Source organism: Pseudonocardia sp. NPDC046786, from assembly GCF_040645415.1.
GTDB classification, from domain to species: domain Bacteria; phylum Actinomycetota; class Actinomycetes; order Mycobacteriales; family Pseudonocardiaceae; genus Pseudonocardia; species Pseudonocardia kongjuensis.
Genome location: NZ_JBEYYF010000015.1, coordinates 1 through 56,834, shown reverse-complemented (window position 1 = coordinate 56,834; position 56,834 = coordinate 1). Strand labels below are relative to the sequence as shown.

The 56,834-nt window shown below is 71.4% G+C and carries 52 protein-coding genes, 1 tRNA gene and 1 riboswitch (1 of these 54 running past the window's edge); of the genes, 25 read left to right on the top strand and 28 right to left on the bottom strand.

Going from position 1 to position 56,834, the window contains the following annotated elements:
* On the bottom strand, nt 1-560 hold the 5' portion of the coding sequence (wrbA, locus tag ABZ881_RS19185) for an NAD(P)H:quinone oxidoreductase (RefSeq protein ID WP_358486311.1). The gene continues 64 nt to the left of window position 1, outside the view; 560 of the gene's 624 nt are visible here — the first part of the coding sequence; the start codon lies at nt 558-560; the stop codon falls past the left edge of the window.
* Nucleotides 561-659: 99 nt separating this feature from the next.
* Between wrbA and ABZ881_RS19180 the strand changes: the two genes are divergently transcribed.
* Nucleotides 660-1,016 carry a helix-turn-helix domain-containing protein gene (locus ABZ881_RS19180; RefSeq protein WP_358486309.1) on the top strand — a complete coding sequence of 119 codons (357 nt, stop codon included), beginning with the start codon at nt 660-662 and terminating at the stop codon, nt 1,014-1,016.
* Between the two features lie 12 nt (nt 1,017-1,028).
* Here the strand turns inward: ABZ881_RS19180 and ABZ881_RS19175 are convergent, their stop codons facing one another.
* The 3 genes from ABZ881_RS19175 to ABZ881_RS19165 are packed head-to-tail and all read right to left on the bottom strand — an operon-like array spanning nt 1,029 to nt 3,750.
* Entirely contained in the window at nt 1,029-1,874 is an 846-nt protein-coding gene (locus ABZ881_RS19175) for a metal ABC transporter permease (protein ID WP_358486443.1), read from the bottom strand.
* Nucleotides 1,874-2,689 (bottom strand): metal ABC transporter ATP-binding protein, encoded by an 816-nt coding sequence (locus tag ABZ881_RS19170; protein WP_358486307.1) that lies wholly within the window; start codon nt 2,687-2,689, stop codon nt 1,874-1,876. Before ABZ881_RS19170 ends, ABZ881_RS19175 begins: the two co-directional genes overlap by 1 nt.
* A complete protein-coding gene (locus tag ABZ881_RS19165; protein ID WP_358486305.1) occupies nt 2,686-3,750 on the bottom strand; it encodes a zinc ABC transporter substrate-binding protein in 1,065 nt (354 codons plus the stop codon). The genes ABZ881_RS19170 and ABZ881_RS19165 overlap by 4 nt, the downstream gene beginning before the upstream one ends.
* Before the next feature lie 150 nt (nt 3,751-3,900).
* Between ABZ881_RS19165 and ABZ881_RS19160 the strand changes: the two genes are divergently transcribed.
* Entirely contained in the window at nt 3,901-5,004 is a 1,104-nt protein-coding gene (locus tag ABZ881_RS19160) for a LacI family DNA-binding transcriptional regulator (protein WP_358486303.1), read from the top strand.
* On the top strand, nt 4,998-5,852 hold the full coding sequence (locus ABZ881_RS19155) for an MOSC N-terminal beta barrel domain-containing protein (RefSeq protein ID WP_358486301.1): 855 nt from the start codon (nt 4,998-5,000) through the stop codon (nt 5,850-5,852). Before ABZ881_RS19160 ends, ABZ881_RS19155 begins: the two co-directional genes overlap by 7 nt.
* Here the strand turns inward: ABZ881_RS19155 and otsB are convergent.
* Genes otsB through ABZ881_RS19140 form a run of 3 tightly spaced genes read right to left on the bottom strand, consistent with a single transcriptional unit; the run spans nt 5,830 to nt 9,606 of the window.
* On the bottom strand, nt 5,830-6,624 hold the full coding sequence (gene otsB, locus ABZ881_RS19150; protein WP_358486298.1) for a trehalose-phosphatase: 795 nt from the start codon (nt 6,622-6,624) through the stop codon (nt 5,830-5,832). The genes ABZ881_RS19155 and otsB overlap by 23 nt on opposite strands.
* Nucleotides 6,621-8,072 (bottom strand): trehalose-6-phosphate synthase, encoded by a 1,452-nt coding sequence (locus tag ABZ881_RS19145; RefSeq protein WP_358486297.1) that lies wholly within the window; start codon nt 8,070-8,072, stop codon nt 6,621-6,623. Before ABZ881_RS19145 ends, otsB begins: the two co-directional genes overlap by 4 nt.
* Before the next feature lie 52 nt (nt 8,073-8,124).
* Complete coding sequence (locus ABZ881_RS19140) at nt 8,125-9,606, bottom strand: threonine/serine exporter family protein (protein ID WP_358486295.1); 1,482 nt, start codon at nt 9,604-9,606, stop codon at nt 8,125-8,127.
* A 153-nt stretch (nt 9,607-9,759) separates the two neighbouring features.
* On the opposite strand from ABZ881_RS19140, the gene ABZ881_RS19135 reads away from it, so the two are divergent.
* A tRNA-Thr gene (locus ABZ881_RS19135) sits at nt 9,760-9,834 on the top strand.
* An 824-nt stretch (nt 9,835-10,658) separates the two neighbouring features.
* On the opposite strand, the gene ABZ881_RS19130 is transcribed toward ABZ881_RS19135, so the two are convergent.
* The 4 genes from ABZ881_RS19130 to ABZ881_RS19115 form a co-directional block, all read right to left on the bottom strand.
* A complete protein-coding gene (locus ABZ881_RS19130) occupies nt 10,659-11,639 on the bottom strand; it encodes a protein rep (RefSeq protein ID WP_358486441.1) in 981 nt (326 codons plus the stop codon).
* Nucleotides 11,640-12,240: 601 nt separating this feature from the next.
* Entirely contained in the window at nt 12,241-13,398 is a 1,158-nt protein-coding gene (locus ABZ881_RS19125; RefSeq protein ID WP_358486293.1) for an FtsK/SpoIIIE domain-containing protein, read from the bottom strand.
* A 78-nt stretch (nt 13,399-13,476) separates the two neighbouring features.
* Entirely contained in the window at nt 13,477-13,860 is a 384-nt protein-coding gene (locus ABZ881_RS19120; protein WP_358486291.1) for a hypothetical protein, read from the bottom strand.
* Between the two features lie 221 nt (nt 13,861-14,081).
* The gene (locus tag ABZ881_RS19115) at nt 14,082-15,023 is read right to left on the bottom strand and encodes a hypothetical protein (RefSeq protein ID WP_358486455.1); all 942 of its coding nucleotides are present in this window, start codon (nt 15,021-15,023) and stop codon (nt 14,082-14,084) included.
* On the opposite strand from ABZ881_RS19115, the gene ABZ881_RS19110 reads away from it, so the two are divergent.
* Nucleotides 14,968-15,351 (top strand): helix-turn-helix domain-containing protein, encoded by a 384-nt coding sequence (locus ABZ881_RS19110; protein ID WP_358486439.1) that lies wholly within the window; start codon nt 14,968-14,970, stop codon nt 15,349-15,351. The genes ABZ881_RS19115 and ABZ881_RS19110 overlap by 56 nt on opposite strands.
* A gap of 1,434 nt (nt 15,352-16,785) precedes the next feature.
* On the opposite strand, the gene ABZ881_RS19105 is transcribed toward ABZ881_RS19110, so the two are convergent.
* The 7 genes from ABZ881_RS19105 to ABZ881_RS19075 all read right to left on the bottom strand — a co-directional run bounded on the left by ABZ881_RS19105 (nt 16,786) and on the right by ABZ881_RS19075 (nt 25,390).
* Entirely contained in the window at nt 16,786-17,037 is a 252-nt protein-coding gene (locus ABZ881_RS19105; RefSeq protein WP_358486289.1) for a hypothetical protein, read from the bottom strand.
* A 4-nt stretch (nt 17,038-17,041) separates the two neighbouring features.
* On the bottom strand, nt 17,042-17,425 hold the full coding sequence (locus tag ABZ881_RS19100; RefSeq protein WP_358486287.1) for a hypothetical protein: 384 nt from the start codon (nt 17,423-17,425) through the stop codon (nt 17,042-17,044).
* A 379-nt stretch (nt 17,426-17,804) separates the two neighbouring features.
* A complete protein-coding gene (locus ABZ881_RS19095; RefSeq protein ID WP_358486284.1) occupies nt 17,805-18,578 on the bottom strand; it encodes a hypothetical protein in 774 nt (257 codons plus the stop codon).
* A 1,214-nt stretch (nt 18,579-19,792) separates the two neighbouring features.
* Nucleotides 19,793-20,020 carry a hypothetical protein gene (locus tag ABZ881_RS19090; RefSeq protein ID WP_358486282.1) on the bottom strand — a complete coding sequence of 76 codons (228 nt, stop codon included), beginning with the start codon at nt 20,018-20,020 and terminating at the stop codon, nt 19,793-19,795.
* 1,647 nt (nt 20,021-21,667) lie between these two features.
* A complete protein-coding gene (locus tag ABZ881_RS19085) occupies nt 21,668-22,651 on the bottom strand; it encodes an AAA family ATPase (protein ID WP_358486280.1) in 984 nt (327 codons plus the stop codon).
* A gap of 1,410 nt (nt 22,652-24,061) precedes the next feature.
* The gene (locus ABZ881_RS19080; protein ID WP_358486279.1) at nt 24,062-24,358 is read right to left on the bottom strand and encodes a BRO family protein; all 297 of its coding nucleotides are present in this window, start codon (nt 24,356-24,358) and stop codon (nt 24,062-24,064) included.
* 105 nt (nt 24,359-24,463) lie between these two features.
* Entirely contained in the window at nt 24,464-25,390 is a 927-nt protein-coding gene (locus tag ABZ881_RS19075) for a tyrosine-type recombinase/integrase (RefSeq protein ID WP_358486277.1), read from the bottom strand.
* A 322-nt stretch (nt 25,391-25,712) separates the two neighbouring features.
* On the opposite strand from ABZ881_RS19075, the gene ABZ881_RS19070 reads away from it, so the two are divergent.
* The 4 genes from ABZ881_RS19070 (at nt 25,713) to ABZ881_RS19055 (ending at nt 28,410) form a co-directional block, all read left to right on the top strand.
* Entirely contained in the window at nt 25,713-26,303 is a 591-nt protein-coding gene (locus ABZ881_RS19070; protein WP_358486275.1) for a TetR/AcrR family transcriptional regulator, read from the top strand.
* Nucleotides 26,304-26,428: 125 nt separating this feature from the next.
* Nucleotides 26,429-27,109 (top strand): type 1 glutamine amidotransferase domain-containing protein, encoded by a 681-nt coding sequence (locus tag ABZ881_RS19065; protein ID WP_358486273.1) that lies wholly within the window; start codon nt 26,429-26,431, stop codon nt 27,107-27,109.
* Nucleotides 27,106-27,762 (top strand): NAD(P)H-binding protein, encoded by a 657-nt coding sequence (locus ABZ881_RS19060; RefSeq protein WP_358486271.1) that lies wholly within the window; start codon nt 27,106-27,108, stop codon nt 27,760-27,762. The genes ABZ881_RS19065 and ABZ881_RS19060 overlap by 4 nt, the downstream gene beginning before the upstream one ends.
* 27 nt (nt 27,763-27,789) lie before the next feature.
* The gene (locus tag ABZ881_RS19055; protein WP_358486436.1) at nt 27,790-28,410 is read left to right on the top strand and encodes an AMP-binding protein; all 621 of its coding nucleotides are present in this window, start codon (nt 27,790-27,792) and stop codon (nt 28,408-28,410) included.
* Here ABZ881_RS19055 and ABZ881_RS19050 read toward each other — a convergent pair.
* From ABZ881_RS19050 to ABZ881_RS19030, 5 genes are all read right to left on the bottom strand, one after another.
* Complete coding sequence (locus ABZ881_RS19050) at nt 28,389-29,147, bottom strand: hypothetical protein (RefSeq protein WP_358486268.1); 759 nt, start codon at nt 29,145-29,147, stop codon at nt 28,389-28,391. The two genes, ABZ881_RS19055 and ABZ881_RS19050, sit on opposite strands and share 22 nt — an antisense overlap.
* An 89-nt stretch (nt 29,148-29,236) precedes the next feature.
* Nucleotides 29,237-29,659 (bottom strand): nitrile hydratase accessory protein, encoded by a 423-nt coding sequence (locus ABZ881_RS19045; protein WP_358486266.1) that lies wholly within the window; start codon nt 29,657-29,659, stop codon nt 29,237-29,239.
* Nucleotides 29,656-30,279 carry a nitrile hydratase subunit alpha gene (gene nthA, locus ABZ881_RS19040; RefSeq protein WP_358486264.1) on the bottom strand — a complete coding sequence of 208 codons (624 nt, stop codon included), beginning with the start codon at nt 30,277-30,279 and terminating at the stop codon, nt 29,656-29,658. The genes ABZ881_RS19045 and nthA overlap by 4 nt, the downstream gene beginning before the upstream one ends.
* Nucleotides 30,280-30,281: 2 nt before the next feature.
* Entirely contained in the window at nt 30,282-30,992 is a 711-nt protein-coding gene (gene nthB, locus ABZ881_RS19035) for a nitrile hydratase subunit beta (RefSeq protein ID WP_344021298.1), read from the bottom strand.
* Entirely contained in the window at nt 30,989-32,533 is a 1,545-nt protein-coding gene (locus ABZ881_RS19030; protein ID WP_358486263.1) for an amidase, read from the bottom strand. Before ABZ881_RS19030 ends, nthB begins: the two co-directional genes overlap by 4 nt.
* Before the next feature lie 320 nt (nt 32,534-32,853).
* Here ABZ881_RS19030 and ABZ881_RS19025 point away from each other — a divergent pair, with 320 nt between their 5' ends.
* On the top strand, nt 32,854-33,603 hold the full coding sequence (locus ABZ881_RS19025) for an LLM class flavin-dependent oxidoreductase (RefSeq protein WP_358486261.1): 750 nt from the start codon (nt 32,854-32,856) through the stop codon (nt 33,601-33,603).
* Nucleotides 33,604-33,633: 30 nt separating this feature from the next.
* Here ABZ881_RS19025 and ABZ881_RS19020 read toward each other — a convergent pair whose 3' ends face one another.
* Both ABZ881_RS19020 and ABZ881_RS19015 read right to left on the bottom strand, forming a co-directional pair.
* On the bottom strand, nt 33,634-35,103 hold the full coding sequence (locus tag ABZ881_RS19020; RefSeq protein WP_358486259.1) for a substrate-binding protein: 1,470 nt from the start codon (nt 35,101-35,103) through the stop codon (nt 33,634-33,636).
* 45 nt (nt 35,104-35,148) lie between these two features.
* Nucleotides 35,149-35,541, bottom strand: a complete 393-nt coding sequence (locus tag ABZ881_RS19015) for a metalloregulator ArsR/SmtB family transcription factor (RefSeq protein ID WP_358486258.1) — start codon at nt 35,539-35,541, stop codon at nt 35,149-35,151.
* A 183-nt stretch (nt 35,542-35,724) separates the two neighbouring features.
* Nucleotides 35,725-35,823: riboswitch (glycine riboswitch) on the top strand.
* 45 nt (nt 35,824-35,868) lie between these two features.
* Between ABZ881_RS19015 and gcvT the strand changes: the two genes are divergently transcribed.
* The 4 genes from gcvT to ABZ881_RS18995 are packed head-to-tail and all read left to right on the top strand — an operon-like array spanning nt 35,869 to nt 40,106.
* Entirely contained in the window at nt 35,869-37,035 is a 1,167-nt protein-coding gene (gene gcvT / locus ABZ881_RS19010) for a glycine cleavage system aminomethyltransferase GcvT (RefSeq protein WP_358486256.1), read from the top strand.
* An 11-nt stretch (nt 37,036-37,046) separates the two neighbouring features.
* Nucleotides 37,047-37,433, top strand: a complete 387-nt coding sequence (gene gcvH, locus ABZ881_RS19005; protein ID WP_358486254.1) for a glycine cleavage system protein GcvH — start codon at nt 37,047-37,049, stop codon at nt 37,431-37,433.
* A complete protein-coding gene (gene glyA, locus ABZ881_RS19000) occupies nt 37,430-38,701 on the top strand; it encodes a serine hydroxymethyltransferase (protein WP_358486251.1) in 1,272 nt (423 codons plus the stop codon). The genes gcvH and glyA overlap by 4 nt, the downstream gene beginning before the upstream one ends.
* Nucleotides 38,702-38,711: 10 nt before the next feature.
* On the top strand, nt 38,712-40,106 hold the full coding sequence (locus tag ABZ881_RS18995) for an L-serine ammonia-lyase (protein ID WP_358486434.1): 1,395 nt from the start codon (nt 38,712-38,714) through the stop codon (nt 40,104-40,106).
* A gap of 49 nt (nt 40,107-40,155) precedes the next feature.
* Here ABZ881_RS18995 and ABZ881_RS18990 read toward each other — a convergent pair whose 3' ends face one another.
* The gene (locus tag ABZ881_RS18990; protein WP_358486249.1) at nt 40,156-40,470 is read right to left on the bottom strand and encodes a hypothetical protein; all 315 of its coding nucleotides are present in this window, start codon (nt 40,468-40,470) and stop codon (nt 40,156-40,158) included.
* 34 nt (nt 40,471-40,504) lie between these two features.
* Nucleotides 40,505-41,494: an LLM class flavin-dependent oxidoreductase gene (locus tag ABZ881_RS18985; protein WP_358486247.1), complete on the bottom strand. Its 990-nt coding sequence runs from the start codon at nt 41,492-41,494 to the stop codon at nt 40,505-40,507.
* Between the two features lie 301 nt (nt 41,495-41,795).
* Between ABZ881_RS18985 and ABZ881_RS18980 the strand changes: the two genes are divergently transcribed.
* Together ABZ881_RS18980 and ABZ881_RS18975 are read left to right on the top strand one after the other, a co-directional pair.
* Nucleotides 41,796-43,340, top strand: coding sequence for a hydantoinase/oxoprolinase family protein (locus tag ABZ881_RS18980; RefSeq protein ID WP_358486244.1), 1,545 nt, complete (start codon nt 41,796-41,798; stop codon nt 43,338-43,340).
* 57 nt (nt 43,341-43,397) lie between these two features.
* The gene (locus tag ABZ881_RS18975) at nt 43,398-44,501 is read left to right on the top strand and encodes a DUF917 domain-containing protein (RefSeq protein WP_344021275.1); all 1,104 of its coding nucleotides are present in this window, start codon (nt 43,398-43,400) and stop codon (nt 44,499-44,501) included.
* Here ABZ881_RS18975 and ABZ881_RS18970 read toward each other — a convergent pair.
* Nucleotides 44,494-45,963: a helix-turn-helix domain-containing protein gene (locus tag ABZ881_RS18970; protein WP_358486242.1), complete on the bottom strand. Its 1,470-nt coding sequence runs from the start codon at nt 45,961-45,963 to the stop codon at nt 44,494-44,496. The two genes, ABZ881_RS18975 and ABZ881_RS18970, sit on opposite strands and share 8 nt — an antisense overlap.
* A 79-nt stretch (nt 45,964-46,042) precedes the next feature.
* Between ABZ881_RS18970 and ABZ881_RS18965 the strand changes: the two genes are divergently transcribed.
* The 9 genes from ABZ881_RS18965 to ABZ881_RS18925 form a co-directional block, all read left to right on the top strand.
* Nucleotides 46,043-47,152, top strand: coding sequence for a DUF917 domain-containing protein (locus ABZ881_RS18965; protein ID WP_358486240.1), 1,110 nt, complete (start codon nt 46,043-46,045; stop codon nt 47,150-47,152).
* The gene (locus ABZ881_RS18960; protein WP_358486238.1) at nt 47,142-48,725 is read left to right on the top strand and encodes a hydantoinase/oxoprolinase N-terminal domain-containing protein; all 1,584 of its coding nucleotides are present in this window, start codon (nt 47,142-47,144) and stop codon (nt 48,723-48,725) included. The genes ABZ881_RS18965 and ABZ881_RS18960 overlap by 11 nt, the downstream gene beginning before the upstream one ends.
* On the top strand, nt 48,722-51,013 hold the full coding sequence (locus tag ABZ881_RS18955) for a xanthine dehydrogenase family protein molybdopterin-binding subunit (RefSeq protein WP_358486237.1): 2,292 nt from the start codon (nt 48,722-48,724) through the stop codon (nt 51,011-51,013). The genes ABZ881_RS18960 and ABZ881_RS18955 overlap by 4 nt, the downstream gene beginning before the upstream one ends.
* Nucleotides 51,010-51,906, top strand: coding sequence for an FAD binding domain-containing protein (locus tag ABZ881_RS18950; RefSeq protein ID WP_358486235.1), 897 nt, complete (start codon nt 51,010-51,012; stop codon nt 51,904-51,906). The genes ABZ881_RS18955 and ABZ881_RS18950 overlap by 4 nt, the downstream gene beginning before the upstream one ends.
* The gene (locus tag ABZ881_RS18945) at nt 51,903-52,382 is read left to right on the top strand and encodes a (2Fe-2S)-binding protein (RefSeq protein WP_358486233.1); all 480 of its coding nucleotides are present in this window, start codon (nt 51,903-51,905) and stop codon (nt 52,380-52,382) included. The genes ABZ881_RS18950 and ABZ881_RS18945 overlap by 4 nt, the downstream gene beginning before the upstream one ends.
* A gap of 279 nt (nt 52,383-52,661) precedes the next feature.
* Nucleotides 52,662-53,534: a xanthine dehydrogenase family protein subunit M gene (locus tag ABZ881_RS18940; RefSeq protein WP_358486231.1), complete on the top strand. Its 873-nt coding sequence runs from the start codon at nt 52,662-52,664 to the stop codon at nt 53,532-53,534.
* 28 nt (nt 53,535-53,562) lie between these two features.
* The gene (locus ABZ881_RS18935; RefSeq protein WP_358486432.1) at nt 53,563-54,069 is read left to right on the top strand and encodes a (2Fe-2S)-binding protein; all 507 of its coding nucleotides are present in this window, start codon (nt 53,563-53,565) and stop codon (nt 54,067-54,069) included.
* 51 nt (nt 54,070-54,120) lie between these two features.
* On the top strand, nt 54,121-56,544 hold the full coding sequence (locus ABZ881_RS18930; RefSeq protein ID WP_358486229.1) for a xanthine dehydrogenase family protein molybdopterin-binding subunit: 2,424 nt from the start codon (nt 54,121-54,123) through the stop codon (nt 56,542-56,544).
* Nucleotides 56,545-56,662: 118 nt separating this feature from the next.
* Nucleotides 56,663-56,834: AAA family ATPase (locus tag ABZ881_RS18925; RefSeq protein ID WP_358486431.1), on the top strand; the 172-nt coding region annotated here is incomplete at its 3' end.

Below are 56,834 nucleotides of genomic sequence, written 5' to 3'. Positions count from 1 at the left end.
CCTTGGTACCGGGCGGCTGCGAGCACCTCGTCGGTCGGTGTGCCGGAGCCGTCGTCCAGGGCACTGACGCCGTACGGGTTGCCGCCTGCCGCGTCGACCGCCGGATCGGTGTAGCCGAGCGGGACGATGAACGCGCCCCAGTGCATGAGCGACTGGTAGAGCGTCAGCAACGTCCCCTCCTGGCCGCCGTGCGGGCTGCCTGCGCAGGTGAAGGCGCTGGCCGGCTTGTCGGCCAGCAGGCCTGCCGACCACAGCCCGCTGGTGGAGTCGATGAACTGCCTGAGCTGGGATGCCGCGCCGCCGAAGCGGGTCGGGGTGCCGAAGAGGAACCCGTCGGCCCAGGCGAGGTCGTCGAGGGAGGCCTCCGGGATGTGCGCGGTCTCGTCGAGATGGCTGCGCCAGGCAGGAACGCGGTCGATCACGGAGTCCGGCGCCAGCTCGGTGACGCGGCGCAGCCGGACGGTGCCGCCGGCCTCGGCTGCGCCGTCGGCTGCGGCCTCGGCCAGCCGGAACACGTTCCCGGTCGAGCTGTAGTAGAAGACGGCGATCTGCGCGCCCATGGCGAGCCCCCTCGGACGGTGGTGTCGGACCAGCCGAAAGCTATCAGATTGGTAGTGACTTACCAAAAGGTATTTGCCTGCCGCTGATATAGTGCCTGCATGGCGCACCGGTACGATCTCGGCGAGGGGTTCTGCCCGCAGTACCACCACGCCGTCGAGCTCATCGGGCGGAGGTGGAACGGAGCGATCCTGCGCGAGCTGCTGCTCGGTTCCACCCGGTTCGGCCAGATCCGCGAGGCGATCCCGCAGCTCACCGACAAGATGCTCGCCGGGCGGTTGCGTGAGCTGGAGGCCGAGGGCGTGGTCAGCCGAACCGTGCACCCGGAGACACCGGTGCGGATCGAGTACGGGCTGACCGACAAGGGGCGCGACCTGGAGGGCGCGGTCGCCGCGCTGAGCCGGTGGGCGGACCGGTGGGTGCCCGACCCGGCCGAGGCTCCCGCCGGGAGGTCCTGACCGGCGGCGGGTTCAGGCGCGCGCGACGCTGCGCCCGCGCAGCCGGGCGACCAGCCGGCACAGCAGGTAGGCGAGGAAGCCGATGGTCGCCACGTACGCCGACACCGGCAGCCCCGGCGCCAGCGACAGGATCGTGCCGCCGACCAGCGACACCTCGGCGATCACCACGGCCAGGATGGTCGCGCGGACCGGATTGGCGGTCACCCGGTTCGCCGCGGCGCCCGGGACGATCATCACCGCGAGCACCAGGATCGCCCCGACGATCGGCACCGCGAGCGCGGTCACCAGCCCGATCAGCACCGCGAACACCAGCGACAGGGCGCGCACCGGCACGCCGCGGGCGAGCGCCACGTCCGGATCGGTGCTCGCGAACAGCAGCGGCCGGTAGACCACCAGCAGGGCGACGAGCACCAGCACCGCGACGACGGCGAGCACCCGCAGGTTGGTCCCGTCGACGGCCACGATCGAGCCGGTGAGCAGCCCGAACCGGTTCGCCGAGCGGCCCTCGTAGAGGGACAGGAACAGCACGCCGAGGCCGAGCCCGAACGCGAGCACGACGCCGATCACCGAGTCCCGCTCGCGCTGGCGCAGGCCGAGCACGCCGAAGGTGGTCGCCGCGACGACGGCGCCGACCACCGACCCGAGCCCGACCTCCAGGCCGATCAGCAGCGCGGCCGCGCCGCCGGTGAAGGCGAGTTCGGCGGTGCCGTGCACGGCGAACGCCATGCCCCGGCTGACCACCAGCGGGGTGAGCAGCCCGGCGACCAGCCCGAGCACCGCGCAGGCGATCAGCGCGTTCTGCACGAACGGCTCGGCCAGCAGCTCCAGGGTGCCGTCGAAGGAGAACAGCCGGTCGATCACGCCGGGACCCCGCCGTGCTCGGCGTGCAGGCCGGCGTCCTCGGCGCCGACGACGACCAGCCGGTCCCGCACGCGCAGCACGTCCACCTCGGTGCGGTAGAGCTCGGAGAGCACCTCGGAGGTCATGACCTGCTCGGTCGGGCCGATCCGGAACCGGCCGTCGACCAGGTAGAGCACCCGGTCGACGAGCGGGAGCACCGGGTTGATCTCGTGCGTGACGAACAGCACGGCGGTGCCGTCGGTGCGCCGGCGCTCGTCGATCAGCCGGGTCACCGTGCGCTGGTGGGACAGGTCGAGGGAGAGCAGCGGCTCGTCGCACAGCAGCAGCGCCGGATCGCCGACGAGCGCCTGCGCGACCCGCAGCCGCTGCTGCTCGCCGCCGGAGAGCCTGCCGACCGGCGATCCGGCGTACCCGGTGCCGCCGACGGCGGCGAGCGCCCGGTCGACCCGCTCGCGCCGCTCCCGGCGGGCGCCGGGCCGGGCCCAGCGGGGGCCGAACCGGTGGCCGTCCAGGCCGAGCCCGACCAGGTCCCGCCCGCGCAGCGGCAGATCGGGATCGAGCTGCTGCTGCTGGGGGACGTAGCCGATCTCCGGGCTGCCGCGGCGCGGCGCGGCGCCGGCGATCCGGACCTCGCCCTCGGAGAGCGCGAGCAGCCCCAGCAGGACGCGCATCAGCGTCGTCTTGCCGGAGCCGTTCGGGCCGAGCACCGCGACGAACTCCCCGGGTGCGACGTCGAGGTCCAGGCCGGACCACAGGGTCCGGTCGCCGAACCGCAGGCCCGCCCCGCGCAGTGAGAGCGCCGGGGCGGTCACTGCGAGAGCGCCGCGTTCAGCTCGTCGAGGTTGCCGTTCATCCACTGGACGTAGTCGTCGACGCCCTCGGGCAGCGTCTCGCTCATCTCGACGACCGGGACGCCGGCCTGCTCGGCAGCGGCCCGCACCTGGTCGGTGCTCGCGGACTCGGTCTGGCTGTTGACGATCAACACGTCGGCCGGCGGCTGGTTGCGGAACAGGTCCAGGGTCTGCGCGACGACGGCGGCCGGCGGGTCGGTGCCCTCCTCGACGGCCGAGGAGAACTCCTGCGGCGTGACGTTCTCCAGGCCGGCCGACTCCAGCAGGTGGTCCGGGACCGGCTCGGTGACGACGACCCGGGCGTCCGGGTGGCTGCGACCGATGTCGGTGGCCTTCGAGGTCAGCTGGGCGATGCCGCCGGAGACGGCCTGGGCGTTGCTCCGGAAGTACTCGCCGGCCGACGGGTCGATCTCGGCGAGCCGGTCGGCGAGCTGCTGGGCGACCTGCTGCACGGTCGGCAGGCTGTACCAGACGTGCTCGTTGAACGCGCCGTGGTCGTGTCCCTCGTGGCCGCCCGCCTCGTCCTCGTGCGCGTGGTCGTGGCCCGCTTCGTCCTCGTGCGCGTGGCCCGCCTCCTCCTCGTGCGCGTGACCGGCCTCGCCCTCGCCCTCGTGTGCGTGCCCGGCCTCGTCGGCGCCCTCCAGCCCGGAGACCTCGACCGCGTCGACCACCGGCGCCTGGTTGCCGGAGGAGGAGATGAGGCCGGTCATGAACGCGTCGTAGCCGCCGCCGTTCATCAGGATCAGCTGGGCGTCGCCGACGGACAGGGCGTCCTGCGGGGTCGCCTCGTAGCCGTGCGGGTCCACGTTCGGCGAGTCGATGATCGACTCGACCTCCACGTAGTTGCCGCCGACGGCGCGGGCGACGGCGCCCCAGGCGTCGGTGGAGGCGACGATCGCGGTCTGCGGGATGTCCGGGCTGGTCGGGGCGTCCACCTGGCCGGAGCCACAGGCGGACAGGCCCAGCGAGAGGGCGGCGAGCCCGGCCACCAGCGCGGCCGGGCGGAGCGGGGAACGGGACACGACCGAACTCCTATCAACGTATCGTCATGTATTTATCGAAAATCGTTCTCAAATTCACTCTACAGTCGGGCCGGACTGCGACGGTGTGATCCATACGCCCGGGCCGGGGCGGACTTTCACCCGGGTGACGCCGCCGCTACCGTTCGAGGCGTGACCGGTCCCCAGCACCAGCGGCGTCCGGCGACGCTCGCGTCGCTGGCGGCCGAGCTCGGCGTCTCCCGGACCACTGTGTCCAACGCCTACAACCGCCCCGACCAGCTGTCCGCGCCGCTGCGCGAGCGCGTCCTGGAGGCGGCCCGCCGGCTCGGGTACCCCGGCCCGGACCCGGTGGCCCGCTCGCTGCGCACCCGCCGGGCCGGCGCGGTCGGGCTGCTGCTCACCGAGGCGCTGAGCTACGCCTTCCGCGACCCGGGCGCCACCGGTTTCCTGGAGGGGCTCGCGCTGGCCTGCGAGAAGGCGGGCACCGGGCTGCTGCTGGTGCCGGTCAGCCCGGAGCACTCCGACGTCGACGCCGTCTACCAGGCGGGGGTGGACGGCTTCGTCGTCTACTCGGTCAGCGAGGACGACCCGCACTTCCGCGCCGTCCTGCAGCGTCCGGTACCGACCGTGGTGTGCGACCAGCCGGCCGGCGTCGAGGGCGTCGACCGGGTCGGCGTCGACGACCGGGCGGGTACCCTGGCGCTCGGCCGCTACCTGGTGGAGCTGGGGCACCGGCGGATCGGCGTGCTGTGCATGCGGCTCAGCTCGCAACGGCACGACGGGCCGGTCGGTCCCGAGCGGCAGGAGCGCAGCACCTACAGCGTGCAGCGGGAGCGGCTGGCCGGCCTGCGCGAGGCGTTCACCGAGGCCGGGGTCAGCTGGTCCGCGGTGCCGGTGATCGAGCGCTTCGAGCACTCCGCCGAGGCAGGCGCCGATGGCGCGGCCGCCCTGCTGGACGCGCACCCGGGGATCACCGCGGTCGTCTGCACCTCCGACATCCTCGCGCTCGGCGCGCTCGGCGAGGCCCGGGAACGCGGCCTGCGGGTCCCCGAGGACCTGTCGGTCGCCGGGTTCGACGGCGTGCCCGAGGCCGACCGGGTCGGGCTGACCACGGTCCGGCAGCCGTTCCGGGAGAAGGGCCGGGAGGCCGGGCGGCTGCTGCTGGAACGCGGCGACCGGCACGTCTCCGAGCACGTCACGCTGCCGACCGAGCTCGTCGTCGGCTCCACCACCCGGGCGCTGCGGCAGTCGGGGGAGTTCTTCTCCGGATGGTGAGGCTGACCGGTCTCCTCCGGTACCCGGTGAAGTCCTGCCGCGGGACGCCGGAGGACCGGCTCCCCGTCGAGCGCGCCGGCCTCGCCGGCGACCGGCGCTGGATGGTCGTCGACCCGGACGGCGTGATGGTCACCGGCCGGAAGCACCCGCGGCTGGTACTCGCCGCGCCGCGGCTGCCCGACGGCGGCGGGCTGGAGGTGACCGGACCCGGGCTCCCGGTGCTGCGGGTCGCCGAGCCGGACCCGGCCGTCGGGACCGTCCCGGTGCGCGTGCACCGCTCGGAGACCGCCGGGGTGCCGGCGGGCCCCGTGGCCGGCCGGTGGTTCTCCCGGCTGCTCGGCACCGACGTGCGCCTGGTGCACCTCGACGACCCGGACCGCCGGCGGCCCGATCCGGAGTTCTCCCGTCCGCAGGACCGGGTGTCCTACGCCGATGGGTACCCGCTGCTGCTGACCTCGCAGGACTCCCTCGACGCGCTGAACGAGCTGGTCGCGGACGGCCCGCACGCCGCGGAGGGGCCGCTGCCGATGAGCCGGTTCCGGCCGAACCTCGTCGTGTCCGGGGCGGCGCCGTGGGCCGAGGACGGCTGGCGGCGGATCACCGTCGGCGACGTCGCGTTCCGGGTCGCGAAACCCTGCGCCCGGTGCGTGTTCACCACGGTCGACCCGGTGACGGCCGATCGCGGCCGGGAGCCGATGGTCACCCTCGCCCGGCACCGCCGGGTGGGCGGCGGCGTGCTGTTCGGCGTGAATCTCATCCCCGACCCCGACCCCGACCCCGACCCCGACCCCGACCCCGAGCTGCGGGTCGGCGACGAGCTGACCGTCACCGGCCGGGCCCGCTCCTGACCGCACCGGTCCGCGCGTCGGCCAGCCGGTGCAGCAGCGGTTCCAGCTCGTGCGGATCGGCGATCCGGTACCCGGCGGCGGTGGCGCCGTCGCCGACCTTGATCCCGACGTCGCCCGGGTCGAGCGTGCCGAACACGGTCTCGTCGGTGATGTCGTCGCCGGCGAACAGCACCGGACCGGCGCCGAGCACGTCGCGCAGCGCGGCCACCGCGGCGCCCTTGGTGGTGCGCAGCACCGCGAGGTCCAGCACGTCCTTGCCCGCAGTGGCCTCGACGCCGTCGCGCACCCACTCGGCCTCGACCTGCTCCAGCAGCGCGGCACCGGTCGCCGGGTCCATCCCGCGCACGTGCACGGCGCCGCCGGCCGGTTTGGTCTCCAGCCGGGCGCCCGGGGTGGCCTCGACCAGCTCCCGCAGGCCGTCGAGCAGCGCGGCCCGCCGCCGGGCCTGCGCGTCGCTGAGCAGCCCGCCGCGGCCGAGCAGCTCGGAGAGCCGCGCGTCGAACTCGGCGCCGTGGCTGCCGACCAGCCCGACCGGCGGGCCGAAGCCGGAGACGGTCGCGAGATCGTCGAGCCCGCGGCCGGAGACCAGTACCACCGTGGTGGCGTCGGTGCCGGCGAGCCGGCGCACCGCGTCGGCGGACCCCGGCAGCGGCCGGGACGCCGACGGATCGTCCACCAGCGGCGCCAGCACGCCGTCGAAGTCGAGCGCCACCAGCAGCCGGTCGGCCCGGGCCAGCCGATCCAGCGCGCCGGCCGGGCCCGCCGGCGTCACCGGTCCACCTTCACGCCCAGCGTCTCCAGGAACGAGCGCGCCCACCGGTCCACGTCGTGGTCGAGCACCTGGCGGCGCAGCGTGCGCATCCGCTTGCGGCCCTCGTCGGCGTTCATCGTCAGCGCCGCGTACAGCGCCTCCTTGACCCCGTCGGTGTCGTGCGGGTTCACCAGCAGCGCCGAGGTCAGCTCGATCGCGGCACCGGCGAACTCGGACAGCACCAGCACGCCGCCGTCGTCGTGCCGGGCCGCCACGTACTCCTTGGCGACCAGGTTCATGCCGTCCCGCAGCGGGGTGACCAGCATGACGTCGGCGGCCAGGAAGAACGCGACCAGCTCCTCGCGGGGCAGCGAGCGGTGCAGGTAGTGCACGGCGGGATGGCCGACCCTGGCGAACTCGCCGTTGATCCGGCCGACCGCCTGCTCGATGTCGTTGCGCATCTGCTGGTAGTGCTCGACCCGCTCGCGCGACGGCGTGGCCAGCTGGATCATCACGGTGTCGATGGCCGACTCCGCTCCGCTGCGCGTCGTGTCGCCGCCCGTGATCCGGTTCTCCTCCAGGAGCTCCTGGAACGCGCGCAGCCGCACGTCGATGCCCTTGGTGTAGTCCAGCCGGTCGACGCCCAGCACGATCCGCGCGGGGTTCCCGAGCTCCTCGCGGATCTGCGCGGCGCGCTTCAGGACGGTCTCGGTGCGGGACAGCTCGTCGAGCTGCTTGGTGTCGATCGAGATCGGGAACGCGCCCAGCCGGACCTGCCGGCCGCCGTAGCGCACCACCTCCGGATCCCGGTCAGGGGTCGCGCCGGCCAGCTCCTGGGCGAGCCAGTGGAAGTTGCGGACGCCGCCGTCGGTGTGGAACCCGACCAGGTCCGCGCCGAGCAGGCCCTCCATGATCCGGGTCCGCCACGGGAGCTGGCGGAACAGCTCCACCGGGGGGAACGGGATGTGCAGGAAGAACCCGATCCGCAGGTCCGGCCGCAGCTCGCGCAGCCGCCCCGGGACCAGCTGGAGCTGGTAGTCCTGCACCCACACGGTCGCGCCGTGCGCCGCGACCCTGGCGACCTCCTCGGCGAAGCGCTGGTTGACCGCGGTGTAGGCCCGCCACCAGTGCCGGTGGAACTGCGGCTGGGCGACCACGTCGTGGTAGAGCGGCCAGAGCGTGCCGTTGGAGAAGCCCTCGTAGTAGTCCTCGACCTCCTGGGCGGAGAGCCGGACCGGGTAGAGCGACAGGCCGTCCTCCACCAGCGGATCGACCTCGACGTCCGGGACGCCGGGCCAGCCGACCCAGGCGCCCTCCCGGGCCCGCAGCGTCGGTTCCAGCGCCGTGACCAGGCCCCCCGGGCTGCGCTTCCAGCCGGTGCTGCCGTCCGGCCGGCGTTCGTAGTCCACCGGCAGCCGGTTGGCCACCACCACCAGATCCGCCGCGGTCACCGGTTCGCCGCTGGTCACATGCCCTCCTCGACACACGGGCCGCGGGCGCGTCCCGGGCCCGTCGCCGAGCCTACTTCGAGTCGGCCGGGGTGGCCTGCGATTCGGCGGCGTCGGAGTCCGGCGCGAGCATGTATCCGCTGCCGGTGGACGGGCTGTCCCCGGAGGTCGGCGTCTCCTCCGGCCGGCGCCGCGGCCGGGTCGCGAACTGGCCCAGCGCCACACCGGAGGCCAGCGCGAGACCGATCGCCAGCGCGATCGTGACCGTCACCAGTCCCTCCGAGACGCCCTCCACGGCCAGCTGGTAGAAGCCGCGGTAGGCGGCCAGGCCGGGGAGCAGCGGGGTGACGCCGGCCAGCGTCACCACCATCGGCGGGGTGTCGGTCCCGCGCCGGAGCAGCCCGGCGGCCAGGCCGACCACCAGGGCCGCGGCGCCGGTCGCCGGGACCGCCCCGATCCCGAACACCTGGGTCAGCACGCCGTAGACCGCCCAGCTCGCCGCGCCGACCGCACCGGCGATCGGCAGCGAGCGCAGCGAGGCGTACCCGGCGAGCGCGTAGAACGCGGCCGCCAGCGCGCCGGACAGCACGGACAGGCCGAACTGCCCGACGCTGGACGGCAGGTCCCCGGACACCTCGATCGGCACGTCGAACTGGAAGCCCAGCTGCAGCCCGAGCACGACGCCGGTGAGCAGCCCCGCCGACAGCAGCGAGATCTCCACGATCCGGGCCGCCGCCGTCAGGTAGTAGCCGGTCAGCGCGTCCTGCACGGTGGAGACGACGCTCAGCCCGGACAGCAGCACGGTGATCCCGGCCGCCACGATGAACGAGGGTCTGGTCCCGGCCGGGAACAGCCCGATCGAGATCAGCAGGATCGTCGACGCGGTCACCAGGAAGCCGCCGAGCACCTGCTGGAAGAACGACGCGACCCCCCACCTGGCCAGCAGCCTGCCGATCCGGTCGATCACCGCCGTCGTGACGAAGGCCGCCGTGGCGGTGATCGGGCCACCACCGAGCAGCAGGGCGATCGACGCGGCGAGCCCGGCCCAGCCGAACGTCGCGACCCAGCGCGGGTAGGGGTGCGGGCTGCGCACCACGTCCGACACCCGCGACGACGCCGCACGCACGTCCAGCCGACCCGCCTCCAGGTCGCGGACGATCTGCTCGGTCTCGGCCAGCCGGGACAGGTCCAGGGTCCGGTAGCGGACCAGCCGCATCGTGGTGACCGGCTGTGCCGCGTTGCCCCGGTGGCAGCACATCGTGATCGAGGTGAACGTGATGTCGACGTCCACCGCCGGGAGGCCGGCTGCGTTGGCCAGTCGCAGCATCGTCGCGGTGACCTCGTCCACCGACTCGCCACTGGACAGCTCGATCTCGCCGATCCGCATGCAGAGGTCGAGAACCTGCTGGACCTGGGCGTCGTCGGGGACCTGGGGGCCGAGCATCAGCATCGGCACCGTCGACGGGCCGGGGGTCAGCAGCCGTTTCGCGTCCCGCCGCAGCGCCCCGCGCAGTCGCCGCGCGAACCTGTCGGCGGGCGGCGTGTCCTCGGCCACGTTCGGTTCACCTCTCCTGTAGTCCGTGCGGCCTCCCAGGCTAGGGATCTGTGTCGGGCGGGTGACGGCGGCACGGCCGGACGCCCGTCCGGTGCGTCCGGTGGGCGGGCGGGGAGGGTGTGGGAGGTGCAGGAAGCTACTCTGGGGCGACCCGCCGGTGTAGCTCAGTGGTAGAGCAACTGTCTTGTAAACAGTAGGTCGTCGGTTCGATCCCGACCTCCGGCTCCACACACCCTCTGACCAGGGACGCTAGCACGATAGAAGATCGTGACCACCTGGTCAGAGTGCCCGTAGACCTACTGTTTCCTGCCCCTCCGCCCGGTCCGGTAGGGCCGGTGCTCGGGGTTGCTCTACCACTGTGCAGTTGTATAACCGCAGGTCCACGATGATTCAGTTGTCAAAGGACAGGGCTGCCGATCAGGGCTGATCCGGCGGTGCCTCGGTGGAGGGCTGGCTCGTCACCGGAGGCGGAGGCACATCGGTCGTCGGCGGGTCCCATGGGGCGGGTGCCGGAGGCTCCGGCTGCCACGTCCTGGACGGGTCCGGGGTGCCCTCCGGCGGGTTCGTCGACACGGGAGGCGGCGGGACTGTGTGAGGCGGGTCCGTGGGCACCGGGGCTGGGGGCGCGGTGCCGCCTTCCGGGGTGCAGTAGTAGCCGGGGGTCCGTTGGATCGGGGTGCAGTACATCCAGAACCCGTTACCCGCCGACGGCGGAGCGGGGACGTTGCTCGGGCGGCCGAACGTCCCGGACCGGGTCGGTTCCCCGGGTTCTGGGCTCGCGGCTGCCTGGTCGCATCCGGCGAGCACAGCAGCGGCAGCGACGGCGTAGAGCGCGGTGCGAGCCACCCTCACCGGTCGACGGGATTTCATGGTGGGCACGTCGTCTCCTTGCTTACGGGGCCACATAAGAGACGGTTGGTGCCTGTGCACGGTTGGCGACCGAACGGAGCAACTTGGCGACCTAGAGTCGCCGTTAGCGGCCGAACAAGCGACGTAGCCGTGCCTCTGCGCTCTCCTGGTCGCTCACCAGGTGGTAGGCCAGTCCTCGGGCGTCAAGCCATGCACGCTGTTCCTCCCGGTCGGTAAGCGCGAGGAACCCTTGACCATCGGGATCGTGCATCACGGCGTAGATAGTCTGCTCGGGCAGACTCAGCGTCTCGGTCATGCGGTTTCCCCTTCACCCTCGTGAACGTGATTCCACGCTCGGTCAGCCATGCCATTGCACCGGTGATCCCGTCCCGCTCCGCAGCGGTCAACAGCAGCTCAGAACGGTCCCGGACCTGACGCCACGATTCGTTCGGCAGTGCCAGGACGTCATCGCCACCGGCGTCGTCCTCGGTGATCTCCTTAGCGGAGCGTTCCCGGGACAAGCCGTAGCGCTCCCGGGTGCCCTTAGCCCATGTCAGCGTCCGGCGACGTTGCGCCGTCTGCTCGTACTCGACCCACAGGTCATAGTCATCGGCGCTACCAGTGGCCAGGAAATCGTTGAGAATCTGCCAGTGCGTCCGGGAGGTTCCGCGTCCCCGTTTCGTCGGGGCCCCGGAGACCTCATGAGCGATCTTGGACAGGTACACGCCCAGGGAACCGCTCCCATCGGCGACACGGCGGACGTCCAGGCCGCCCTTGTCGGCTACGGCATCGAAACCACGGCGGTTGAGCGCTCGTTCCCAGCGGAGCCACCACCGATCCGCCAGGGCCTCAGTCATCTCCTGTGACACCGGCCCGTCGAACAGGACCAGGATGTGCCGGTGCGGATGCCACCCGGCATCACCGTGGGTCGCCTCGACCACGGCGACCCACCCGCTCACACCGAACCGCTGTAGCTCATCGGCGTACTTGGCACCGGAGGTCACCCGCGACCACGCGTAGGTGATCGCGTCCCACAGCGGAGCCAACCGCTGCCCCGCCCGATGCCGGACGGTCAGCGTCACCAGAGCGGCAGAGCCACCCTCGGCGTGGACCTTCTCCACCAGGTCCCCAATCTCCTGCGCCCGGTGCGCTCCCACCTTCGACGCACAGCAGGGACAAGTCATGATCCCGCACGTGACCAGACCCGCGTACCCGGCCGAACGCTGATCACCGTCACCCGACACCCTCAGCGTCGGCCCACCCTCCGGTGACCTCGACACCCGACCGCACTTACGGACCCCCGGCAGCGTCGACAGCTCCCACAGCCGACGACGGAGCCGGTACCGATCGTCACGACGTTCCCGGGCCTGTTTCGGGCCTCCCGAAGGGTTAGCGGCGTTCTTTACCAAGCGGCCGCCTGCGGCGGCCGGGCCGCCCTCTGCGCCTCCGGCGCACGGGCGACCGGCGACCACGGCGGTCACCGGGCACCACCGAAAGGCAGCCCTCTGGTCCGGCCCCAGCACCGGAGGTGTGCGACGCATGAGAGATCGTCTCCGACGGCTCTCCGAGGGACCTCAGCTCCGGACAGGGGGCCGCCCCCGCCCATCACGACGGCGCCAGAGGCAAGCGCACCGCCCGCCCGGCCGCAAACGATGACCCGTGTTTGCACCCGAACGACCGGCACACTCGGACTACGTCCGCCGACGTGACGGACAGGGGCTTTAGGGGAACGCCAGGAGGTCAGGGGAGTACCGGCGACGCTTTCCCCGTCGGTGCGTCCCCGGATCATGCGGCTACCCGCCTGACGTACTCGCTGTAGCCACCTATCCACGGCGACCGGACCCGGGTGAGGGGACGACCCGGTGAGGACACCAGGGCCACGCCAGGCACGGCGGATGCGTGAGCAGCAGCCGTGTCGGGATCGGCGTCGGGGTGGAGCAGCCGGACGGCATCGATGTTGTCCACCCGGAACGAGACGCGAGTAGAGCACTGGCCGCGCTCCGTACTGCCGATCACGGACGCCTCGGCTCGCTGGGCAACGAGGATGACCCGGATACCGGCTTTCCGGCCCTCGGCGAGTAGCCGAGCGACGTAGGCACGGACGCGCTTGCCGATCTTGATGTCGGCAGCGTCCAGGTAGCGGAGCAGACCCGGGTACTCCTCGAACACGAGGAACCGCAGACCCTCGGACTCCGGGAGGGAGTCACGGTCACGAGGGATGCGCCGGACCCTCTGGTCCATGTCCTCGACCAGCCGGTGCGTGTAGTCCGCGATGATCTCGGGGTCGGACAGCCCCAGGAGAGGGCCGCTCCGGTGGAACGGCCGGGGAGCACTGACGGAGTGATGCTCCGAAGACCGTGGCTCCGCCAGCGGTCGAAGCAGGATGCCGGACGGGTCTACTCCGGTGATCTCCACGTGCTCGCGGTCGGTGAGTTGGGACAGCAGCGCGTAGAGGAACGCGCTCTTGCCGGAGCCGGTGGCTCCCTGGACGGCGATGTGCCCCAGGTCCGCAGGGTCAGCGGTGACGTCCTGGCCCTGCTCATCGGTGCCGATCAGCACCGGACCGCTGAGAGGACCCTCGGGAAGGCTCAGAACCCCGTCTAACGGGTCGTCGTAGAGCAGGGTGACGATGCACCACTCACCCCGGCCCCGCGGTTCGATCCGCAGGCCGTAGGCGCCCAGGTGTGGTGCCAACCGGGGTGCCAGGGACCGGAGGTCATCGGCGACCATCCCGGGTTCCAACCTTACGGTCAGACGATCAGGCGGTCCCAGGTTCACGAACGTGACCCGTGGCGGGATCAGCGTCGGTCCGGACACGGTCTCGATACGCCGGATCAGTCCGGCACCGAGGCACGCTCGTTCCCATGCATTGGTCAGCCGCTCTACTTCCTCGGCGGCTGCCTGGTCCTCCGGGGACAGGACAGAGCGGCTGAATGGCCACACGGCAGGAACCTCTCTACGAATGAAAGCCCCGATCCCCAGGACGGACACCAGGGATCGGGGCGGGAACATGGGGAGGGACTACGCGGCCTGGTCCTGTGGCTTACCGCCGCGCTGGTGACCGGTGTCGATTCCGGAAGCGCGGAAGGACATCGCCACCCGGTTGGACCGGTTGTCGACGTACGGGACCGCCACCAGGTCACGGAAGCTGACCGGCTGGCCCATCTGAGTCTCCGGAGGGGTAGCGCTGGGGATCTTCACCGCAGCGATCTCGGCACGCTGCGCCTCCGGGTCGTTGACCAGGACGTCCACGACGTACAGCGGGAGACCGGTGTCCGGATCGGTCGCCTGGTTGCCCGACCGGCGACGCTCACCGTTGGACAGCTCTACGTACTCCGCCCGCTCGGCAACCTTGCCGGTGCCGATGAACTGAACCTTGCTGGTGTCGACAGGGATCGATCGCATGACAGTCTTCTCCTCAGTGATGATTTCTTAGATTGGTCGCCTCGGCGACAGGACTCGCTTTCGCTATTAGATAAGCGACGCGAGAATGAATGCGGCGAAAATCAGTAGGCCGCTCAACAGTGCGGCCGTGAGTAGCCGCTGGGTAAGAATCTTGCGGTCCAACCGGTCAGGTACTCGTGGTGTCCAGGAATCATGGCCGCTATGTGGCCAATGCTTGGCCACTACGCAACATCGATGAGCGTGAACGGGAACCTGGGAGCAGGTTCCTCGCGTCCGGCATCGGGGATCTCGGAGGAGATCCCTCGCGTCGCACACCTCTGGTGTTGCGGCCGTCCGATGACCGGGCCGTGGGCACGCTCGACCATCAGCGGGGTACCGGGCGGCATCGTCAGGGTGCCGTGGACGGTGGACAGGACAATGTCTCGACCCTCGGTCCAGGTACCCAGGACGGTCCGTCGCTTACCGGCGTACAGCAGGACATCACCGGAGCGGCATTCGTCGGCCCTCATGAGTTCCGACTGCCGCGAGGGCTCGTGATCAGCACTCCCGTGCTGGCACTCACCCGACCGGACCTCATCGGCACGGGTCAGAGAAGGGCCCACACCGTCAGCCGCAAGGGGCTCCGGGGCCCCGTTCGGCCACAGCGGAGGCCAACCACAGTCAGAGGACTCATGGTCGCTTTCGACGTGGGCGCCTGCGTCGTGGCACTCAGGCCAGAGGACCGGCGAAAGGTCCTCTGCGGTGACCTCAGGGTCAGCAGCACGGCAGTTCGGGCAACCACCCTGACCGACGATCGGGCAGTCAGCCTCTCCGTGCTCCTGATCCAGGACCCGACGGCGCTCCCGTGCATCCGCGTCGACCTCCGCGGCCAGGGTGATCCCACCGGAGGATGGGACACCGCGGCGGGCTCGGCCGACACGCTGTGTCGACGCGCGGGACTGCTCTCCGATCAGGTCCCCGACCGCACCGGCCAGGGCCTCGCCGACCTCCTGACCGGTCGCGGTGAAGTCGTACTCACCATCCGACAGCCGATCAGCCAGACCCCGACGGATCAGGCCAGCCCAGGTGGACGGTCGGACCGTGCCGACGCCCAGCAGGGCAAGGCACATGGCCAGCGTCAACCGGTGCTCACGGGCAACGGTGGTGGTCTCGTACTTGAACATTGGCGCTCCCAAACTCCCGAAACTCCCGGACCGGGTCGACGCTAGCACAACTCCCGAAACTCACGGAACCCCCGACAGCAAGATCCCCCGTGGACGCATGTACACCCATGTTGAGACACTGATTCACATGTCCGAGGACCCGCCGCGCCTGCTCTCCACAGGGAGAGCTGCCCGTGCGCTAGGTGTCGGGCACCAGACCCTCGCGGACTGGGTTCGGACTGGGAAGGTGAAGCCGACCTTCACCACCGCCGGTGGCCACTACCGGTTCGACTTGGACGACCTCCGTCGACAGATCGCTGAGATCACGGAGAGTCCTGCCGATAGCTAGAGAGATAGGGCTGTAGGTTCCGAACCCCAGCCTCGGCTCAGGGTAGTCGCTAACAGGCGAGGCACGAGGATCGACAGCATTAGCGTGCTAGCGATCTCATGGTGGGGGGCATGGTCCATGTGGCTCTCCGGGCATGAAGTGCCCGGAGACCACTACATGGGGCCCTTCACGATCCGTGCCTGGGGCCGGGCCGGAAAAGTCATTGCATTTCTCGGCGGAACGACCGTTATCCTCGATGTCGTTGGAAAACAGCGACTTCAACGCATAGGGAAGAGAATGGAGGTCTTCCACCATAAAGCGCGTCAACGTAGGGCATCGATCGAGTTTCAATGTACATTTTTTGCTGCAGGCATCGCACCTTCTGTCGGCGCAGGATTCGCTGCCGTAAGCGGAACAGACCTTGAAGAGTATTTTAGTCTCATTTTGACAATGGCAACGCTAGTCTTCTTTCTGGCTCTATCCTTGGAGCGCCTATGGCAAATGAGCTACGAACAGCTAGCTAACGATAGTCCTGCCCAGTCACTTCGTTACGTCGGGATCGTACTTCTAATTCTAGGGTTTCATCTCGACCTACTCGCGTCCTAGCGGCGCCGGAACCGCTCTATCGCCTGTAGTCCCATCGGCGTCAGTAGCCCGCTGTCGGTCAGGAACCCTCGTTGGACCAGGCGTCGGCGCGCTCCGTCGGCGTAGCGCTTGCCCGGCTGGGGCCACCGGTCAGGGTCAGCACCGGTCTGCTCCGCGTAGAGGCGGAGCAGAACACGGAGCTGAGACGGAGTAAGGACTGCGTGATCCACAGTGTCAGTCTTCCACCTCTTGCGCTCACAGTCGACACTCGGAATCAATCCACAGAATCAGGTATAGAGCACTGGACACCCGCTGAACCTCATGAGTGTAACTACGCTGAGACGGTGACGCCTATTCCGGAGGCGTCAATCAACTCCGTAGCGTCTAGTTCTCGTGGCGAAGATGCTGACCAAGAAGCGTAGAAAGATCATCGGGAGGTACTGGGGATATGCGCTGATTCCCATCACGCTGTGGGCGTGGTTGGTGCTCCAAGTTGGCGCCGCACCGATCGCTATCATGTCCAGTTTGATCGTCGGATTCACACTCTTTCGTGCCGACGTTCCGTGCGGTGCCGAGACTCGGGACAGAGATCCAGACACCGGCGAGTACCGTCTGTGCCGTCACAACGCGCACGGGATTCTTGGGGGATGCCGTCAGTTCCAGTCCCACAAGTGGCAGAACGCTAAGCTCATGCTTAGGCGTAGCACTTGGGGTCGGTTGGTCCGTTCCCTGATGCGGCGTGTTGGTGGCCAAGCGGCAGCCGTGAGTGCGTTGGCAGGATCGCTCTCAGTCATCATCGCTGCCGTTGCGCTCATTGTGAAGTAGCGAGGGCCCTGCCTGATCTGCTCCACGGCAGGGCCTCCTATAACGCTACGTGGGTAGCTCTCTCGCTACCCGGAACATGTCGTCCATCGTGACCCCGAGGGCACGCAGGACGTCGTGTGCCCTGTACTCCGGTGCGTTGACCCGTAGCCATGCGAACAGGTCGCGGTGGTACGCCACGAACGAGACGTAGGCGTCCCACTGGCGTCCTGTGGCGTCCTGGTCGGGGTCCAGGTCGATGACAGGCCGCCGTAGGTGGTCCGGGAGATCAGGAGGGACACCGGGGACGCCGGTGTCCACTGGGTTACCCCGCCGCACCGCTACGGGCCCTCCACGATGCCCGGCCCAGTGCTGACATGTTGCCGCTGACCTGGTCGGCCCGCTGCTGGGCTCGGACGTCGTCCAGGTCGGGAATCATGAGCTGCTTAACAAGAGACTGGTAACGGGCCATGAGCTTATCGCGGTGGGCAATAAGCGGGTTGACCACCGGCTGACCGGTGGAGCCCTTGACGATGTAGTCGGGTTCCTTAGCGAACTCCTCGGCTAGGACGTCCAGGAGGTCAAGCGTTTCGCATGCCTGGACTAGTAGTCGGTACTCATCCGCTCGGAGGATGAGGTTAAGGTCAGGATCATTAATATCGTCCCAGAATGCGGAGCCTGCCGCTCCGAAATGCTCTGGCTTGTCCATTCTTCTCTATTCCTTGTTGCAAATGGGGTTCAGTTCGTTTACCGGACTGTGCTGGCGCAGTACCGCCCGGGCAGGGGACGGGGGCGGAGGGGCTACTCCCCTGGGGGTGGCTGGTCGTCAGCGCGACCAGCTCCCGTCTTAGCGTGCGATTCCCTCGTTAACCGTCGGTACTCGCTTAGCCATTTGCCCGCTTCCCATAGGGCGCCGAGTCGGGCGTCTAGGTCTAGGCACTTATCGACCTGGTCAGTCGGTGTCCGCACAATCTGCTTTCCGACCCCGATTATTAAAGCGTCTAAAGTTGCACACGCTCTACAGCAGTAGCCTGCACAGCTAGCGTTAGCCGAGCCCGGACAGTCGTCACGCCTGCACTGCACTGTTCTCACCTCACATACATAGGAGGACCAGCCTCTACTACCTCATGCCGACGTGCCTCTACCTCAGCAGTGGAGCGTGCCAGGCTGACCTGTCCACCGAACAGGACAGCGGCAGCGACAGGACCGTAAACGTGCACAGGATTACTCGCCTTCTGGATAAGCCACTCCACAGCGTCGCGGAATCGCTCAGGGTCCTCGAATGCGGAGACGGCCGCGAGTCGGCGGGAGGCTCCCGCCACGGTCTTAGGGTTGCCGAGCTGGGAGCCGGTCATAGTGAGGTACAGGGCCCCGAACGCGTCATAGGCGGGTGCCACCCTTCCGTACGCCGCGGTGGCGTCCTGGATGGCCTGTGCCTGTGCGGGGGTCAGGCTGGTGACGGGCAGGGTGTCCAGGTCAGCCGGGATGCGGGTGATGGCGTCGACCAGCGGGGCCGCTTCCTGGTCGAAGCGGTCCGCGACGGCCGACAGGAGGTCCCTAGCGAGTGGCTGGAACACCTCCGCTAGGTGGTTCTCCAGTGCGACCCGGGTACGGGAACGGACGTCATCGGGGGTCGCGCTGTTGAGGCTCAGCGCGTCCCGGAGCCCCGCCACGGCGGTGGTGAGCTCATCCTCCGTGGAGGCGGCCACCACGGCTGCCTCCGCCTCGGTGATCCGGGTGCCGTTGTCCACGGTGACCGGCATCTTGGTCTTGGCGTAGGCATGGTCCAGCTCTGCCGGGAGGGTGATCCCGGCAGCGGTGACGGCGGTAATGGCCTTATTGATATCGCGGTGGATAGCCATAGCTTTGGTTTCCTTTAGATTCAGTTGCGGGGAAGCGGAGCGGAACCCTTGATTACCGCTGCCTGTGTGGCAGCGTCATCCTGGTCCTTCCATCGGGTGCTGGCGTACAGGAGTCGGGCGAATTCGGTTCCGGGCCGGTCATCAGTGAGGCCACCGGAACCGCGCCCCTGCGAGGGGTCGGTTGCCCGCTGTCGGGGCGGATCAGACTGGCCGCCCTGTCCAGGGATGGCCTCATCGTGGACAGCATTAGGACTGTCCTGAGCCTGCCCACTAAGGGCACGCTCTAGGTTCGCAGCGGTAGTGCCGCGCTTCTGTCGCTGGATCATGTCGTAGAAGTTCATAAGGTATCCGTTCACAGGAGGACGTTAGGTGGTAGCGGAGGACCCGCAATGACGTTCAACTTCGGCTGATCCGCTACTGCGGCCAGCCGCTTATCGGCACTATCGGAGCGCAGGCACTTATGGCTGGCGCCAGGCATGAAATAGGTTAGGCAGTAGTAGTTAGGGCACTGGACACTGCCGGGATGCACTGCTAAGCGGCATTGAGTGCACTGCCGTTGGTTCCAGCGCGAGAGCGGTTCGCCGCACTCGCACGGTGGAGGTCCAGCCTCACGGCAGTAGTCACACCGACCCTGCCGGGACCGGTTCGTGGTGAATGGTGCACCGCACTGGGCACACGTCCTTTCGTTCGTCATTCATTCTTCCGTGTTCTCTCCTCTGCGTCACTGAGAGGGCATACAGGGTGCATGCCCTATTCCGAGGGGTAGAAGTACCCCAGGTTCCTGAACCGGGCTCTATGGGCGTATGCGACCCCGGCGCAGTGCCTTCTGAGCGCGAGTTCGGTCATGCAGTGAAGAACCGAGGGTGTTTCCCCTTCGGTTCATGCATGGAGCACCATTGGAGGGCTGGACAGTCCGTCGCTCTCGATACTCGCGACCGTGCGGCTGAACCCATCGCCGTGGTCCCTGACCATGACGTCCACCGGGACCAGCAGCTCCCAGAGATGACGCTGGTCCTGGGGACTCAGCCGTTGTGCGAGGATGTAGACGTAGTCCAGGGAGACCGGAGCGTCAGCGGCCTTCCTCGCCGCTCTACGGCGGCGGGCCCTGGCGTTGACGCACTCCCGGCAGGATGCGGCACGGCCAGTCGGCCGGGAGGCGTCGCGGTGGTAGTCCTCGGCAGGCTTGGATAGGCCACAGGCCCTACAGCGGAAGCTCACTGGACCGCGCCCGTCCGGATCGCCTCCTGCGTCGTGCCCGAGGCGTTCGCGAGACGGGCGAGGTTCGCCTCGCTCGGGAAGGTAGCACCGGACTGCCAGTTATCGATGGTGGCAAGGGAGACGTCCAGCCGAACGGCCTTCCTGCGCCGGGTGCTCTCTCGCATCCTGGCGAGGGCCTGATTAATCCCGCGCCGATAGGCGGCACGGTCAATGTCATCATTCATGGATTGATTACTCCTAATCACCTAAGTTGGACATAAAAGAATCCCCGTCCACTCATGGCAGAGTGGACAGGGACCGTACGGGGCCGGACCGGTTACGGAGAGAGGACGGCGCAACCGGCCCGGCGGGGGACGCGCTGTGGTGTTCCCGGTGTCAGCGCGCCCGGATCGGGGATCGATTGATCCCCTTGTCCTACCTGTCTCGACAGGGAAGCTCTGGAGCCAGGTAGTACAGAGCCGCATGACCTGAGGTCTGCGGCGGGATACCGACCATCGTGGTCCTAGGACCACTCCGGAAGTAAGAGTCCCGGGCGGTGCCTAAGCCGCCCGGGACGATGGTGGTCGATTGAGCAGAACGGCTGAGCCGCGACCAACGGCTCTATCGGGGCTCGACCAGGACCCCCAGCCTACTAATTCTATTTATCAGTGTTATTCCTGGTCAGCGGTAGTAGTCACGTGGAGTCGCGGTTAGCATGCCGTCAGACCAGTGTTCTAAAACCCTTAGCGTCTTATCGCACTGGTCTAGGTATTCGGCTGCCTGTAGGTGTGCGGTTGCGGATGCTGTTGCCTCGCCACGGACGATGGTCTCAGCAGTCCAGTACCTATCACCCTCCGGAATATCGTCAGGCACGAACCGAGACCAATCCGGACGCCTCGCGCCTGTCGTCCTGCCCTCTCGCTGACGCCGAGCACTCCGACGGGCCGTCACACCCTGGGAGCGTTCGTCGCATGACGCAGAGCAGTAGTAGGGCCATTTGCCAATTACGTTGCCCGGGGTGCGCTCGACCATGTACCAGTTACTACAGCCGGTGGCCTGACAGGCACCGGTGTATACGCGCAGCTCATCACCGAAGCGGTCAACGACACCGTTCGTCACCTTCCACCGTGTGTGTATCACGGTGGCTTCCTGGCGCCGTCTACGGAGCCACTCGCGCCGTTCCACAGGACTCTTGTCCTCGGGAACGGTGTACTTCCCTTTGTTGTACTGCCGTAGGTCCGGTCTCGGGACAACTACAGGTGCGGTCGTGGTCGACCGCTGTCCAGGTTTGTTCCACTTCCTAGTCTTTAACATGCGTCCTCTCCGTGGTAGTTACAAAGATCATCCGAGGGAAACTGTTGGCTCTCGCCATCATGGCTCGTGCCCCGTATCGCTGGTTCGCTCTACGGGGCATCGCTTGCAATCAAGCGGAAGATGAGTCCTAAAAGACGAATCGTCCGCCTTGAACCTTGAAGGTTCGCACCGGACGGAGAGAGTGGCTAAGGCCCCAAAAGGCCGTGCCACCCTCGCGCCAGGGAGCAGTGACCCTCCAAGGGGAAACTGCGACACTGTGCCGTATCCGCTTTGGGGCGTCTACGGCTATAGGAGTAGCGGCCACCAGGACGCTACGTAGCGGGTCGTAACCGTTTGGCCGGTTACTCCCCCTTAGGGGGTATCGACGGGGCAGGGAGGAGATACCCCGTATCCGTCTACGCTCTTTGGCTTCACCGGTAGCGGTTCCCGGGGCAGAGGAGGGAACCGCAGTCGTTGGACTACGGCTCCCCTCCTATAGCTTCCCCTTGCAAGCAAGAGGAAGTCCTTAGTGGGGGTAAGAGGTGAGGTACGAACCTCTATAGGGGGTACCCAGTTTACCCACTTACCCAGTACCCACCTCAGTGCATGAGAGTCCAGGACTTCCCGGTCTCGTCGAAGTTCAGGAGGGCCCGGACCGGCCCACCTGACTTGAGTTTCTGCCGAGCGGACTCGTACGCGAGACTCGGGAACTCGGGTGCTGTTTCCAGGGTTCTCGCAGCTGCGTTGACTCCCTGCTCCTGGCAGTGCTCCACGACGTACTCAGCTATCCGACGATTCTCGTCGTATGTCTTAGCGCCCCGTTGCTGTGCTCGGTTCTCTGCGTCTGCCTTAACGGCGTCAGAGTCCATCGCCTTTACAACCTCGAACCGCGCACCGGGACCATGCTTGACGACCAGTGTGTGCGGCTCCGCATGGTTCCCGCTGAACGCCAGAGTCAAGTTCCCTGACTTGGCCCTCTTGACGAAGCAGAGCCAACGGACACCGGCGCGGATCGCCGATGAGCCCATCGGCTTGTCCGAGGCGTGCCCGTTAGCTCCAACCTTTTCCGATGAGTGCCCGATAATGACGACGGGGATTCCCGAGCGCGTGAACCTCCGGACACCCTGAAAGAATCTACCGACGTCCGCATCACTGTTGATGCTCCCGTCGATGACCTGAGTCAGGTTATCGATGATGAGCAGCGAGTGCCCGCGCTCCATGACTTCGGCGTACAGCTCCTCCCACTTATCAGGATTCATGGCAGGCATCGTGTAGAAACCAATGTCCGGGCGGACGCCGTCAGGTAGTACCTCCGCGACCTGACGGGCGTACGTCGCACGGTCACCATCGTCAGCCCAGCAGAGCGCTACCGAGAATTCCCGGTCCTCGGGTACGTCCGCACCCAGGTACGGCGTCCCATCGGTCAGGGCGGCGATAAGAGCAGACACTAGGAACGACTTGCCGACCTTTGCCTGACCATAGATCAGCGTCGTTCCCGCGCTGATTAGTCCTTGGACCAGCCACGTCTCTACTTCCTCGGCCTCTCTGATTGCGTCATCAAAGCTCATGTAATCAAAGGTCACTTTCCATGCTCCATGACGTACCTGTCCATACTTTGTTCCTCTCTAGTTGTTAGTGACATAGCAACGGGGCCGGGAGTGGCGCACCTTTCTCACGGTCGCCACGACCATCGTCACCCCCAGGTGACTCCGGAGGTGACGGCCGGTGCAACTATGCACCGACGCGCGGATAGCGGCTACGCCACTTTCCCGATCCCGCATCCCCCGGCCCCGCTTTGAACTGATCTATACCTGTAAGGCTCCCACTGCTTCACCCACCTTGGTAATCGCAGACTCCGCAGCCTGGTCGTAGAACGCCGTCAGGGAGGCGTCATCGCTTGGGACACCTTCCGTTGCTAGGGCGCGCCCGACGGCGTGCCCAACAGCGTCGTGCAGGACGTCCCACGGAAGGGACGTCATGGGCCCGTTTGCCCAGATTCCCGTTTCCACGTGCAGGGAAGCGAGTACATCCATGACGTCGTTGAATCGGTCGCTCTCCTGACCAGCCCTGGTCAGGTCGCACTCGGGGAGCGTTAACACTGAGGGTTCCTCTCTATCTATACCGACTGGTGACGACCTAGGTGGACGCCGAGCGGTACGGTTACCGACCGATGGCGGCGAACGCCGCCCGGACCTGAGCAGCCCTGTGAGCCTCCCGACGCTCGTGCTCGGCACGAACCTCCGGAAGCCACACCAGACGGCCGTACGTCGGCATTCCTTGCCGAATCCGCCCGCTCATGCGGTGGTGATCCCCTACCGATACCCGCTCGCTCCGGCCATCCCACCGACGGACGTACATCCGGTCCCGCCCGTGGATGAACCGCCACCGCACAGTGCCTGGCTCCGGGTCCAGACCCGCTGCGTAGTCCGGAATCTTGTAGTCGTCTAGCGGGCCGTACTTGCCACGACCGCGCCAGTCCGTCTGCTCCCTGGTAACCACGACCAATCCCCGACCCTCCAAGGCGTCGGTACCGGCGCGGACCTGACGGTCAGAACGACCGATCAACCCTGCCAGCTCACTCGTAGTGAGCGCTGCCTGATCCGACGCTCTCAGCGCATCCAGGATGGCGCGCTGCGCCGGTCCTAATCCCCGTCCCATGATCGTTCCTCCCTCATTGTGGTGCGTCAACGTCGACGCGTTGTCGGTAGTAAGTGCGGCGGTAGCTATCCGGACTGCCAGGCGTTTCCGCCGGTCCCTTGTCCCGCCGGGTCACTGTTCCAATAGTGACCCTGCCCGGCGCCATTGCCAGGCGCCCGGGGCAGGATTCACCGCCGTCGTGGCTGTAGTAGCCACGCCGTTCCCGGGTCGATGAGGTGGGCCAGAATCGGCCCGCACTGATAACGGTACACAGAAAATAAGCGGCGTCAAGAGTCTAGCTGATCGGAGTATTGACAACCGCTTAGCTACGCGTTAGCGCGCCGCAACTTTGAAGGTCAGTCGCGTGAGAGGGGGTTTATTATTCTGGGAGTGACCCGGCGTTTGAACCGCTTAGGGCTTCCTGCTCCGCGGAGTGTCCCCCCGGGGACACGAGGCACCGCGGTAGCACCGGGTGTGCGTACCGCTCGCAGGATCAGGCTGTAGAGACCCGGCTCGTTGACGATCTTCGTTGCGTAGGACCGATTGTTCCGGGTCGACCACACATCGGTTGAACCGATGTCTGCCCTGTTGAGCCTGGTCAGGGCGTCGCCGACGTTCGTGATCCCCAGCACCTTGCACACGTCAGCGGCCACGAACCATCGGGGACCGACGGGACGATCGGTCCCGCGCGTCGCAACTCCGTTGCGGCCGGGGCTCTGCGTCCTCGCCGCCTCCGGAAGTTGCCCTTAGCGCGAGGCTTAGAACCTGTCCCCGAGTGCCGCACGCCTGTGCGCCGCTATCGCCCGTTCCTCGGCGGCACTGGCGCCGTATCGCGCTGCCATCGCCGTTGATGTCCAGCCGTTCAACCTCGCAAGGTCTGTCTCCTGGCCTCCGTTGGCCATGAACAGGTGCGACGCGGTGTGCCGGAACCTGTGCAGGTGAACGTTGGGCACTCCGGCGTCGTCGGCACGACGGCGGATGATGTCCCTAATGCCGTGCTTCTGTAGCGGGCCGACCCTTCCCAGCCACAGGGCTTCCGTCTCGGCAGCGAACGGATGACGTCGCCTGGCCCTGAGGTACCGGCGTAGTGCCTCGGCTGTCCTGTTGCCGAAGGGGACCATGCGCTGCCTGTTCCCCTTCCCGGTCACTGTGGCCACCATGAGCTTGAAGTCGAGATCACGGACAGTGAGTCCGTGGATCTCCGAACGCCGTACCCCGGTGTCCATTAGGAAGCGGATGATTGCCAGGTCCCGTCGGGCAGCAAACGTGTTGCCTCGGCACGCGGCGATCAACGCTTGGAGTTCGTCGTCCTGCAAGATCGGCACCGGCTTGTACTCCGGTCTCGGCGCTCTCATCCGCTCGAACGGGGAGCGGTCAAGCTCCTCCTCTATGGTGACCATCCAGGCCCAGAACGTCCGTAGCGCTCGGTAGTAGCCGATCACGGTCTGTCGGCTGATCCCCCGACCGGGGTCCCTGCGGCTCTCCCGGTTGGACAGCCACACGATGAACCGCTCTAGCTCCCGCCGGTTCACCTGGTCCGAGCCCGTAGGCAGGCTGTGCAGCTCTAGGAAGCGGAACAGCTCTGCCAGGGCACGCCTGTAGTACGCCAGGGTCTGGGGAGACTTTCCGGTAGCTTCGACGTGCCGTAGGTAGTCGTCTGCAAGCTCTCGTAGGTCGTCGTTCATCAGGTCCTCACGCGTCACTGTCATTGATTAGCGTGAGGGTGTCTGTAAAGCTATTTATGCAGGTCAGGGACTTACGCAGACAAGATGATCTTGTAAACAGTAGGTCGTCGGTTCGATCCCGACCTCCGGCTCTGCGTCTGACCAGGTGTTCCCCGCCTGCACGGAGTCCCGTCGCGCGGCTCGTCCGGACCGACGACGTCCATGATCCGCGTTTCGGGAGTGCTCGTGACGCTCCCGCGCACCGGTACTCCCGAAACAGGAATCTTGAACGCAGCTCCCGCCGCGACTAGACGACTGGTCTAATGGGTCGTAGAGTGGCCCCGTGCCCGCCACCGACACCCGGCAGAACATCCTCGACGTCGGCCAACGCCTGATGGCCGACCGGGGATGGGGGTCGGTGGGCATCAACGAGGTGCTCGGCGCGGCCGGGGTCCCCAAGGGCTCGTTCTACCACTGGTTCAGCTCGAAGGACGCCTTCGGCGAGGCGATGATCCGGAACTACTTCGTCGGCTACCTGGCGGAGATGGACGGGATCCTCGCGGGTACGTCCCCGGCGGCCGGGCGGTTGATGGACTACTGGCGGAACTGGCGGGCGACCCAGAGTCTCCGGGACTGTCAGGGCAGGTGCCTGGCGGTCAAGCTCGGGGCCGAGGTGGCCGACCTGTCCGAGTCGATGCGGACGGCGCTGAAGGCGGGCACCGACTCGATCGTCGACCGGGTGCGGCGGACCGTCGAGGCCGGCGTGGTGGACGGCTCGATCCCGGTCGGGCTCGACGCCGCCGCCACCGCCCGCACGCTCTACGACCTGTGGCTGGGGGCCAGCGTGATGGCGAAGATCCAGCGGGACACCGCCCCGCTGGACAACGCGCTCGCCGTCACCGGGCGGATGCTGGGCGTCACGAGGGCCGGATAGCGACCGGCCGGTCCGGCACAGGATGGTGCACGGTGCCGGCCACTAGCCGACCGGTCTACTTCGGTCGACCACATCACATGGACAGCACGCGACACACAGCACGCGACATACGGCGGAGGAGCTTCATGAAGGTCACCATCGTTCTCACCTCGCACGACGAGCTCGGCGACACCGGCCGCAAGACCGGATTCTGGCTGGAGGAGCTGGCCGCGCCGTACTACCGGTTCGTCGACGCCGGCCACGAGGTCGTCCTGGCCTCGCCCGCGGGCGGCCGGCCGCCGCTCGACCCGGCGAGCAACGAGCCGGACTTCCGGACCGACGACACCCGCCGGTTCGAGGCCGATCCGGTCGCGACCGCGGCGTTGGCGAACACCGTGCGGCTGGACTCGGTCACCGCGGCCGACGCGGACGCGGTGTTCTACCCGGGCGGCCACGGGCCGCTGTGGGACCTCGCCGAGGACCGGGACTCGGTGCGCCTGATCGAGGACACGCTGCGTGCCGGCAAGCCGGTGTCCCTGGTGTGCCACGCGCCGGGCGTGCTGCGCCACGTCGTCGACGAGGACGGCGCACCGCTGGTGTCCGGGCGCCGGGTCACCGGTTTCGCCAACTCCGAGGAGGCGGCCGTGGGGCTGGTCGACATCGTCCCGTTCCTGGTCGAGGACGAGCTGACCCGGCTCGGTGGCGACTACTCGCAGGGCGACGACTGGGCGTCCTACGTGGTCCAGGACGGTCTGCTGATCACCGGCCAGAACCCGGCGTCGTCCGCGGCGGCGGCCGACGCGTTGATCGCGCGGGTCGCGGCGTGAAGGTATTCGTCATCGGCCTGACCGGCGGGGTCGGCTCGCTCGCCGCCCGGTCGCTGCAGGAGCGCGGCGACTCGGTGTCCGGCCTGGTGCGCCGGGCCGGGCAGCGCGACGAGCTGCGGGCGGCGGGCGTCGACGCGACGCTCGGCGACCTGACCACCATCGCGCCGGCCGAGCTCGCCGGGCTCGTCCGCGGCGCCGACGCGATCCTGTTCACCGCCGGTGCGGGCGGTGCCGGGGCCGAGGCCACCTCGGCGATCGACGGCGCCGGGGTCGACACGGCGATCGAGGCCGCGCGGATCGCCGGTGTCCGGCGCTTCCTGCTGGTCTCGGTGTTCCCCGAGGCGTGGCGCGAACGGAACCTCGGGCCCGGCTTCGACCACTACATCGCGGTGAAGAAGGGCGCGGACGTCGCGCTGACCGGCAGCGGCCTCGACTGGGTCGTCCTCCGGCCGGCGGTGCTGCTCGACGAGCCAGGGCGTGGCACCGTCGCGCTCGGCCCGGCGCAGATCCACACCGAGGTCACCCGGCGGGACGTCGCCGACACGCTGGCCGCGCTGCTGCACGAGCCACGGGTCTCCCGGCAGATCCGCGAGCTCGCCCGGGGCGCGACCCCGATTGCCGACGCCGTCGCGGCCGCCGTACCCGCCGGCTGAGGGAGCCGTACGAATCCGGGCCGCGCGCTGAGCAAGAGCGGCGCTGTCGAGGGCGTCACGCTGAGGCGGGCGTCGTCGGCCGGTGAACCGCTCACCCCCGACGTCGTGGCCTGGGGGGAGAAGACCTTCGGGACCCCGGTCCGGGACCACTACGGCCAGACCGAGCTCGGCATGCTGATCGGCAACCACTGGCACGACGACGTGGTGCACCCGGTCCGGGACGGTTCGACGGGCCGGCCGCTGCCCGGCGTCACCGCGGACGTCGTCGAGGGCCGGCTCGCCGTCGACGCGACCGCGAGCCCGCTGTTCTGGTTCGCCGGCCGCGATGACGACGTGATCCTCGCCGCGGGCTACCGGATCGGCCCGTTCGACGTCGAGAGCGTGCTGATCACCCATCCCGAGGTCGCCGACGTCGCGGTGGCCGGACGCCCCGATCCCGAGGGTGTCCGGGGCGAGGTCGTCGAGGCGTTCGTGGTCCCGGCGGGCGAGGTCACCGCCGACCGGCACGCCGGACTGGCCGGTGAGCTGCAGGCGCTCGTCCGGGACACGTACTCCCGGCACGCCTACCCGCGGACGGTCCACTTCGTACCGGAGCTCCCGAGGACGCCCTGCGGCAAGATCCAGCGCTACCTGCTGCGCGCCCGCTGACCGTCCCGCTCCCGGAACGACCGGACGGCGGCCACGACGTCGGTCGCGACGTCGGCCGGGTCCCGGCACGGACAGGTCCCACAGAACGGTGGCGGCCCGCCCGGCGGGGCGGTCCGGAAAGCCAGGCAGCAGGCGCGCCGGGACACCGTCATCCAGGAGTCGCCGTCCACGTCGACCGTCCCGACCGTGACGAGCCCGGCCAGGCCGGCCCGCCCGAGCAGGTCACGGGTCGGGGCGACCAGCCGGTCGGGTGCGCGGCGGTGCCACGACAGGTGCAGCGCGCTGAGTGCCACCGCGTGCGCGACCGACCCGCGCAGGACGCGACGCCCCACGCGGGTCCTGGTGGCCAGCTCGTCGGCGAGCGGGAGCAGGCTCCCGGTCAGCAGGCCGGCGCAGAGCGCAGCGGGATCGGACCGGGCCGGGATCCCGGGCTCGGCGAACGCCAGCCAGCCGGGGGCCTGTTCGTCCGGGCCGAGCGCGACGTTGCAGGGCCGCGCGTCGAGCAGCGTGTCGAGCTCGTGGAACGCCGCCAGCACCGGTGCGGCCAGTCGCAGCGCGTAGCGGTCCAGGAGCAGGGCCGCGGCGACCGCCCGGCCGGGTGCCCGCCGGTCGGCGACGGTCCGGTCCAGGGTGTCGTCGAGCCGGGAGCCGAGTGCGACGGCGGCGGGCGTCCAGCCGGGCGGGCGCCCGGAGCGGGCCACGAACCGGTCGCCCAGCGGGACGCGGGCGACCGGCACGGTGCCCGGATCGGCCGGGAAGGTCGTCGGGACGGACCCGGTCCGCGGGGAGCGCGGACCGGGCCGTCGCGGTACTCGTCCTGCGTCGCTCAGCGCCGGGCCGGGTCGACCGTGACCGGCTCGCGCCGGGCCTCGTGGTGGTTGGCATTGCGCGGGGTGGCGAGCACCTGGCGGGTGCGGTCGTCCAGCGCGGCCGAGTCGGACAGCGCGCCGCTCGCGGCCAGGGTGTGCTCCAGCGCGTCGAGCCAGTGCAGGTAGTAGCTCCACGGCTCGCCGCCCTGGCCGGCCTCCCACTGCCGGATCGAGTCGATCAGCGACAGCTGGAACTCGCTCCACTCGTAGTGGCCCTCGTGGTAGGCGGCCACCGCCATCGCGAACGCCCGCAGCTCCCACGGCTCGGAGAACGGCCGGTCCGCGCCCGGCATGTCGCACACCAGCTTCTCCACCCGGCGCCGGGCGTCGCCCAGCTCGGTGGTGTCGGTGCGGACCCCGGTGCCGCCGGTGCCGATCATGCGGCGGACCCCACCGGCAGCGGCGCGCCGACGCCGATCATCGAGTCCCGGGTGACCAGCGCGGCGAGCTCCTCCTCGGACAGGTTCTCGCTGCCGGCCGGGCGCTGCGGCAGCACCCAGTAGCGCAGCTCGGAGCTGGAGTCCCAGACCCGGATCTCGACCGCGTCGGGCACCGGGAATCCGAAGTCCTCGGCGAGCACCGTGCGCGGCTCGCGCACGATCCGGGCCCGGAACGGCGGCGCCTTGTACCAGTTCGGCGGCAGCCCGAGGACCGGCCACGGGTAGCACGAACACAGCGTGCAGACGATCACGTGGTGCACGGTGTCGGTGTTCTCGACGACCACCATCTCCTCGCCCTGCAGGCCGCCGATGCCCAGCTCGCGGCAGGCGGCGGAGGCGTCGGCGAGCAGCCGCTCCTTGAAGGCCGGGTCGGTCCACGCCTTCGCGACGACCTTCGCCCCGAGCTGCGGGCCGACCTCGTTCTCGTAGACCTCGGCGAGCCGGTCCACGGCCGCGGTGGTCATCACGCCCTTCTCGATGAGCAGCGCCTCCAGGGCCTTGACCCGGGCGGTGATCTCTTCCTGCGAGCTGAGGCGGGTGTCGGTGCGGATCTCGGTCATGGTCAGGCTCCCTGGGGGACGGTCGCGGGGGCGGGGCTCAGGTAGGGCTCCCACACGTCGAAGTAGTTGGAGCCGTTCGGGTCGGCGGTCTCCGGGCCCCACAGCTCGGCCGCGGTGAACCGCACGGTGTAGAGGTGCTCCGGGCAGTCGCCGAGCCCGTTGCCCGCTGTGTCCGGGTACAGGTAGGTGCCGTGCGCGGCGGTGACGACGCCGCGCTTGCCGCGGATGTAGCGGGCCCGGCGGGTGTGCCCGAACGGGCTGTCGTCGGAGACGACGATCTCGTCGCCGACCGAGAACTGCGCCTTCCGGTCGGACTCGCGGTGCGCCGGGAACCCATTGGTGACCGCCCAGTCGACGAACTCGACGATCTCGGTGTCGGTCTCCCGCTCGGGCAGCGGGGCGTCCGGGTTCTCCAGGTAGTAGCGGGTGCGCTCGGCGAGCTCGGCCGGGTCGAGCAGGCCGGCGGCCTCGGCGTAGTGCTCGACGGCGTGTGCCCAGTGCTCGTAGTAGTTGGAGAGCAGGTACTCGGCCGGGTCCATCTTCTCGATGCCGTGCCGGAACTGGTCGACGTTGAACAGTCCGGCCCGCGCGCTCTGCGCGAACATCGAGAAGGCGATCTTCTCCCACTCGGCGCGGAACACCGGCTCGGCCATGTGGTCGTTCTCGACCTTGCCCAGACCGTCGGTTCCGCCGAGATCGAAGACTCCGTTCACTGCTGTCCTCCCACGGTGGTGAGCGCCGGCGGGGCGGGGAAGCCGCCGACGGCCTGCTCGAAGGTGTGTGCGACGCGCAGTACGGTCGCGTCGTCGAAGCGCTTGCCGACGATCATCAGCCCGGCCGGCAGCCCGTCCACCAAGCCGGCCGGCACGCTCGCTGCCGGGTGCCCGGTGACGTCGAACGGGGCGCAGTTGCCGACCATCCCGAGCGCGGTGGGCAGGTAGCTGTCCAGGTCGGCGTCGAGCCCGATCAGCTCCGGGGCGGTGTAGGGCAGGGTCGGCATGACCAGCACGTCGTAGCTGCCCAGTGCGGCGTCGTAGGCGGCGCGCAGGTCGAGGGCCAGGTTGCGGGCCATCGCGTAGTACGACCCGCCGCCGTGGCCGAAGGTGTAGCCGCCGGACAGGCCGACCAGCTTCACCGTCTTGGACAGCTCCGCACCGCGTTCGATCCGCTGCCGCGCGTAGTGCGCGATCAGCTCGGGATCGTAGAGACCGGGGTAGTTCATCCCGTAGGCGTTGCCGGCCACCATCTGGTAGGCGGCGCCCTCGGTGGCGATGACGTTCCAGACCGCCATCCCGTCGAGGTGCCAGGGGATCGACACCTCCTCGGCGGTCAGCCCGGCCCCGCGCAGGGTGTCGATCGCCTCCCGCACGGTCCGGTCGACGCCCGGGTCGCTCTCCGGGCGGCCGAAGCCCTCGGTGACGATCCCGACCCGCAGCCCGGCCGCCGACGTGCCGAGTGCGGCGAGGTAGTCGACCGGCTCCAGCGAGGTGGGCTGGCGGGCGTCGAGCCCGTCGACGCCGGCGAGCACGCCGAGCATCAGCGCGGCGTCGGTGACGGTCCGGGTGATCGGCCCGAGATGGTCGATCGTCGCCTCGATCGGGAACGCCCCGGTGTAGGGCACCAGACCGTGCGTCGGCTTGTGCCCGACCGTGCCGGAGAACGCGCTGGGGATGCGGATGGAGCCGCCCTGGTCGCCGCCGACGGCCAGATCGACCGCGCCGCTGCCGACCAGCGCGGCACTCCCGCTCGACGAGCCGCCGGACACCCGCGACGGGTCCCAGGGGTTGCGCACCGGCCACGGCCGGGAGGTGAAGCTGGCACCGGAGAAGCACAGGTCCTCGCAGACCGCCTTGCCGGTGATCGTCGCCCCGGCGGCGAGCAGCCGGGTCGCGACGGTGGCGTCCCGGCGCGGGACGAAGCCCTCGACGGTCGCCGAGCCGTTGGTCATCGGGACCCCGGCGAGCGAGATGTTGTCCTTCAGGGCGACGGTGCGCCCGGCGAGCGGGCCGTCCGCGGCGCCGGGCACCGAGGTCGTCACGTACCAGCCGCCGAGCGGGTTGTCGGCCGGTTCGGCCCAGGCGCGCTCCGGCGCCTCGGGGGCCGACGCCCGGTACAGCTCCTCGACCCGGTCGGTCGCGCTCAGCGTCGCGGTCACGGCGGGGAGGAACTCGGCGAGCTCGGCCTCGGACAGTCCGAACGCGTGCTGGGAGTTGATCGCCGCGAGCCGGGCGGGATCAGGGGGTGGCAGTGCCATGGAGCAGAACTCCTCACGTGCTGTGGATGCGAGAAAGCTAGGGAGTCCGCCCTGTCGTGTCAATGTTTGTCGACGCGTTGACAGGAGTTCTGATCTGGACGTCAACCGCCCGTCATCCGGGTGAGATCAGGACCGCCCCTCGGTATCGGACGCCGGCCCCCCCGACCGCACGATCCGTGGGACGCTGCCCGGGTGGTCCCGGTCGCGGACCACCGTCGCGTCGCGGGAGGAACGGTGCAGATGGACGGCCCGCTCCGGAGCCGGGCGGCGGTGGGCGTGCCGGTCGACGACCCGGGCCTGCCGCACCGGCGGGCCTAGCCGTGCGCCTGGGCGCGCTGCTCGCGCACCTGTCGGACGCGCCGCCGTACCCGGTGGTCGGGTGGGCGCGCCGGCTCGCCGCCGCCGGGTTCCGGAGCCTGTGGGCACCCGAGATCATCGGGCGCGGCCGGCTGGTCCCGGACCCGTTCGCGGCGCTGGCGGCCGCGGCGGCCGCCACCTCGGACGTCGAGCTGGGGACCGGCACGGTGCAGGTTCCGCTGCACCATCCCGCCGAGCTCGCGCACCGGATGCTCTCGCTGCAGGCGGTGTGCGGCGACCGGCTGTCGCTCGGGGTGAGCCCGGGCTCGACCCGCAGCGACTACGCCCTGCTGGGGTGCGACCACCGGGGCCGTTTCCGTGCCTTCGACGAGAACATGGTCCGGCTGCGGGCACTGCTCGCCGACGGTGGCGACGCGCAGGCCCGGCTCGCCGACCCGCCGCGCGGCGGCCGCCCGCCGCTGCTGCTCGGCTCGTGGGGAGCGAACGTCGAGAAGGCGGCCCGCCACTTCGAGGGCTGGCTCGGCTCGGCGTTCCGCGTCACCCCCGACGAGCTGCTCGCCGCGCACGACCGGTTCCGGGCCGCCGGTGGCCTCCGCGCCGTCGCGTACGCGATCCCGGTGCCCGCGGGCGCCGATCTCGGGCCGATCGGCGAGCAGCTGCGCCGCTATGCCGGCGCGGGCTTCGACGACGCGGTCGTGGCGATCGCGCCGGGCGGGCCGGACCCGGAGCGGGTGCGGGCACTGCTGCCCTGAGCCCGGCGGGCCGCCGCACGGCCCGCGCCCTCATCGGCGGCGGCCCGGAGGGGTCCGCGCGGCGCCGGTCCGCACCGTGCAGTCGCTGTCCGACATCGACCCGAACGTGGCCCCGCGCGCCGCGGCCAGGTGCAGCGGCTGCTCCACGTGATGACGGCCGTCCAGGGCGATCGTGCCGCGCGGCACCTCGAACCGGCCGTGGCGCATCTCGTCGGCCACCGGTGTCGGGTCGGTGGTCCGGACCTGCCGGGCCGCGGCCGCCCACACGTGGATCGCCTCGAACATCGACTCGGACAGGCTGGACAGCGGCGGCGCCCAGCGGCCGAACCGCTCGCGGTAGCGCTGCAGCAGCGTCCCGTTGCGCTCGGTCTGCAGGTGCTGGAAGTAGCCGGACACCCCGTGGATGCCCTCGGACGCCTCGAACCCGATCCGCTCCAGGGTGGCCTCGTCCATCGCCGGGCCCAGGCTGACGGTGCGCTCGCGCAGGCCCATCGCATGGCACTGGCGCTCGAACGCGGCGGCGTCGGCGCCGACGAAGGTGTCCAGCACGATGTCCGCACCGGACGCGGCGATCCGCTCGATCAGCGGGCCGAAGTCGCGGGCGCCGAGCGGGGCGTACCCCTCACCGACCAGCACCGCGCCGTTGCCGGGCAGCACCTCCCGGGCGATCCGGTTCACCGTCCGCGGCCAGACGTAGTCGTTGCCGGCGAGGAACCAGCGCCGCCCGCCCGACGACCGCATCACCGGGCCCGCCGCCAGCGCGATCTGGGTCCACGGCCGCTCGCCGAGCCGGATCCGCAGCCGCGACTCGCCGCCGCCCTCGTTCATGTTGGTGTGCACGACCAGCACGTCGTGGCCGGTCAGCGCCGAGGACACCGCCTGGTAGGTCGCCGACGTCGTGGTCAGGAAGATCGTCCGGCAGCCCGCGCGGGCCAGCCGCAGCGCCTCCAGCGCGCCGGTGCCGGGATCGGTCGCGTCGTCGGCGTGCAGCAGCTCGACCGGCCGCCCGCCGATCCCGCCCGCGACGTCGATCTCGTCGACGGCGAGCACGGCGGCGTTCGCGACGGCCGAGGCGAACACGCTCCCGGAACCGGACCGGCTGGTGAGGGCGCCGATCCGGGGGCCGGTGGCGGCCCGGTCGCGCACCGGGTGCCCGCGCCGGCGCATCAGCCACTCCAGGCCCTGCGCGTCGATGTGCGCGTCGAGCCGGATCCGGGTCCCGCCGGGGGCCACGGTGAAGCGCAGCCGGATCCGGCCGCGCCACGGCTGGTCGTGGGTGATGGTGATGCTGTCCGGCCTGCGCAGGTCGCTGATCCGGCCCAGGACGTCGACCGGCGGGCCGTCGCCGATCGGCGCCCGCAGGGTGATCGGCTCGCCGAGCGCGACCCGGTCGCAGGACGCGCCGAACAGCCAGCCCCCGCCGTCGCGGCCGAACCGGTCGAAGACCACCTCGGGTGCGACGGCGGCGAACTCCTCCACCGCGACCGCGATCGTCCCCATGCCGGTGGGTGGGTGGCCGTCAGCGGGATCCGTCGGCGCGCCGGGTCATCCGGCCGCCTCCCGGCGCGCCGGCTCCCGGTGCCCGGCTGCGCTCTCGGCGGCGGACCGGGCCTCGCCCAGCGACGACTGGAACAGGTTGCGCAGCAGCGCGATCACGTCGGCCGCGGCACCGCCGGGCTCGATCGCGTAGTAGCGGAACCTGCCGGACCGGCGCTCGCTGACCAGGCCGGCGATCCGCAGCACCCGCAGGTGGGTGGAGACCGCGGTCCGGCCGACCGTGGTGATCCGGTCCGCCAGCTCGCCCGCGCTGCACTCGTCGCTCTCGGAGAGCACCGCCAGGATCCGGCGGCGGACCGGATCGGCGAGCGCGTCGAAGGCGAGACCGGCGTCCCGGTCGCCCGCGCCGAACGCGTCAGACGCGTCAGGATCCGTTGACATGGTACGGAGTCTAGCCGGAAGCCGTCCGGACCCCTTCCCTCCGGCGCGGGAATCGGTATCGTCCTGCGGACAACTGAAGACCGGGCCGTACGAGCCCGCGCGGAAGAGACCTGTCGCACGACCGGGCAGGCACCGGAGGAGCAAGCACCCCGCCAAACTCTCAGGTACCCCACACCGCACGGACCAGGCCACTCTGGAAAGCAGGCGTCGGACACGCCTCGCCGATGGTGAAAGCCGGTCGTGCACCGGTGAATCTCTCAGGCTCGGGACAGAGGGGGACCGTGTGGGCGGCACCGCCCACGCGTCTGCCCCGGGGTGAGCACCACGATGACCCAGACCGAGACCCAGACCGAGACCCAGACCGACACCGCGACCCGGACCGGGCCGAGCGAGCGCGAGCTGCTGCGTTCGGTGCTGCACGACACGCACGTCGCGCTCGGCGCGACCTTCACCGGCTTCGCCGGCTGGACGATGCCGGTCCGCTACGGCGGCGACCTCGCCGAGCACCACGCGGTGCGCCGCGCGGCCGGCCTGTTCGATCTCTCGCACATGGGCGAGATCCACGTCGAGGGCCCGGCCGCCGCCGCGGCGCTGGACGGCGCGCTGGTCGGCGACCTCGGCGCGCTGGCGCCCGGCCGGGCCCGCTACACGATGCTCTGCGCGCCGGACGGCGGCGTGCTCGACGACCTGGTCGTCTACCGGCTCGCCGCGGAGCACTACCTGGTCGTCGCGAACGCGTCGAACCGGCTGCTGGTGGCCGCCGAGCTGGGCGAGCGCTGCGCCGGCGACGGCGTGCGGATCACCGACCGCTCCGCGGACACCGCGCTGGTCGCCGTGCAGGGCCCGGCGTCCGCGGCGATCATCGAGACCGCGACCGGTGCGCCGGTCGGCGACCTGCGCTACTACGCGGCCCGCCCGGCCACCCTCGCCGGGCACCAGGTGCTGCTGGCCCGCACCGGCTACACCGGCGAGGACGGCTTCGAGGTCTACGTCGGCACGATGGGCGCGGCCGCCGTCTGGGAGCGGCTCACCGCGGCCGGGACCGGGCACGGGCTGGTGCCCTGCGGACTCGCCTGCCGCGACACGCTCCGGCTGGAGGCCGGGATGCCGCTGCACGGACACGAGCTCGGCCCCGGCCGCTCGCCGTTCGCGTCCGGCCTGGGCCGGGTCGTGAAGTTCGGCAAGGAGGCCGACTTCGTCGGCCGCGCCGCGCTCGCCCGCGAGCGGGACACCCCGCAGGCCCGGGTGCCCGCCGGGCTGCGCGGCAGCGGCCGGCGCGCGCCGCGGGCCGGCCATCCGGTGCTCGACGGCGCCGGGGCCACGGTCGGCGAGGTGACCAGCGGCGTGCTGTCCCCGACCCTGGGCCACCCGATCGCGATGGCGTTCGTCGACCGGGCCGTGTCCGGGCCCGGCACCGCGCTCGTCGTCGACGTCCGCGGCCGGCCCGAGCCGGTCGAGGTGGTCGGCCTGCCCTTCTACACCCGTCCCGAGTGAGAGGATCCGACATGTCCGTCCCTGACGACCTGCGCTACACCGAGCAGCACGAGTGGGTACGGGTCGAGGGTGGCACCGCCACCGTCGGCATCACCGCACACGCCGCCGAGGCACTCGGCGACGTCGTGTTCGTCCAGCTGCCGGCCGCGGGCGACACCGTCATCGCGGGCGAGGCCTGCGGCGAGATCGAGTCCACCAAGTCGGTGAGCGACCTGTTCGCCCCGCTCGGCGGGACCGTGACCGTGGTCAACGACGCCCTCGACGACGCGCCGGAGACCGCGGGCGAGGACCCTTACGGCCGCGGCTGGCTGTTCCGGGTCGAGCCCGGCGACGACGGCGTCCCGGAGCTGCTGACCGCCGCCGAGTACCGCTCGCTGACCGGGGAGGGTGGCGCGTGAACAGCACCTTCGGCGCGTCGCTGGCCGACGCCGATCCCGAGGTCGCGAAGGCCGTCGACGCCGAGCTGGCCCGGCAGCGCGACACCCTGGAGATGATCGCCTCGGAGAACTTCGCCCCGGTCGCGGTGCTGGAGGCGCAGGGCTCGGTGCTCACCAACAAGTACGCCGAGGGCTATCCCGGCCGCCGCTACTACGGCGGCTGCGAGCACGTCGACGTCGTCGAGCAGCTGGCGATCGACCGGGCCCGCGAGCTGTTCGGCGCCGAGTACGCCAACGTGCAGCCGCACTCCGGCGCGCAGGCCAACGCGGCCGCGATGGCGGCGCTGCTGCAGCCCGGCGACGGCCTCCTCGGCCTCGACCTGGCGCACGGCGGGCACCTCACGCACGGCATGAAGCTCAACTTCTCCGGCCGGCTCTACCGGGTCTCGGCCTACCACGTGGACGCCGTGACCGGGCTCGTCGACATGGCCGAGGTCGAGCGGGTCGCCCGCGCCGAGCAGCCGAATATGATCATCGCCGGCTGGTCGGCGTACCCGCGCGAGCTGGACTTCGCCGGGTTCCGGCGGATCGCCGACGAGGTCGGCGCGCTGCTGATGGTGGACATGGCGCACTTCGCCGGGCTGGTCGCCGCCGGCGAGCACCCGAGCCCGGTGCCCTACGCCGATGTCGTCACCAGTACCACCCACAAGACGCTCGGCGGCCCGCGCGGCGGGCTGATCCTGGCCCGCGCCGAGCACGCGAAGAAGCTGGCGTCCGCGGTGTTCCCCGGCCAGCAGGGCGGCCCGCTCGAGCACGTGATCGCCGCCAAGGCGGTCGCCCTGCGGATCGCCGGGACCGAGGAGTTCGCCGAGCGCCAGCGGCGCACCGTGCAGGGCGCCCGGCTGCTCGCCGAGCGGCTGGTCGCCGCGGACTGCGCGGACGCCGGCATCCGGGTGCTCACCGGCGGCACCGACGTGCACCTGGTGCTGGTCGACCTGGTGAACTCCGAGCTGGACGGCCGGGCCGCCGAGGACCGGCTGCACGACGTCGGGATCACGGTGAACCGCAACGCGGTGCCGTTCGACCCGCGGCCGCCGATGGTCACCTCCGGGCTGCGGATCGGCACCCCGGCGCTGGCCACCCGCGGGTTCGACGCCGACGACTTCCGGGAGGTCGCCGACATCGTCGCCGGTGCGCTCGCCCCCGGGTTCGACGCCGCGCGGGCGACCGCCCTGCGCGAGCGCGTCGCGGCCCTGGTCGCTCGCCGCCCGCTCTACCCGGGGCGCTGACCAGATGCCCGTGCCGGTCAGCGTCTTCGACCTGTTCTCGATCGGGATCGGCCCGTCCAGCTCGCACACCGTCGGCCCGATGCGGGCCGCGGCACGGTTCGTCACCGGCCTCGCCGAGGACGGCCTGCTGCCCCGCGTCGGGCGGGTCCGGGCGGAGCTGTTCGGGTCGCTGGGCGCGACCGGGCACGGGCACGGTAGCGGTCCGGCCGTGCTGCTGGGGCTGCTCGGGGAGCGCCCCGAGACCGTCGACACGACCCGCGCGCCGGGCATCGTCGCCGCGATCGGGGAGTCCGGGCGGCTCCGGCTCGGCGGGACGCACGAGATCGCGTTCTCGGCGTCCGACGACGTCGTGCTGCACCGCCGCCGATCGCTGCCCGAGCACCCGAACGGGATGGAGTTCCGGGCCTGGGGTGCGGACGGCGGCGAGCTGCGGGCCCGCACCTTCTACTCGGTCGGCGGCGGGTTCGTGCGCGGCCCGGCCGGACCGCCGGACGGGCCCGCCGCCGATGCCGGACCGGTGCCGTCCCCGTCTCCGCTCCCGTACCCGTTCCCGTTCCGCAGCGGTGCGGACCTGCTCGCCATCTGCGCCCGGACCGGTCTGCCGGTGAGCGGTGTGATGCGCGGCAATGAGCGGGTGCACCGCGACGACACCGCGGTCGACGACGGTCTGCTGCGGATCTGGGCGGTCATGCAGGACTGCGTGCGCAACGGGTGCGAGCGCGACGGCGTGCTGCCCGGTGGCCTGCGGGTCCGCCGCCGCGCGCCCGGCCTGCACCGGTGGCTGCTGGCCGCCGGCCGGGAGTCCGACCCGCTGCACGTGATGGACTGGGTCAGCCTGTTCGCGATGGCGGTCAACGAGGAGAACGCCTCCGGCGGCCGGATCGTCACCGCCCCGACCAACGGCGCCGCCGGCATCGTCCCGGCGGTGCTGCACTACTACCGCCGGTTCGTCCCCGGCGCCGACGACGCCGGTGTGGTCCGCTTCCTGCTCACCGCAGGCGCGATCGGGTCGATCATCAAGGAGAACGCCTCGATCTCCGGCGCCGAGGTCGGTTGCCAGGGCGAGGTCGGCTCGGCCGCCGCGATGGCCGCGGCCGGATTGACCGAGGTGCTCGGCGGGACCCCGGAGCAGGTGGAGAACGCCGCCGAGATCGCCGTCGAGCACCACCTGGGCCTGACCTGCGACCCGGTCGGCGGGCTGGTCCAGATCCCGTGCATCGAGCGCAACGCGGTCGGGGCGGCGAAGGCGATCCATGCCGCCCGGATGGCGCTGTACGGCGACGGGACGCACGTGGTGTCGCTGGACAAGGCGATCAAGACGATGCGCGAGACCGGCGCGGACATGAAGGTGAAGTACAAGGAGACGTCGCGCGGTGGGCTGGCGGTCAACGTGATCGAGTGCTGATTCGAGCGCTGATCGGCCCCGGGACGGCGGTCGCCGCCGCCCCGGGGGGCTACTCGACGACCGCGCCGTGCACCGCCTCCGCGAGCTCGACGAAGCTCGCCCACTCGGCGAGCAGCGCGGCGAACTCGGGAGCCTTGCCGGCGGCCCGGTACTCGTCGATGTCGGTCACCTCGATGACCTCCAGGTAGGCGATCGACGGGGTCCCGGCGCCGTCCAGGGTGCCGTCGATCCGGGTGACGTCGTAGCTCAGGATCGCCGGGCAGGCCCGGGCGACCGGGTAGTCGCTGCGCCGGATCCACTCCTCGTAGGCGGCCGGCTCGACGCCCGGCAGCAGCCGGTTCAGGAAGTACACGCGGTGGGTCACGGGAGTTCTCCTCAGAGGGGGGACGGCGGCCGGTTCACAGCCGGGGGAGCACCTCGCGGGCGGCGAGCTCGGCGATCCGGCCGGCCTCGGGCGCCGGGAACAGCCAGAGCCCGACCGAGTCGGATCCGGCGTCGAGCAGGGCGCGCAGCTTCTGCACGCACTCGTCCGGGTCGCCGGCGACGGCGAGATCGGAGATCCACTGCTCGGGCAGCGCGTCGGCCAGCCCGTCCGCGCCGACCTCGGCGAGCAGCGCGGTCAGCTCGTCCTGGATCCCGGGGACCCGGGACAGCGCGGTGTCCGGCATGGCGGACAGGTAGAACGCGACCGACTCGCGGACGGCGCGGCGGGCGACCTCCCGGTCGTGGTCGACGGAGAACAGCGCGTAGGTGACCAGCCGGTGGTCGTCGGTGCGGTCGGCGGTCTTGCGGCCCTCGTCGATCCGGGCCCGGGCCCAGCGGACGTAGTCGGTGCCCGACAGCGTGGACAGCACCGTCCCGTCGGCGATCTCGCCGGACAGCCGCAGCCCCTTCTCGTTCACCACACCGGTGTAGAGCGGCACCCGGGTGGCGGTCGGGTGGGCCAGCTCGATCCGGTGGAACCGGTAGTGGCCGTCCTCGGTGACCTGCTCGCCGTCGCAGAGCCTGCGCACCGCGCCGACGCACTGGCGCAGCGCCGACAGCGCGCGCGGCGGCATGATGCCCATCTGGTCGAGCCAGGCCGGGACGCCGTGCCCGATGCCGCCGTAGATCCGGCCCGGGAACAGCACGTCGAGGGTGGCCAGCTCCATCGCCAGGATCGCCGGGTGCCGGGCGGACGCCGACACGATCCCCAGCCCGAGCGGGATGTCGGTGGTCGCCGACAGCGCGGCGGCGGCCCCGGCCATCCCGCCGGAGAAGAAGCAGTCCTCGGAGAACCACAGCTCCCCGAAACCCAGCTGCTCGGCGGCGCGGGCGGTCGCCACGATGTCCCCGGGAGGCATGTGGCTGCCCAGCACCAGGCCGACGGGGGAACGGGCGGCGCTCACCGGTTCGGTCCGGACGGGCGGGTACACGGCGGTTCGGTCACGGGGCCTCCAGTCCGCACAGGATCGTCGTCCGACCCTAGGTTCGCCGTTGCGTACCGGTCTCCGTCATATCCACCGAGGCGGGGGCCGAAGTTGTGCACGATGCCCAGCGGTCCGGAACCGGACGTTCCTCCCTGACACGCAGCACGAAAACCGCGCGATCTTCGGGCGGAACGCACAGGAGTGGCCCCGCCCCGCTCTCTAGCGTCGGAGCCCGGCGCACCCGGATCCGGAGCGCGTCCGGCACGACAACGGAGGGGCCATGCGCATCGGCATCGACGTGGGTGGGACCAACACCGACGCCGCACTCATCGACGGGCGGACCGTGCTCGCGGAGACGAAGACCGCGACCACCGAGGACGTGACGTCCGGTATCGCCGACGCGCTGGCCGCCCTGCGGGCCGCCGCGGGACACGATCCCGCCTCGGTGCAGGGCGTCATGATCGGGACGACGCACTTCGTCAACGCGCTCGTCGAGGGCCGCGATCTCGCCCCGACGGCGGCGGTGCGGCTCGGCCTGCCCGCCACCCGGGCGCTGCCGCCGATGTCGGGCTGGCCCGAGCGGCTGGTCCGGGCGGTGCGCGGGCGCAGCTACCTGTGCCACGGCGGGCACGAGATCGACGGCCGGACCATCTCCCCGCTGCGCCGCGACGAGCTGGAACGCGCCGCCGAGGACATCCGCCGCCGCGGGCTGCGCGCCGTCGCCGTGTCGTCGGTGTACTCGCCGGTCAACGCGGAGTTCGAGATCGAGGCCGCGGAGATCCTCGGCGCGCTGCTGCCCGGCGTCACGATCAGCCTGTCGCACCTGATCGGCCGGATGGGCCTGCTGGAACGGGAGAACGCGACCGTCGTCAACGCGGCGCTCGGCGAGCTCGCGGTCCGGATCTGCGCGGGCCTCGGCGCGACCGTGGCGGCCGCCGGCATCGACGCCCCGCTGTACCTCAGCCAGAACGACGGCACCCTGATGGACGTCGAGCACGCCCGCCGGTTCCCGGTGTCCACGTTCGCCTCCGGCCCGACCAACTCGATGCGCGGGGCGGCGTTCCTGTCCGGCTCGGGCGACTGCGCGGTGGTCGACGTCGGCGGCACCACCACCGACGTCGGCATGCTGCGCAACGGGTTCCCGCACGAGGCGGGCACCGAGATCAGCGTCGCCGGGATCCGCACCAACTTCCGGATGCCCGACGTGCTGTCGATCGGCCTGGGCGGCGGGAGCCGGGTGCGCACCGATCCGCTGCGGATCGGCCCGGACAGCGTCGGCTACCGGCTGACCCGGGAGGCGCTCGTGTTCGGCGGTGACACGCTGACCTGCACCGACGTGGCGGTCGCCGCCGGGATGGCGGACATCGGCGACGCCCGGCTGGTCCGCGGGCTGGATCCGGAGCTGGTCGCCGTGGTGCGCGAGCGGATCGGCGAGTCGATCGGCGCCGCCGTCGACCGGGTCCGGACCTCCGGCGCGACGACCACGGTGGTCGCCGTCGGCGGCGGCAGCATCCTCGTGCCCGACACACTTGCCGGCGTGGGCCGGGTGCACCGACCCGAGCACCACGCCACCGCCAACGCGATCGGCGCCGCGACCGCCCAGATCGGCGGCGAGGTCGATCGGATGTGCTCGGTCGGCCCCGGCCAGCGGCAACGGCTGCTCGACGAGGCCAAGCAGGAGGCGGTCGGCAAGGCCGTCGCCGCCGGGGCCGCACCGGGCAGCGTGCAGATCGTCGACGTCGATGAGGTCCCGCTCGCCTACCTGCCCGGCAACGCCACCCGGATCCGGGTCAAGGCAGCGGGCGATCTCGTGCTGACCGGCTGAGCCGCCGAGCTGCCGAGCTGCCGGACCCCCACACCCACCCCGATCCCGGAGACGCCCGTGCCCCGTGAACTGCCGATCGACGACCTCCCCGACCTCGCCCGCGGCGCCGCGCTGCTCGGCGCGGGCGGCGGCGGCGATCCCTACATCGGGCTGCTGCTGGTGCGCGCCGAGCTCGAACGCGGCGCCACCATCACGCTGCTCGACCCGGACGAGGTCGACGACGACGCGCTCGTCGTGGCGAGCGCCTTCATGGGCGCCCCGACCGTCGTCATCGAGAAGATCCCCGGCGGCGACGAGCCGGTACAGGCGCTGCGCAGTCTGGAGCGCCATCTCGGCCGCGCCGCGGACGCGATCATCCCGATGGAGTGCGGCGGCCTCAACTCGATGATCCCGCTGCTGGTGGCGGCCCGGACCGGGCTGCCGATGGTCGACGGCGACGGGATGGGCCGCGCCTTCCCCGAGCTGCAGATGGAGACCTTCGGGGTGTACGGGGTCTCCGGGTCGCCGATCGCGATCTGCAACGAGCGCGGTCACACCGCGCTGCTCGACACCGGGCCGGACAACCACAGCATGGAGTGGTACGCCCGTGCGGTGACCGTCCGGATGGGCGGGGTCGCCTACATCGCCGAGTACCCGATGACCGGTGCACAGGTGAAGCGCACCGCCATCCCCGGGACGTCGAGCCTGGCGCTGGCCCTGGGCCGGGTCATCCGGCTGGCGCACGACGAGCACCGGGACCCGTTCGAGGCGCTCGCCGGCTGCCTGGCGACGACGATCTACCGCTTCGGGCACAGCCTGCTGGAGGGCAAGGTCGTCGACGTCGAGCGGCGCAGCGCGGACGGGTTCGTCCGCGGCTCGGCGCGGATCGCGACCTTCGACGGCGGCCGCACGGTGGAGCTCACCTTCCAGAACGAGCACCTGATGGCCCGCGAGGGCGGACGGCTCCTCGCCGTCGCCCCGGACCTGATCACGGTGCTCGACGCCGAGACCGCGTTCCCGATCACCACCGAGGCGCTGCGCTACGGGCAGCGGGTGCGGATCTTCGTGATCGGCACGCCCGAGATCATGCGGACCCCGGAGGCGCTGGCGGTCTTCGGGCCACGGGCGTTCGGCCTGGACGCCGACTGGACGCCGGTCGAGGAACTGGTCCGGATCAGGTGAGCGAGCGGGCGCGGCAGGCCAGCTGCAGCAGCAGCCAGTCGTCCGGGTTCTCCAGGTCGACGTCGAGCTCGGCGAAGATCCGGTCGACCCGGTAGGCGACCGAGTTGCGGTGCAGGTGCAGCTCGTCGGCGGCGCGGGAGAGCGATCCGTGGTTGTCGAGGTAGGCGCGCAGGGTCCGGATGGCGGCCTCGGCCTTGGCGCCGCCCATCCGGTCCAGCGGGGCCAGCACCGCGTCGACGGCCGAGCGGGCGGTGTGCGAGGCGTACCACTCGACCAGGGTGCGGCGCAGGCCGAGCCCGTCGAACGCGGTCGCGGTGTTGGAGCGCCCCCTGGCGCGCATCGCACCGGCCGCCGCCCGGGCCTCGGCCGCCGAGGTGATCAGCCCGGTCGGCCCGCCCTGCGCGGTCCCGATCCCGCAGTACAGCTCCAGCCGGGGGAACGCGGCGACGGCGATGTCGACCGCCCGCTGCACGGCGCGCACCGTGTCGGCGGCGGCGGTCGACCCGGGATCGCTGCGCGACATCTGGATGAGCAGCAGTCCCCGCTCGGAGCGGGCGAAGTGCCAGGTCCCGCTGCTGCGGACGCCGTCGAGCAGGATCCGGGCGAGCTCCTCGCGGGCGGCGAACGCGGCCACCTCGTCCGGCTCGGGGCGCTCGGCCTCCTCCAGCTCGAACCGGGCGACGAGATGCCAGCCGTCGATCGGCAGCCCCATCGCCCTGGCCCGGCCCAGCAGCTCCGACCGGCCACGGGGCGAGCTGTCGAGCAGCTCGGAGAGCAGCTCGGCGCGGGACCGGATCGGCAGGTCGCGGGCCCGCCGCTCGGCGAGGTGCGCGAGTCCGAGCGCGTCGGCGAGCAGCCGGCCGATCAGCGGCAGCTCGGGCCGTTCCGCGCCGGTGGCGGCCCGGACGACGACCCACTCGGTCGCCTCGTCGTCCATCCCGACCGGGAACGCCTGCCCGCCGTCCGGACGGTCGGTCAGCTCGATCTCCGAGTCGGTGATCCGCGCGACGTCGGCCACCAGGTCGGCGGCCGCGGTGCCCCGGCGGCCGGCGAGCCGCTGCACGGTCAGCAGCGCCCGCCGCAGCGCCAGCTCGGCGGGACCGCGCAACGCGGCGTCGAGCTCGCAGAGCAGCGGGACGATCCCGCCGGCGTTCACGTCGCGCAGCAGTGCGATCCCGTGCCGCCGGGCCGCGGCGACCGAGGTCGTGGTCGGCGCGACGGCCGGATCGGAGAGCACGACGGCCGCGACCCCGCGCCCCGCGGCGGCCCGCAGCGCGACGTCGAACCGGTACGTTCCGACGGCGGCGTGCGCGCCGCGGCCGAGGACCACCGCGGAGCCCGCCGGGGCGCGGCCCAGATCCTCGAGGTCCTCGGCGAGCGCCACGCAGGTGACGTCGACGTCCGGCAGCTGCTCGCCGATCGGCTCCAGGGCGAGGCCGGGTGCACGCAGAACCTCGCTCAACGGGGGCACGGCATCTCCGATCGTCAGAAGTGCCGAAAGAATGCCAAATCTCGTGCAACGTGCACATAGCGAGCGGAAAATGCGCTGTTACGTTCTCGACGTGCAGCTCAGCGACCAGAACATCGAGGCCTACGCGCTGGGCTGTGCCGTGCTGGGTGCCGGCGGCGGTGGGGACACCCCGGTCGGGCTGGCGATGGCACGCCTGGCGATCGCGGAGTCGGGGCCGGTCCCGGTTCTGCCACCCGACGGGCTCGGTCCGGACACGCTGGTGATGCCGTGCGGGCTGATCGGGTCGCCGACGATCGCGCACGAGCGGATCTGGAGCGGCCAGGAGGGCAGGCAGCTGGCGGATGCCGTCGCCGCGCTGCACGACCGGCCCGTCGACACCGTCATGTGCTACGAGATCGCCGGGGCGAACGGCCTGCTCCCGGTCTCCTGGGCGGCGCTGCTCGGGCTGCCGTTGCTCGACGCGGACGGGATGGGCCGGGCCTTCCCGGAGATGCAGCAGCAGGCGATGCACGTGGCCGGTGTGCCGGCCGGGCCGCTGGTCCTGACCGACGGGCGGGGCAACGACATCGTCCTGCACACCGCGAACAACACCGACGCGGAGCGGCTCGCCCGCGGCTGCACGGCCGCGCTCGGCGGGGTGTGCGCCGGTGCGCTCTACGTGATGACCGGGCCGGTCGCCCGCTCCGCGGTGATCCCGGGCTCGGTGTCCCGGGCGCTGCAGGTCGGCACCGCCATGCAGCGCTGCCGGGACGGCTGGCCGTCCGCGCTCGCCGAGCTGACCGGCGGCCGGGTGCTGGCCGAGGGACGCATCGTGGAGCTGGAACGCAGCAGCGGCGCCGGGTTCACCCGCGGCCACGCGGTCGTCGACAGCGGCACCACCGACACCCGGCGGCTGCGCCTGGAGCTGCAGAACGAGGTGCTGCTCGCGCTGGAGGACGGCGAGGTCGTGGCGACCGTGCCGGACGTGATCGCGGTGCTCGCGCTGGAGGACGGCCGCCCGATCGGGACCGAGCGCCTGGAGTACGGACGCCGGGTCGGCGTGGTCGCGATCCCCACCCCGGATGTCTGGTGGACCCCGGCCGGTCTCGACGTGGTCGGGCCCCGGCTGTTCGGCTACGACCTGGCACCGGTGCCCGGCTCCGCCCGGCCGGTGGCGACGGGAGCCGGACGTGACTCCTGAACGCAGCGGTGCGACCGGTCTGCGGATGGGGATCGACGTCGGGTCCACCAACACCGACACCGTGCTCGTCGACGCCGACGGTTCGGTCACCGCCCGGGCCAAGGTGCCCGCCGTCGCCGATCTCGCCGAGTGCATCGACACCGCGGTGTCGTCGCTGCTGGTCCGGGGCACCGTCGATCCCGCGGCGGTCTGCGCGATCAGCCTGGGCACCGACCGCAGCCAGGACTCGGTGGACGCCGGGGCCGATCTGCGCCGGGTCGCGGTGCTGCGGATCGGGGCGCCGCTGAGCGGGGCGATCCCGCCGATGGCGACCTGGCCGGCCGGGCTGCGCTCGATGGTCGACGCCGGTACCGCGATCGTCGCCGGCGGCTGTGAGCTCGACGGCACCCGGATCGCCCCGCTCGACGAGCGGGCGGTGGCCCGGTTCGCCGACGCCGTCGCCGGCCGCGCGGACGCCGTCGCGGTCACCGCCGTGTTCTCCCCGGTCGATCCGGCCGACGAGCTGCGGGCCGCCCGGATCCTGGCCGACCGGCTGGGCCCGGTCACCGTGTCGGCCAGCCACGAGATCGGCTCGATGGGCCTGCTCGAGCGGGAGAACGCCACCGTGCTGAACGCCGCCCTCTCCGGCGGGGTGGAGCACACCGCCTCGGCGCTGCGTGCCGTCGTCCGGCGGCACGGGATGGACGCCGAGTGCTTCCTGACCCAGCGCGACGGGACGCTGCGCGCGCTCGGCCACGCGACCCGCTTCCCGATCCTCGCGATCGGCAGCGGACCGGCGAACAGCATGCGCGGCGGCGCGCACGGCAGCGGCCTGGCCGACGCCGTCGTCGTCGACGTGGGCGGTTCGCGGACCACCGTCGGCCGGCTCGTCGACGGCTTCCCCGACGAGTCCACCTCGCCGTACACGATCGGCGGGGTGGTGACCAACCTGCGGTTGCCCGATCTGGTCGTGCTCCCGCTCGGCGGCGGATCGCTGCGCGACGCCCGGTGCAACGGCGGCCCGCTCGCGACCCTCACCGACGCGGCCGTCGCCGACGGGCGGACGACCGCGGGCGGTGTCGGCGTGCCCGAGTCCGACCGGGCCGGGCTGGCCCGCCGCCTCGCCCGGTACGACCAGCTGCTCGCCGAGGCGGTGGACCGGATCGGGCTCGGCGCGCACGGGCTGCCGGTGCTCGTCGTGGGCGGCGGCGGCGGGATCGCGCCGGACCGGCTGCCCGGGATCGGCCGCGTCGTACGGCCGCCGCACGGCGAGGTCGCCAACGCGGTCGGTGCGGCGGTCGCCCCGGTCGGCGGCACCGCCGAGCGGATCTGCGGCGGCCGCCCGGACCTGCTCCGCCGGGCCGTCGAGGAGCTGTCCGCCGAGGCCGTCGACCACGCCGTGCAGGCCGGCGCCTGGCCGGAGCGCGTCCGGGTGGCGGGCGTCGAGGAGATCCCGCTGTCCTACCTGCGCGACCCGGCCGTCCGGGTCCGCGTGCGGGCCGTCGGGCCGCCGCTCGTCCCACCGCGCATGCCCGGGCCGCCGTCCGGCAGGCCGGGTGTCCCGTCCCGTTCCCCGGCAAGGAGCCCACGATGACCGCGACCGTCCCGCCCACCGTGCTCGGCAGCCGGTTCGTCCGGCGGGACGGGCCGGAGAAGGTGAGCGGCGAGGCCCGCTACACCGCGGACCTGTCGTTCACCGGCCTGCTGCACGCCGCGTTCGTCTACGCCGGCCGGCCGCACGCCCGGATCGTCTCGATCGACACCACCGCGGCGTCCCGGCTGCCCGGGGTGCACGCCGTGCTCACCGCGGCGGACGCCCCGCCGGTCCGCTACGGGATGTTCGTGAAGGACCGCACGCTGTTCGCGACCGACGTGGTGCGGTTCGAGGCGGAGATCGTCGCGGCCGTCGCCGCCGACACCGCCGAGCACGCCGCCGCGGCCGTCGCCGCCGTGCAGGTGGTCTACCAGGACCTGCCCCCGATCCTCGATCCGGAGGCGGCGCTGGACCCGGACTCGGCACCGGTGCACGCGGGCTGGGCCGGCTACGGGACCCAGTCCGGCGTGCAGCGCGGTCACAACGACTGCGGACACATGACCTCGGTCAAGGGCGACGTCGCCGCCGGCTTCGCCGAGGCCGACCTGACCCTCACCGAGACCTACACCAGCGACATGGTGCACGCCGTCCCGATCGAGCCGCACGCCGTCGTGGCCCAGTGGCAGGGCACGACGGTCACGATCTGGAGCACCAGCCAGGTCCCGTTCCCGGCCAGGGCCGGGGTCGCCGAGACCCTCCAGCTGCCGCTGAGCGACGTCCGGATCGTCGTCCCGCACCTGGGCGGCGGGTTCGGCGGCAAGTGCGACTTCCACTTCGAGGCGCACGTCGCGCTGCTCGCCAGGGCCACCCGGCGGCCGGTCCGGCTGGTGTTCAGCCGGCGCGAGGAGTTCCTGGCCACCGACAAGGTCCGGCACGCCACCCGGATCCGGCTGACGACCGGCCTGCGCCGCGACGGCACGATCACCGCCCGCCGGGCCCGGCTGGTGCTCGACTCCGGCGCCTACTGCGGCGACGCGCTGTTCGCGACCGAGATCGGACTGATGATGGTCGCCGGCCCCTACCGGATCCCGCACCTGCACGCCGAGGTGCACACCGTCTACACGAACCGGACCCCGGCGGGCAGCGTCCGCGCCCCCGGCGGGCCGCAGACCTGCTGGGCGGTCGAGCAGCACACCGACGAGCTGGCCGCGCTGGCCGGGCTCGATCCGGTCGAGTTCCGGCGCCGGAACCTGGTTCGGGCCGGCGACACCGGGCAGACCGGGCAGTGGTTCGTCAGCGCCAGTGCCGTCGAGTGCCTGGACCGGGCGGTCGAGCTGGCCGCGCGCGGCCCGGAGCCCGGCCCGCACGAGGGTCTCGGCATCGCCGTCGGCTGGTGGTTCAGCCTGTCCGTGCCCTCCGGCGCCCACCTGCGGATCAACCCGGACGGCACCGGCACGATCGTCACCGGCGCGCAGGAGAACGGCAGCGGCTCGGTGATGGGGCTCCCGCTGCTCGCCGCGCAGGAGCTGGGGATGGCGCCCGGTGCCTTCTCGGTGCAGTACCAGGACACCGGCTGCGGGCCGTTCGACATCGGCAGCGCCGGCAGCCAGACCACCTTCAACAACGGCCGGGCGGTGGTCGAGGCGGCCCGGGTGATCCGGGACCGGCTGCTCGACCTGGCGGCCGCCCGGCTGGAGATCGACCGCGCCGACCTGGAGCTCGCCGGCGGCACCGTCCGGGTCCGCGGCGTCCCGGAGCGGTCCGTCCCGATCGCCGAGTTCGCCGCCTCGACGCAGCTGATCGCCAGCGGCTCCGGCACCCCGCCGCCGCTGCCCGAGCACGACGTCAGCGGCTGCGGCGGGCGGCTCGGCTACGCGGCCTTCGCGGCGCCGTCGTTCTTCTGCGACGTCGCCCGGGTGCGGGTCGACCCGGACACCGGGGTCGCCACGGTCGGCGAGGTCGTCGCGGTGCACGAGTTCGGCCGGGTGCTCAACCCGGTCGGCGCCGAGGGGCAGGTCGAGGGCGGGGTGGTCCAGGCGATGGGGATGGCACTGCTGGAGGGCAGCCGGTACGCCGACGGGCATCAGCTCAACCCGGGCCTGCTCGGCTACAAGCTGGTCACCGCCGCCGACGCGCCCCGGATCGTCAGCGAGTTCCTCGACGACCCGGTCGACCAGGGCGGGCCGTACGGCGCGAAGGCGGTCGGCGAGCCCACCGTGGTCGGCACCACCGCCGCGATCGGCAACGCGATCGCCGTGGCCACCGGCCGCCGGGTGCGGGCGCTGCCGATGACGGCGGAACGGGTCTGGACGGCGCTGCACGATCCGGCCGACGGGGGCCGGTCGTGAACCACCGCAGCTACGCCGCCCCCGGCACCCTCGCCGAGGCACTCGACCTGCTCGCCGAGCGGCCCGGCACCCGCCCGGTCGCGGGCGGCACCGACCTGGTCGTCGCGGCCCGCGGCGGGAAGGCGCCGCTGCCGGGGTCGCTGCTCGCGCTGCACCGGATCGACGAGCTGCGCGGGCTGTACGCCGACGACGCCGGTCTCACGATCGGCGCCGGGACCAGCCACGCCACGCTCACCACCGATCCGGCCGTCCGGGACCGCTGGTCCGCGCTGTCCGACGCGTCGGCGCTGGTCGGCTCGCCCGCCACCCGGGCCACCGGGACGCTGGGCGGCAACCTGATGAACGCCTCGCCGGCGATGGACACCGGATCGCCGCTGCTCGTGCTCGGCGCCCGGATCGGGCTGCGCCGGGCGGGCGGGCACCGGACCCTGCCGGTCGAGCGGTTCCTGACCGGCCCGGGCCGGACCGCCGCCGCCCCCGACGAGCTCCTGACCGAGGTGACGGTGCCCGCCCCGGCGCCGCGCTCGGGCAGCGCCTACGTCCGGCTCGAACACCGGCGGGCGATGGAGATCGCGGTGGTCGGGGCCGCCGCCGCGGTCACCCTCGATCCGGACGGGCGGTTCGTCGCGGCCGCGGTCGCGCTCACCGCCGTCGCGCCGACCTGCCTGCTGGTGCCCGGGATCGGGGACCTGCTGGCCGGCCGGCACCCCGATCCGGTGGCCCTCGCACTGGCCGGGGCCACCGCCCGGGCCTCGGTCCGGCCGATCAGCGACGTGCGCGCCGGCGCCGGGTACCGCGCCGCGATGGTCGCCGTGCTCGTCGGGCGGGCGCTGACCGCCGCCGCCGGGCGGGCCCGGAACGCCCCCCACATCCCTGCCGGGAGGACCGCATGACACCCGTCCCCGTCGTCCTGACCGCCAACGGGGTCCGGTCCGCGCTCGATCTCGATCCGCACCGGACCCTGCTCTCGGTGCTCCGTACCGAGCTCGGGATCACCGGGCCGAAGGAGGGCTGCGACGACTCCGAGTGCGGGGCCTGCATGGTGCTGCTCGACGGCGACCCGGTGAACGCCTGCTCCTACCTCGCGGTGCAGGCCGACGGCCGTGCGGTGACGACGGTGGAGGGCATCGGCACTGCCGACTCGCCCGCTCCGGTCCAGCGGGCGCTGCTGGAGGCCGGCGGGGTGCAGTGCGGGTTCTGCACGCCGGGGATGGTGGTGTCGGCGACGGCGCTGCTCGACCGGGTCCCGGAACCGGACGAGGACGACGTGCGGGTGGCACTGGCCGGGAACCTCTGCCGGTGCACCGGTTACCAGAAGATCATCGAAGCGGTGCTGGACGCCGCGGGCAACCGGAACCCGGCCGGATAGCCGCATCTGCGGAGCCGCTTCCGGGATCGACCCGCGACCTCGGCTCGTAACATGTCATTCACATCACGCAGCACGGAATTGACATGCTGCGGCCGCTTGTGCAGCTCCGCCAAGTTCGGCGATCCCTTCGGCACGGATTCCAAAGATGCCGATCCGGCCCGCTCCTACGCTCGGTGACGTTCTCGATCTCGATCCGCCCGTCCCGCGCCACCGCCGAGCGGGACCGCGGACCCCACCACCTCGCCGCCGCTCACGCACCCGCTCCCGAGGGGACACCCGATGAAACCCGCCACGTTCACCTACCACTCCTGCCGGACCGTCGAGGAGGCCGTCGGGCACCTCGGGGCGGCGGCCGACGCCAAGGTCATCTGCGGGGGCCAGAGCCTGGTCCCGATGATGAACCTGCGGCTCGCCAACCCGACCGACCTGGTCGACCTGAACCGGATCCCCGGTCTGGACGCCGTCGAGGTCGGCCCGGCCGGGATCACCGTCGGAGCGACCGCCCGCCAGCACGCGGTGGAGATCTCCCCGGACGTCACGGCCGCGGTCCCGATGCTGGCGGCCGCGCTCGGGCACGTCGGGCACCCGCAGATCCGCAACCGGGGCACCGTGGTCGGCAGCCTGTGCCACGCCGATCCGGCCGCCGAGATGCCTGCCGTGTTCGCCACCCTCGGCGGATCCGTCACCGCACAGGGACCCGGCGGCACCCGCACGATCGGCGCCGCCGACTTCTTCGACTCCTACCTGACGACGTCGCTGGCCGCCGACGAGGTCGCCACCTCGGTCACCTTCGACCGCCCCGAGCCGGGCGCGGGCTGGTCGTTCGAGGAGGTCACCCGCCGGCACGGCGACTTCGCGATCGTCGGCGTCGTCACCCTGGTCGCGGTCACCGGCGGATCCGTCGCGCAGGCGCGGGTCACCGTGTTCGGCGGCGGTGGCACCCCGCAGCGGATGGCCGACGCCGAGCAGCTGCTCGTCGGCACCGCCCGGGCCGACGTCGACGAGGAGCTGCTCCGCTCGGCCGGTGCGGCCGTCTCGTCGGCGCTGACCCCGACCGGCGACATCCACGGCAGCGCCGCCTACCGGCGGCACGTCGCGGGGGTCCTGGTGACCCGCGGCCTCCGCACCGCCCTCGACCGCGCCCGCGGCTGACCGACCGAACCCGAGGAGACGACCGATGATGTCGACCCACCCCAAGCACCCGATCGGACTGACCGTCAACGGCGAGACGCACGACGTGCTCGTCGAACCCCGGCGCACCCTCGCCGACGTGCTGCGCGAGGAGGTCGGGCTGACCGGCACCAAGCTCGGCTGCGAGCACGGCGTCTGCGGCGCGTGCACGGTGCTGCTCGACGGCAGCGCCGTCCGGGCCTGCCTGGTCTTCGCCGTGCAGGCCGAGGGTGCCGAGATCGCCACCGTCGAGGGCCTTGCCGAGGAGGGCACGCTCGACCACGTCCAGCAGGCGTTCACCGACAACCACGGGCTGCAGTGCGGCTTCTGCACCGCGGGCATGGTGATGACGACGCACGCGATGCTCGCCGAGAACCCGGACCCGACCGACGACGAGATCCGGGTCGGTCTCAACGGCAATCTCTGCCGCTGCACCGGCTACACCAACATCGTCCGCTCCGTCTCGGCGGCCGCCGCGTCGGCCAAGGCCGCGCAGCCCGGCGCCCGGGCGTCCTGACCCAGGGTCTCGCCCCTCCCGAGCAGCCCCCTCCAGAAGGGAACTCCCACCATGACCGAGACTCTCCCCGCCCCCACCGCTGCCCCCGCGGCCGGAAACGGGCTCGCCGCCGAGCACCTGCGGATCCGCACCGACAAGTGGATCGGCAAGCGCACCAAGCGGGTCGAGGACCCCCGGTTCCTCACCGGCAACGCGCGCTACGTGGCCGACCTGGTCCGGCCCCGGATGCTGCACGCCGTCTACGTCCGCTCGCCGCACCCGCACGCCCGGATCGTCTCGGTGGACACCTCGGTGCTGCCCGGTCTCGGTACCTCGGTGTGGGTGTTCACCGGCAAGGACCTGGCCGACGTACCCCCGCTGATCGACCACGTCGCCCTGGACCACCTGCTGCGCACCCCGCAGAACGTGATCGCCGTCGACAAGGTCCGGTTCGTCGGCGACGCGGTCGCCGTCGTCGTCGCGGCCGACCGCTACGCCGCCGAGGACGCCGCCGAGGAGCTCGGTGCGGCCGTCGAGTACGAGGTGCTCCCGCCGATCCCGAACGTCACCGCCGCCAACGCGCCGGGTGCCGCCCTGCTGTTCGAGGACCTGGGCACCAACGAGATCTACCGGCAGACCGAGCGGCACGGGGACAGCGACGCTGCCTTCGCCGCCGCCGACCACGTCTTCGAGATCGCGTTCCACCACAACCGCTACGGCGCCGCGCCGATGGAGACCCGGGGCGTGCTCGCCGACTACGAGCGGCACGACAAGCAGCTCACGGTCTGGTCGTCCACCCAGATGCCGCACTTCCTGCGCTCGATCATCGCCGGCCAGCTCGGCCTGCCCGAGCACCGGGTCCGGGTGATCGCCCCCGAGGTCGGCGGCGGGTTCGGGCAGAAGATGTGCACCTCGCCCGAGGAGATCGTGATCCCCTTCATCGCGGTCGCCCTGGGCAGGCCGGTCAAGTGGATCGAGGACCGGCACGAGCACCTGCTGGCCGCGACCCAGGCCAAGGAGGAGCACATCACCCTCGAGGTCGCCGTCACGAACGAGGGGAAGCTGCTCGCGGTCCGCGGCGAGTTCGTCGGCGACGGCGGTGGCTACTCCTTCAACACCGAGAGCGCACTGATCGAGCCGGCGCTGGCCGCCAAGTCGTTCCCCGGGCCGTACCGGCTCGACGCCTACGACGAGACGGTCGCGGCGTCGCTGACCAACAAGAGCCCGGTCGCCGCCTACCGAGGCGTCGGCTGGACGGCGGCGAACACCGTCCGCGAGATCGTGGTCGATGAGATCGCCCGCGGCCTCGGCATCGACCCGGTCGAGATCCGGCACCGCAACATGCTGCACGCCGACGAGCTGCCGTACCGCTCGATCACCGAGCAGCTCTACGACAGCGGCAGCTACCACGAGTCCCTCGACCTGGCGATCGAGACGGTCGACTACGCCGCGTTCCGGGCCCGGCAGGCGGAGCTGCGCGAGCAGGGCCGCTACCTCGGGCTCGGGATCAGCTCCTACGTCGAGCAGACCGCGTGGGGCAGCGACTCCTCGGCGCAGGCGGGTACCCCGCTGCCCTCGCACGACAACTCGACGGTCACCGTCGACCCGAGCGGCACCGTCACCGTCGCGGTGAGCACGTCCTGCCACGGGCAGGGCCACGAGACCGCCTACGCCCAGATCGCCGCCGACGGTCTCGGCGTCGGGATCGGCGACGTCAAGGTCATCTACGGGGACACCGAGTCGGCGCCCTACGGGCTGGGCACCTACGCCAGCCGCAGTGCGGTGATCGGCGGCGCGACCGTCGCCCGGGCCGCCGCCGACGTGCGCGAGCAGATCCTCAAGGTCGCCGCGAACATGCTGGAGGCCAACCCGGAGGACCTCACGATCGACGACTCGGTCATCTCGGTCACCGGGGCCCCCGGGGTGTCGAAGACGATGGCGGAGGTCGCCTACGCCGCCTACTGGGACTCCGAGGTGCGGTCGGACGAGCCGCTGCTCACCGCGACCCGGTTCTACGACCCGCCCGCGACCTACGCCAACGGCTGCGTCGTGGTGCTGTGCGAGGTCGACGCGGGCACCGGCTCGGTCACCCTCGACCGGATCGTCGCGATCGAGGACTGCGGCACCGTGATCAACCCGATGATCGTCGAGGCGCAGGTGCACGGCGCGATCACCCAGGGCGTCGGCGGCGCGCTGTTCGAGCAGTTCGTCTACGGCGACGACGGCCAGCCGCAGACGACGACGTACATGGACTACCTGGTGCCGACCTCCACCGACATCCCGCCGATCGAGGTGCTGAGCCTCTGCTCACCGTCGCCGTTCAGCATCGGCGGCATCAAGGGGATGGGTGAGGGCGGCCAGATCGCCGCCCCGGCCGCGGTGGCGAACGCCGTCGCCGACGCGCTCGCCCCGTTCGGGGCGAAGGTCCGGGAGCTCCCGCTGGCGCCGGACTACGTGCTGCGCCTGATCGGTGCCATCGGCGCCGACGAGTCCTGATCCCGCTCCCACCCGCCGGGCGCGACCGGGGACCCCCCGGCCGCGCCCGGGCCCAGGAGGCACACCCGTGGCAGAGTCCCCAGCCGAGCCGTCCCGCACCGGGTTCGACTCGCCGGAGGTGCTGGTTAAGGCGCTGTCCGGCACCGGCTACCTCCCCGCCGACGACCTGGCCAGCGCCGCGTTCCTGGCGCTGCGGATGAACCGGCCGCTGTTCTGCGAGGGCGAGCCGGGCACCGGCAAGACCGCACTCGCACAAGCACTCGCCCAGGTACTCGGCGCCCCGCTGATCC

Excerpts from the sequence above, each read along its gene's own strand:
- ABZ881_RS19180 (WP_358486309.1), top strand. The coding sequence starts at position 660 with ATGGCGCACCGGTACGATCTCGGCGAGGGGTTCTGCCCGCAGTACCAC.
- ABZ881_RS19155 (WP_358486301.1), top strand. The coding sequence starts at position 4,998 with ATGGTGAGGCTGACCGGTCTCCTCCGGTACCCGGTGAAGTCCTGCCGC.
- ABZ881_RS19130 (WP_358486441.1), bottom strand. The coding sequence starts at position 11,639 with ATGACTTGTCCCTGCTGTGCGTCGAAGGTGGGAGCGCACCGGGCGCAG.
- ABZ881_RS19120 (WP_358486291.1), bottom strand. The coding sequence starts at position 13,860 with ATGCGATCGATCCCTGTCGACACCAGCAAGGTTCAGTTCATCGGCACC.
- ABZ881_RS19110 (WP_358486439.1), top strand. The coding sequence starts at position 14,968 with ATGGCCAGCGTCAACCGGTGCTCACGGGCAACGGTGGTGGTCTCGTAC.
- ABZ881_RS19115 (WP_358486455.1), bottom strand. The coding sequence starts at position 15,023 with ATGTTCAAGTACGAGACCACCACCGTTGCCCGTGAGCACCGGTTGACG.
- ABZ881_RS19100 (WP_358486287.1), bottom strand. The coding sequence starts at position 17,425 with ATGGACAAGCCAGAGCATTTCGGAGCGGCAGGCTCCGCATTCTGGGAC.
- ABZ881_RS19095 (WP_358486284.1), bottom strand. The coding sequence starts at position 18,578 with ATGGCTATCCACCGCGATATCAATAAGGCCATTACCGCCGTCACCGCT.
- ABZ881_RS19090 (WP_358486282.1), bottom strand. The coding sequence starts at position 20,020 with ATGAATGATGACATTGACCGTGCCGCCTATCGGCGCGGGATTAATCAG.
- ABZ881_RS19075 (WP_358486277.1), bottom strand. The coding sequence starts at position 25,390 with ATGAACGACGACCTACGAGAGCTTGCAGACGACTACCTACGGCACGTC.
- ABZ881_RS19065 (WP_358486273.1), top strand. The coding sequence starts at position 26,429 with ATGAAGGTCACCATCGTTCTCACCTCGCACGACGAGCTCGGCGACACC.
- ABZ881_RS19045 (WP_358486266.1), bottom strand. The coding sequence starts at position 29,659 with ATGATCGGCACCGGCGGCACCGGGGTCCGCACCGACACCACCGAGCTG.
- nthA (WP_358486264.1), bottom strand. The coding sequence starts at position 30,279 with ATGACCGAGATCCGCACCGACACCCGCCTCAGCTCGCAGGAAGAGATC.
- ABZ881_RS19030 (WP_358486263.1), bottom strand. The coding sequence starts at position 32,533 with ATGGCACTGCCACCCCCTGATCCCGCCCGGCTCGCGGCGATCAACTCC.
- ABZ881_RS19020 (WP_358486259.1), bottom strand. The coding sequence starts at position 35,103 with ATGGGGACGATCGCGGTCGCGGTGGAGGAGTTCGCCGCCGTCGCACCC.
- ABZ881_RS19015 (WP_358486258.1), bottom strand. The coding sequence starts at position 35,541 with ATGTCAACGGATCCTGACGCGTCTGACGCGTTCGGCGCGGGCGACCGG.
- gcvT (WP_358486256.1), top strand. The coding sequence starts at position 35,869 with ATGACCCAGACCGAGACCCAGACCGAGACCCAGACCGACACCGCGACC.
- gcvH (WP_358486254.1), top strand. The coding sequence starts at position 37,047 with ATGTCCGTCCCTGACGACCTGCGCTACACCGAGCAGCACGAGTGGGTA.
- ABZ881_RS18980 (WP_358486244.1), top strand. The coding sequence starts at position 41,796 with ATGCGCATCGGCATCGACGTGGGTGGGACCAACACCGACGCCGCACTC.
- ABZ881_RS18965 (WP_358486240.1), top strand. The coding sequence starts at position 46,043 with ATGCGCTGTTACGTTCTCGACGTGCAGCTCAGCGACCAGAACATCGAG.
- ABZ881_RS18955 (WP_358486237.1), top strand. The coding sequence starts at position 48,722 with ATGACCGCGACCGTCCCGCCCACCGTGCTCGGCAGCCGGTTCGTCCGG.
- ABZ881_RS18945 (WP_358486233.1), top strand. The coding sequence starts at position 51,903 with ATGACACCCGTCCCCGTCGTCCTGACCGCCAACGGGGTCCGGTCCGCG.
- ABZ881_RS18940 (WP_358486231.1), top strand. The coding sequence starts at position 52,662 with ATGAAACCCGCCACGTTCACCTACCACTCCTGCCGGACCGTCGAGGAG.
- ABZ881_RS18935 (WP_358486432.1), top strand. The coding sequence starts at position 53,563 with ATGTCGACCCACCCCAAGCACCCGATCGGACTGACCGTCAACGGCGAG.
- ABZ881_RS18930 (WP_358486229.1), top strand. The coding sequence starts at position 54,121 with ATGACCGAGACTCTCCCCGCCCCCACCGCTGCCCCCGCGGCCGGAAAC.